Below are 56,951 nucleotides of genomic sequence, written 5' to 3'. Positions count from 1 at the left end.
CCGATCCCGCTTTCAATTTCGGCCTTCAGTTCTTTGGCCTCGCGGATTTCGTGGAGGCCGCCGTGTCGACCGGCAATGCGGACGAGGCGAGCCGCGTGCTTGATGAGATCGAGCGCGCCTCGGCTCCGACGCCGGTGCCGTGGGTCGGGACGATGCTGCAATATGGCAAGGCGTTCCTCGCTGCGCCGGAAGACGCCGAGCCGTTCTTCCTGCAAGGTCTTGGACTGCAAGGTCCTGGGCCGGCCGCGAAGAAATGGCCGTTCCTGCGAGCCCGTTTTCTCCTGGCCTATGGCGGATGGCTGCGCCGCCAGCGCAGATCCGCCAATGCGAGGGCTCCGTTGCGCGAGGCACGCGACATGTTCGATGCGCTCGGCGCTTCGCCCTGGAGCGATCGGGCCCGCGAGGAACTGCGCGCGTCGGGCGAAACCAGCCGCCGGCGAACCGAACAGGTGTGGGACACGCTGACCCCGCAGGAGCTTCACATCGCGCAACTCGCCGCCGAAGGTCTCTCGAACAAGGAGATCGGCGCCAGACTGTATCTGTCCCACAGAACCGTCGGGTACCACCTGCACCGGATCTTTTCGAAGGCCGGAATTACCTCGCGGTCCGGGCTACGCCCCGTTCTCGCAAGCATCAGCCGCCCCGCGGACTGATCGCCGTCCCGTCATCGGACTGGTCATTTGACAGAAGCGGCAGCCCCTCCGCGCGGGCTAGCTGTGCGAGTGCGTCTACCCCCAAGCAAAAGTTGACCATGAAACTGTTCTCTTCACTCGCAATCCTCAGCCTCGGAGCAATCCTCATGACCCAAGCCGCCGATGCGGCCCCGGACGCCGGGACCGACCCCCGGATCGATCCCCAGGTTCGCGCCTTCCTGCGCGAGATCAACAAGGATCCGAGCCCGTTCTGGGAGCTGCCCCAGCCCAAGCCGCAGGACATCCTGACGGAGCTTCAGAACAAGACGCCAGTCGACATGTCGGGGGTGAACACGACCGAGCAGACCATCACCCAGGATGGTCAGTCCGTGAAAATCTACATCATGAAGCCCGAGCACGTGACCGGAAAGCCCGGCGTACTGCTGTTCATTCACGGCGGTGTCTGGATCGTCGGCAATTTCCAGAACCATCAGCGTCTGTTGCGCGACCTGGTGGTCGGCTCCGGCCAGATCGGTGTTTTCGTTGAGTACACGTCCCTGCCGAAGGCGCGCTTCCCCACGCAGCTCGACCAGTCCTATGCGGTGCTGAAATGGGTGGCGAGCCACGCCGAAGAGTTCGGCGCGGACGGTAGCCGGATCGCAGTGGCCGGCAATTCGGTTGGCGGCAACATGACCGCGGCATTGTCGCTGATGGCCAAAGACCGCAGCGGACCCAAGATCAGCTATCAGGTCATGATGATCCCGGCGACCGACGCCAGCGTCGACACCGCATCCTACCACGAATATGGCACGGGACGATTTCTCGCCCGCGCCTTCATGAAATACGGCTGGGATCTGTACGCGCCGGACGCAGCGACGCGCAACAACCCCTACGTCTCGCCGCTGCGCGCCAGCCTGCAGCAATTGAAGGGGCTTCCCCCGGCTCTTGTCATCACCGCAGAGAACGATCCGCTGCGCGACGAAGGCGAGGCTTACGCGCGCAAGCTCAAGGAGGCCGGAGTGTCCGTGATCGCGACCCGCTACAACGGGATGATCCACGACTTCGTCCTGCTGAACGGCATCCAGAGCGACCCCGAGCCCCAGGCCGCGATTCGGCAGATGTCGGCGGAGATCAAGGCACATCTCGCACCTTGATCCAGCCTTGAAAGAGCAGGCGGCGACACCGTCGCCGCTTGCTACGTTTTGATTGATCCCGAACTTATGATTGCGACGTTCTCGCGCAATGCCCCGGTGACTGAATAAGTCCAGTCGGTTGGTGTCGGCAGCGACTTGCCAAGCCCAGTTTTGCGATTCTAGTCGGCTCACAGTCTCAAGGCCGACATCATGGCATCGGTTGGTACAGCCAGAATCGTCAATCTTGGTACTTTTTTATAGCCAGGCGCAACGCATCTACTCGCTACGACCGTGGATCGGAGCGAGCCCGATCCATCGGGCTTGGCGGGAGTTCCGATCGGTGCAGACAACTCAATCGCCGACACGGAGACAGGAGTTCCACACTGCCTGGCATTTTGTGGAAAGCCGGCGCGTGCGCGCTCCCTCACATTTCCACCGAAGAGACAATGACCAAGGAGAAAATCTCATGAAGGCGATCGTTGTAACGGAGCAAGCCGCGGGAACGGCCGGTATGAAGCTGGTGCGCCGGCCCGAGCCGCAGGCGGCGATAAACGATGTCGTCGTCCAGGTTCATGCGTCGAGATTCATCCCGACTGAGCTTGCGTGGCCCTCGAGCTGGGCCGATCGCCTTGATCGCGACCGAACGCCATCGATCCCTGGGCACGAGCTGGCCGGAGTGGTCTCTGCACTTGGATATGGAACGACGGGGCTGTCGGTGGGACAACGGGTGTTCGGCCTCGCGGACTGGTATCGCGACGGCACGCTGGCCGAGTACGTGGCAATCGAGGCGCGCAACCTTGCGCCGCTGCCGGGCGACGTCGACTTTACCGTGGGCGCGAGCCTGCCGATCTCGGGCCTCACCGCGTGGCAAGGGCTGTTCCAGCACGGTCGCCTCCAGGCGGGGCAGAGCGTGCTGGCACACGGGGCGGCAGGCGCAGTCGGGTCTATGGTGACGCAACTCGCACGAGCGGCCGGAGCTTATGTCATCGGCTCCGGACGTGCCGCCGATCGTCAGACAGTGCTCGACCTCGGCGCGAAGGAGTTCGTCGACCTCGACAACGACGCACTGGAGGACATCGGCGAAGTCGATCTGGTGTTCGATGTCATCGGTGGTGAGATCCAGAAGCGGTCCACAGGACTCATTCGAGCGGGGGGAACACTGGTGTCCATCGTCGGGCCGGCGGAGGCGCAGCCTTCCAACGGGCTGGCGATCGACTTCGTCGTCGAGGCTGATCGTGCCCAACTGAGTGAGATCGTCCAGCGGGTGCGGGACGGACGACTGCGGACTAACATCGGCAACGTCTCGACCCTCGACGATGCCGTCGCCGCCTTAAATTCGACCGAGCGACGTAAGGGAAATACGATTATCCGCGTTCGTCCCTGAGCGACGCACGTCCGTTGATGCGCGCAGCCGGCCGGCTCGTCCAGGTCGGCCGGCTGTTGAGAATGTCCCAGGGGGCAATGGCCGCCCTCTCGGAGCGGTCGTAAACGTCCGCTTTGGAATGCCCCTCGCGTAGGGGACATGAACCGTCGCGTCGAATGAGCGAATTCGTCGGAGCGAGGGACTCGCCTCCAAGGTGCAACCGACCTCCGCACATCCCTTGATTTTGCACGATTGCCGTGGTATTGGCGCCGCATGATCAAATCGTCGCGCCATTTCAACCGCAACCACATGACCCGCTTCGGCTGGGCCGTGGAAGGAGTCGCGCGCTAGGAATTCGACGACGACATCTTTTCCACCAGGCCCCGCCGGCATCGGACGGGGCCTTTTGTTTGGCCACGCTCCCTGCCGGCACAACAGCAGGAGCATCCGATGCCACCCCAACAGACGGACAGCTCATCCGAGATTGAGCGCGATGCCGCGAGGCTTCGGCTCGACCTCTCCATCGTCTTGAGACTGATCAAGCGATACTGGCGTGCGTTTCAGGAGCGGCGGCAGCGCCCGCAGGTCGCATTGCAGGACCTGAGTGACAGGGAGCTGATGGATATCGGCTTGACGCGTAGCGAGATCGACTACATCACGCCTGAACGCGCTATCGATACGCTGAGAGATCGCGCCACGGATCTTTGGAGGCGGGGCGTGATATAGGTGATCAACCGTCGGAAGCGGCGATACGCTTTGCGAACAAGCGGCAGTCAGCACGACTACTTCTTAGGAGTGCACCGCGGGAAGCGTTCGGCAACTATCGTGCCATCAACCGGACCGTTCCTCACAGGGAAATGACCGGGCTGCGGCGTTTTCGTCGCATCCCGCTCTGACAGGCGAGGCGCCGGGCGAGTCTTCGCGGCCTGTGCCCGCCTAAAGCCGTTTGCCTTGCCACTTTTTCCACGGCAATATGCCCGCAAAACAACCATGAGGACGGGATAAGAAAATGGCGGCTCCCATCAAGTTCGGCGTTGGCCAAAGCGTGCTGCGCAAGGAGGATGACGCGCTCATCCGCGGCAAGGGCCGATATACCGACGATTATGCGCCGCAGGCCGCGCTTCGCTGCCTGATGCTGCGCTCGCCGCACGCGCATGCCAAATACACCATCGATGCGAGCCGGGCTCGCACGCTGCCGGGCGTTGCGCTGATCCTGACCGCCGATGATGTCAAGGATCTCGGCAATCTGCCCTGCCTGTTCAATCTCGAGACCGATCCGTTCACCGGCCCGCCTTACCCGATCCTCGCCAAGGACGAGGTGCGCCATGTCGGCGATTCCATCGCCTTCGTGGTCGCCGAGACCATCGACCAGGCCCGCGACGCGATCGAGGCGATCGAGGTCAAATGGAGCCCGCTGCCGGCGGTGACCGGCGTCGTCAACGCCGTCAAGAAGGGCGCCCCGCAGGTCTGGCCGGACAAGGCCGGCAACGTGCTGTTCGACGTCTCGATCGGCGACAAGGCTGCGACCGAGGCTGCCTTTGCGAAGGCACATGCGGTCGCCGAAATCAACATCGTCAATCCGCGCGTCGTCGCGAGCTTCATGGAGGCGCGCGCGGCGGTCTGCGAATACGACGCCAAGCGCGATCATCTGACGCTGACTGTCGGCAGCCAGGGCAGCCATCGCCTGCGCGACATCCTGTGCCAGAACGTGCTCAACATCCCGACCGAGAAGATGCGGGTGATCTGCCCGGACGTCGGCGGCGGTTTCGGCACCAAGCTGTTTCCGTACCGCGAATACGCCTTGATGGCCGTCGCCGCGCGGCAGCTCAAGAAAGCAGTGAAATGGGCGGCCGACCGCACCGAGCACTTCATGGGCGACGCGCAGGGTCGCGACAACGTCACCACCGCCAAGATGGCGCTGGCCGAGGACGGCAAATTCCTCGCGATGGATTGCGACCTGATGGGCGACATGGGCGCGTATCTGTCGACCTTCGGCCCCTACATTCCGCATGGCGGCGCCGGCATGCTGCCGGGCCTCTATGACATCCAGGCCTTCCACTGCCGGGTGCGCACCATCTTCACCAACAGCGTGCCGGTCGATGCCTATCGCGGCGCGGGCCGTCCCGAGGCGGCCTATGTGATCGAGCGTCTGGTGGACGCCTGTGCGCGAAAACTCGACATGACGCCGGACGCCATCCGGCGCAAGAATTTCATTCCGCCGAAGGCGCTGCCGTACAAGACCGCAACGGGCAAGGTCTATGATTCCGGCGACTTCGCCGCGCATCTCAAGCGCGCGATGGAGATCGGCGAGTGGAAGGAATTTCCCAAGCGCGCCAAGGCGGCCAAGAAGAATGGCCTGATCCGCGGCATCGGCCTTGCGAGCTATGTCGAGATCTGCGGCGTGATGGGCGAGGAGACCGCCAATGTGCGGCTCGATCCCAACGGCGACGTCACCGTTCTGATCGGCACACAGTCGAGCGGGCAGGGCCACCAGACGGCTTATGCGCAGATCGTCGCCGAGCAGTTTGGCCTGCCCCCGGAGCGCGTGCACGTGCGCCAGGGCGACACCGACGAGATCGCCACGGGGCTCGGCACCGGCGGCTCGGCCTCGATCCCGTCAGGCGGCGTCAGCGTCGAGCGCGCCACGCGCGAGCTCGGGCAGAAGCTGAAGGAGATCGCGGCGCAGGCGCTGGAAGCCAGTGCCGGCGACCTCGAGCTCTCCGAAGGCGTCGTGCGGATCGCCGGCACCGACCGTTCGATGTCGTTCGCCGATCTCGCCAAGCGCGGGAGCGCCGATCCATCGAAGCTTAACGGCAGCGCGACCTTTGCCAGCGCCGACGGCACCTATCCGAACGGCACGCATCTGGCGGAAGTCGAGATCGATCCGGCCACCGGCATCATCAAGATCGTCAACTACGTGATCGTCGACGATTTCGGCAAGACGCTCAATCCGCTGCTTTTGGCGGGCCAGGTGCATGGCGGCGCCATGCAGGGTATCGGCCAGGCGCTGATGGAGCAGGTGGTCTACGGCGCCACTGACGGGCAACTGATCACCGCGACCTTCATGGACTACGCGCTGCCGCGCGCGGCTGATGGTCCGGACTTCGTATTCGAGACCAGCAACGTTCCCTGCACGACCAATCCGCTGGGCGTGAAGGGGGCGGGCGAGGCCGGCGCGATCGGCTCCTGTCCGGCCGTCGTCAACGCCATCGTCGACGGGCTCTGGCGCGAATACAAGATCGACCACATCGACATGCCGGCCACCCCGGAGCGGGTGTGGATCGCCGTCAACGAGCACCACCGCCGTCACAGCCTTTAATCTCGAGCTCGACCAAATAATCCATAGTGCGACGATCTATCGCCGCGCTTTGGATGGAATGAACTCTGCCAATCGGTGTTGGCCCAATGTGGGGTCAGCACGATCCTGTCTCAGGGAAAGGGATTTTGCGAATGAAGCGAGTGTTGGTTGTTGGGGGCGCGCTGCTGCTCGGCATGGGCGCGGTTTGGGCGCAGCAGGACTCCGTCAAGGAGGTCCAGACCCTCATGAAGGGCAACGGCAAGAACGCCGGCGCGGTTGCGGCGATCGTCAAGGGCGAGAAGCCTTACGACCAGGCCACGGTGGACAGCGCGCTGGCGCAGTTCGCGGATACGGCCAAGAAGCTGCCAAACCTGTTCCCGGCGAGCGCAAAGGGCCAGAAGCCCGAGGGCGACTACAGCGCCTCGCCGAAGATCTGGGAGGACAAGGCCGGCTTCGACGCCAAGATCGCAAGCTTCGCCAAGGTCGTCGGCGAGGCCAAGGGCAAGATCAAGGACCTCGATTCGCTCAAGGCGACTTTTCCCGCGGTCGGCAAGGAATGCGGCGGCTGCCACGAGACCTTTCGTGTGAAGAACAGCTGACGCGGAGTCGGCAAAAAGTGAGGGCGGATGCGCACGGCATCCGCCCTTTTTGCGTTGTGCGCGGGCGCCTCGGTTGACTCGTACGCCTTTTCGGTCGGACGCGCATCTGGGCGGATCGAAGGCGAGCGTATTGCTCAGCCGGCTCCCGATGCTTTTCGAGCGGCAGGCTTGCGAGTCTCTTTTTCGAGTAACCACCCCAAAGCCTCCGCTGGGTTCAACCAGCGCACCTCATCGATCTGTTCGGCGAGCGTCAGCGCATGAACGGTCAGTACCTCAATGTCCTGAGGATCGACGTCCGCCTTTTCCAGCACGTGTATGCACCGGTTGATCGCCGCCAGATCGAGCTGAAGTTGCTCGACACTTGAGTGGTGATGTTTGGCCCCCACGACTTTCCATGGTCTCATTGCGCGCACTTTTTTCTCCTCATACGCGGTCACGCCTTCGTGAGTGCAGTTTGTGGCGGCAACACGAAAATGGATGGACGGAATCGGGGATGTTTGCGGGCGGCCCGTCAAAGGTAGGGCAGCAGCGGGGGAGGCTTGGACCATTGCGTTGAGGTGCCTCGGTTACCGAGGCATCGATTCGTCGAACCACACCAAAGGCAAAATTTGTTTGCGAGGCCTGGCGGATCGCTGTCGGGGCGCCACGTATGAGCTTATCTTCAACCGCAGCCGCTGCGACGTTGACGAGAGTTGTTGGATGCAGGCGCATCCGAGTCGTGTGCTTCGATCGCAGAGTTCCAATTCGCGGCGAGAATCTGAATCAAAACAGCGAGGCAGGCCATGGTCAAACCGTTCCCGTCGAAGACGCACATCGGCAACCATATGCTGCATCCTGAAACGCTGATGCTGACCTATGGCTATGATCCGCAATTGTCGGAAGGCGCCATCAAGCCGCCGGTGTTCCTGACGTCCACCTTCGTGTTCAAGACGGCCGACGACGGGCAGGACTTCTTCGATTTCGTCGCCGGCCGGCGCGAGCCGCCGGAAGGGATGGGCGCGGGGCTGGTCTATTCGCGCTTCAATCACCCCAACAGCGAAATCGTCGAGGACAGGCTCGCGATCTACGAGCGCACCGAGAGCTGCGCGCTGTTCTCATCCGGCATGGCGGCGATTGCAACCACGATCCTGGCGTTCGTCCGCCCCGGCGATGTCATCCTGCACTCCCAGCCGCTCTATGGCGGGACGGAAACCCTGCTGACGAACACGCTTGCGCGCCTGTCGATCGGCGCCGTCGGCTTCGCCGATGGCGTTGATGAAGCGGCGGTCAGCCAGGCCTCGGAGGAGGCCATGCGCAAGGGCCGGGTCTCGATGATTCTGATCGAAACTCCGGCCAACCCGACCAACGGGCTGGTCGACGTCGCGATGATGCGCCGTGTCGCCGAAGCCATCGGCAAGACCCAGGGACACATTCCGATCATCGCCTGCGACAATACGCTGCTCGGTCCGGTGTTTCAGCGGCCGATCGAGCATGGTGCGGACATTTCCCTGTACTCGCTTACGAAATATGTCGGCGGTCATTCGGACCTGATCGCGGGTGCCGCGCTCGGCGCGAAGGCGATCGTGAAGGGCATCAAGGCGCTCCGGGGCGCGATCGGCACCCAGCTCGATCCGCATTCCTGCTGGATGATCAACCGCTCGCTCGAGACGCTGAGCCTGCGCATGGAAAAGGCCGACAGCAACGCGCGCCTCGTGGCGGACTATTTGCGCGATCACCCCAAGGTGGCCAAGGTCCACTATCTCGGCCATCTCGAGAAGGCTTCGCCGGCCGGAATGGTGTTCGCGCGGCAGTGCCTGGGGGCGGGCTCCACCTTCTCGTTCGACATCGTCGGCGGCAAGGACGCGGCGGTGAAATTCCTCAACGCGCTGCAAATCCTCAAGCTGGCGGTGAGTCTTGGCGGAACGGAGTCGCTTGCGAGCCTGCCTGCAACCATGACCCATTCCGGCGTTCCCGCCGACATCCGCCGCAAAATCGGTGTGCTTGATTCCACGATCCGGCTGTCGATCGGCATCGAAAACCCGTCGGACCTGATCGCGGACCTCACACAGGCGCTGAACGCGGCTTGAAGGCGTAGCCCCGACATTGCCGAAGCGTCCCCAAGCAACGCAATGAGGTCGGCCATGCCGCCGCTCGCGCGAGCCAAGGTGCCAAGCCGTTGGTCAGGCTGGTGTCCCCTGGCAGGCCGAATGGCTCCGGACTTACGCTCCGCGCGAATGGCTCACGATGTCTCGCGGGTCGATATCGCGGCTGGAGGCAACGTAGTCGATCTCGCCGCGCGTCGTGCCGATGTCCGTCAACTCCCGGTCACTCAAGCCGGACAACGTGCCGCGCACTCTCTGGCGATCGCGACGTGCCTGAAAGACATCCCAGTACTTCCAGATCAGGCCGCGGACATGCCGGGACGATATGGACGCCCGTTCCGGCCACATTGTACCTTGGATCAGGGTCATTGCAGTGCCTTCGGAGGGTGTTTTTCACCCCGAGAAGGTGCCCGAAGACCGACGCGCGTGCTTGACCGACAGCTTACATTTTTCCTACCGGCAGCTTATTCTTGCGACGTCCAGCGGGCCAAAAAGCCCACCCCGGTCGCCCCGGAGGGCTCACCCAAGGGATTCGCACCGTGCGCTATCTCTTTGAGGAGTATGCATTCGACGCCGGTCGGCGAGAGCTGCATCGCGGAGCGGATCGGATCTCAGTTACGCCACTGGTGTTCGATCTCCTCGATTACCTGATCCGCAACAGGGAGCGCGTCGTAGGCAAGGATGAACTCATCGATGCCATTTGGCAGGGGCGCTGCGTGTCCGATGCCGCGCTGACGACCCGCCTCAACAGTGCGCGATGCGCGATCGGGGATTCTGGCGAAGAGCAGCGGCTGATAAGAACACTGCCACGCAGGGGCTTCCGCTTCGTGGGTCAGGTCCGGGAAACGCTTGCCGCCGAGGGCGCAGCGGCCGCCGACGGCGGAGCCGAGACGCCGAAACCTGCGCTCTCGCTCCCCGACAAACCCTCGATCGCGGTCCTTCCATTCGCCAACCTGTGCCCGGATCCGGAGCAGGACTATTTTGCCGACGGTATGGTCGAGGACATCATTTCGGGACTGTCGCGTTCGAAGTCTCTTTTCGTCATCGCGCGACATTCGACTCTGGCCTACAAGGGCAGGGCGATCGACGTCAAACAGATCGGTCAGGAGTTGGGCGTTCGCTACGTGCTCGAAGGCAGTGTGCGCAAGGCCGGCAATCGAGTCCGAATTGCCGGTCAGTTGATCGACGCGACGACCGGCCTGAATCTCTGGACGGACCGGTTTGACAGTGAGATCGAAGATCTTTTCGACCTGCAGGATCGGCTGACGAGCAGCGTCATCGGCGCAATCTCCCCGCGACTGGAGCGCGCCGAAATCGAGCGCGCCCAACGCCAGCCGACCGACAACCTTCAGGCTTACGACTATTATCTTCGGGCATTTGCCTCCTTCTTCAAATTCACCGAGGAAGCAAGCATCGAGGCTATCGAGCTCGCAAAAACTGCCCGCGAGATCGATCCCGAATTCGCGCGTGCATACGCGCTCGGCGCCCGTTGCTATGTCCTGAGGAATGTTTTCGACTGGATCACTGATGAAGCCCATGAACACAGTGAAGCCGCGCGGCTGGCGAGGCGGGCGGTCGAGCTTGACCCGAACGATCCGTCGGTGCTTGCGATGGCCGGACACGCGCTCTCCCAGGTGGCAGGCGAGGTCGAGGAAGGCGATGCTCTTCTCGTGCGCGCGATAAAGCTGGACCCAAACCTCGTCATCGCACGACATTGGAACGGTTGGAGCCAACTCTGGCTTGGTCGTGGTGACGCCGCAATCGAGCAGTTCAACACCGCATTGCGTTTGAACCCGCTTCATCCGCATGGGGGCGCCAATGCCCAGACGGGCTTGGCTTACGCTCATTTTCTTGCTGACCGTCATGATGACGCCTTGGCTTGCGCGGCAGCCGCCATCAGGCTGATACCGATCTTTCCGCCTGCGCAATTCATTCTGGCGGCATGCCATGCGGCGTCAGACCGGGTTGGGGAAGCCCGGCGGATTTGCGACCGTGCGATGCAACTATGTCCCAATAAGCGTATCGATGCCTACACACGGCGATACCGCCGACGGGAAGATGTCGAAAAGCTGACGCAAGCGCTCCGGGTTGCCGGCATGCCGGAATGAGCGTGCGCGGCCGCCTCGCGGCGTGCGGAATCGAAAAGGCCGGACGCTCCCTCCGGCGCCCGGCCTTCGCGTACGAAGCAGCCTTGAGGTTACTTCGTCACCTGGCCGCGGATCTCGCCGCCCGGATTGGCCGCGGTGTGGATGTTGACGTAGAGCTTGCCGGCGAGCAGGTCAGCGGCCTGCGCATCGGTCAGCGTCGCCGAGCCCTCGACCGGGCTGGAGGTCGCATTCGGGATCGCGACCGCGACGCCGGCGTTCTTGCCGGCCTCGGCCGGCCCGTGGAAGTGGGCGGCTGTTGCCGGGCCGGACAGACCGGAATAGGTGACCTTCCAGGACAGCTTCTTGCTGGCGGCATCATAGTCCAGATCGGCGGTTCCGGTGCCGCTGGTGGTGGTTGCTGGCACCTCGGACTTGCCGTCGAGCGTTGCTTTCAGCTTTTCGGCGCCGGCGGGGGCTGCAAAAGCTGCGGCGCCCAGCGCGACCATGGCGATGACGGTCTTGTTCATGACATTCTCCCTGAGACCTCGTTGGCCTGCCAACCTTCCAACATTGGCCGTTTCAGTTTATTCCCGTATCCGGCCGGGGCGGGCTAAATTCTTCGTGGCTGGAGCCGCGTGGACATCGGTCATAAGTTCGCGGCAAGCAATGAATGGATCTGCATGTTGCAACGAACAATTGTCGTGGCGCTGCTTGCCGCGGTCGCTGCTGTGGGCGTCTATTGGTGGCTCAGCGCGCCGGTGGTGGCGGCCGGTGCCGCCGCAGCGCCTACCCATGTCCCCAATCTCGCCAATGGCGAGGTGATGTTCAACGCCGGCGGATGCACGTCCTGCCATGCCGTCCCCGACCAGCCCGATCGCACCAGGCTCGGCGGCGGCGTCGCGATCAAGTCGCCGTTCGGAACGTTCTACGCGCCGAACATCTCCTCCGATCCGACCTACGGCATCGGCAAATGGACCGACGCCGATTTCGTCAACGCGGTCATGCATGGGGTCTCGCCGGACGGACAGCATTATTTCCCGGCCTTTCCCTACACGTCCTATCAGCACGCCAGGCGCGAGGACGTGCTCGACCTCTTCGCCTATCTGAAAACGTTGCCGCCCGTTGCAGGCAAGGTGCGTGACCACGACGTGCGCTTTCCGTTCGACATCCGGCGTAACATCGGGATCTGGAAATTCTTGTTTATGGACGGAAAGCCCTTCGTCGCCGACGGCACGAAGTCGCCGCAATGGAATCGCGGCGCCTATCTCGTCAACAGTTTCGGCCATTGCGCCGAATGCCACAGCCCGCGCAATGCGCTTGGCGGCATTATCTCCGGAGAACGCTTTGCCGGCGGCCCCAATCCGGAAGGCGAGGGCTGGGTGCCCAACATCACACAGAAGCGTCTCGGCGAGTGGAGCGCGAAGGATATTGCCTATTTCCTCAAGACCGGCGAATTGCCCGACGGCGACAGTGTCGGCAGCGCGATGACGCGTGTGATCAAGAACACCTCGCAATTGCCGGACGAGGATCTCGCGGCGATGGCGGATTACATCAAATCGCTGCCGCCGGTGGACGGGCCGCCGCGGCCGAAACGCAAGGAAGGCAGCTAGTCTAGGGTATGTAGCGGAAGTATGCGGCTTTTTGGGGAGGCTCAGGGAAGCCCCGGATTTCAACTAGCCGCGGTGGAGGCTTGCCTTCCATAAGTAGTATCGCAAGATCGTTAAGCACATTTCGTGTTGTGGCGAACGTGTTATGATTTAGTCCGAACAGTTCATCTCCAATTAGACTGACATCAATCGTCCAAAGTCCAGGCAAAACAACTGGCCCGGCATCAGGTACATCTCCTGCGCGCGGGATACCTCCGGCAATACGCTTCGATAGCTGCAAGGCCTTGTCGTTCTTGGATGCGTAAAGTGTAAGCCCCTTAGTGACCTTTGCAACGCCGGAGATGTCTTGAACAAACATGTCTCGGTCCACATCGGGGGCGACCATAATCAACTGCGCGATAGCCGTGGGTGATCGTGTCGCGGCGCTATTTGATAGGGCCTCAACTGCGATCAAGTTCCCCATACTGTGAGCTATCACATCGATGTTGTCATATCCGGCTTTGTAAAGATCGTCGATCACGCGAAGAAAGGCCGTGCGCGAAGCCAACGCGCTTTCTTTGTCATAGAGATAGTCCGCGATATCCCCGCGAGACGGCCATGAGAATAAGATTGTGGTGCCTCTGAACTGAAGATCCCAAGTTATCTGCGCTGCCCGGAAGACGGCGTCGCGGAATTTGGTATTGAAGCCATGGACAAACACGAGAGCCTTTCTCTTCTTCGTTGACGCTAGCGTTTTTATCCATTTCGCTTCGTCTGTTTTCTCGATGCTGCGAATAGTAAAATGCTTCGTTGGGTCAAGTGTGTCTCTTCTCAACTTAAATCCGAAGAGCTTAAGGCTCGAGGGCAATTCTATGTTTCCGATGTGGTGTCCTTCAGGCACCCGGACGCGAACGATCCCGACACTCAGATCAGGGTTGCGCTCGCCTGTGTAGCCGCTGACAGCAGTCCAGCCGTTTAAGCTGTAGACAGGAGGTCCATCGCTTGTGAATGCGGGCTGGGGATGGCCTTCGACATCGGGGGGAGTGTCCGACTGTTTGCGGTTCGTTGCATAGAAAAACTCAACGATACGTGTGTCGATTTTGGAGTCTTGCGCTGCGTTTTCTAAGGATTTGTCCGTATCGTTAGCCCCACTCGCTGTACTTTGATTCCCTTTCTGAATTGCACCGCCTTGGATATCCGGGTCTATTTTAGTGCCGCCGGGTTTAATCGTCGGCTTGATCGGGGCTACTATCACATCAAAAGGCGCGCGCCATGGCTCATCATCTGCCAGCGTGATGGGCCTAAACCTCTCGATAGAAATCCGTTGAATTGAGTTGGGATCAGTGAGGAACTTCCAGTAACTCTCGTACTGTGTGTTCTGAATCAAAAAAGTCACGCTATTTGGTTCGCGCTCGCGCTCCGATGCCGATAGGCAGCCTCGTAGCCGGTCCGAAAAGCGAGCGTATCTCCCAACGAAATTTTTGGCAGCTTCCGGCTGAACAATTGCCGGCATTCGCTCTGGGGCCTTCCGCGAAAACGCTTCGCAGATCTGAAGGACGTCTCGCTCGGCGACGATCGGTTGCGCGTAGCTGCTCCCGAAGCTCGTTGCGAAGGCAATTGACCAAACAGCCAAGTATTTTAACCAATGCTGGGGCACGGCACTCCCCTCAAAATGAAAATGCAAGGGACCGAGCAGGCGTTCGTCGCGGAGTTTCTCTTCGTCCAGTGGGGCTCCCTGGCGGCCCCGCTCGGTAGTATGCAGTCGTCGTCGGACTTCGGCTGTTGAGAGTTGGGAAGGTCGGGCCTCATTGCCGCGCTCCAGCAAAGGTGTTGCAGCTCTTCACCAATCCAGTTGCGTAACCGACATCGAACCAATGATGGCGCTGCGCGGCGCTGCCATGAGTGAACGAGTCAGGCACTACGTACCCCAAGGCACTTTTCTGCAGGGTGTCATTGCCCAGTGCTTCTGTCGTTCGAATTGCCGCTGCTATGTCGCTCGCGTTGATCTTCGCTTTCTCTTTAATTTTACGCGCCCAAATGCCGGCGAGACAATCGGCCTGCAACTCGAGAAGAACTTGTAACCGGTTTCTCTCCGCCTCCGTTTCCAAGCTCCCTTGAAGCTCGCGCACTTTTGGCATAATTCCCAGCAAGTTCTGAACGTGGTGTCCGATTTCGTGGGCTATCACATAGGCCTGAGGAAGTTGACAGTCGGCACCGCTCGAATCGCAGGCGTGAAGTTCAGTCTGCATCTCTTGGAAGAACGAAAGGTCGAGGTAGACTTTCTGATCATCAGGACAATAGAATGGTCCCATGATTTTCTCGGCTAATCCGCAGGCTGCGTAGGTGGCGCTTGTGTACAGGACGAGACGGGGTGGCCGATAAGTTAGGCGATCGGATGCGAAGATTGCCTGCCAGACCTCCTCCGTGCTGCCCAGAACTCGCGAAACGAAGAGATACATTTTGTCGCGCGGTGCACCGGTCTGGTCGCCCGACTTCGCTGGAAGCTCAGCATAAAGCCGCTCGGCTTGCGCGTCACCGCTACTCGTTGTTGCCGTGAATCCTTCACCGAATAGGCGAGCCCGCATGAAGCTGCCAACCTCGATCTGTTCAGTTTGAGCCACGCCATGACGTTGGTGCGGCTGGACGGTTATTGGCTCGTGATAGCCGACCGTCATTTCCGTCGGAGGATTAAAGACAACTGAACCCGGTCCAATCTTGTCGACTTGGTTACGGAGGATGGCAGCGGGGTCTATCGCTGCTGGGCGAACCGCCCAGGCTAAGCCGCCTGTGCAAAGCACCCAGGCAGCCACTGCTATCGAAACAAGCGGTCCTTTGGGCATTGCCGGCCCCCGGCGCTCACGATCCGTGCGAAAAGAGCATTCCAGGGTTGTATGTTCAATGAAATATTTCACACTTTGCGCGCGGCATAAGTGCACGCGATCGGGCCGCCGAATTGTTCCTCCGCGGACCTAAGCGCGTGGGCTACGAAGCAAAGGCCCCAACCACTTGGAGACTATCCGTTTTTTGAACGGACATTGGCGCGATGTCGACGCGGCCGTCATCGATGAAGCGAGTTGGGCCTTGCCAGCGCGAGAGGGGGGCGAGCGCTGGATGATGCATGCGATGGTCAAAATCCGAAGAACTCACTTTGAGCACAATTGGTCCGCTGCGCTGTCTCGGAAGCGGACTTCCCATCCGGCCCTCTGTGAGTGCACACCCTAGCTCGCGCCAAACGCCTTGAAGGTGATGATGGTGAGGGTGTCCTGGATGCCCGGCAGCACCTGCACCTTCTCGTTGATGAAGTGGCCGATGTCGGTGTCCTTGTCGACGTAGAACTTCACCAGCAAATCGTAATGGCCGGCCGTGGAGTAGATCTCGGAGGCGATCTCGGCTTCGGCAAGCGCGTTGGCGACCGTGTAGGACTGGCCGAGCTTGCATTTGATCTGGACGAAAAAAGGAACCATTGCAGTCACTCCGAAGCATATCTGGCGGCTAATAGGCCAAAATCGGCCGGATTTAGCAAGCGAACTTGCGGGCCACCGGGGTGCGCGCTAGGACGGGTGATGGTCTCAAAAACGCGGAAAATCGCCCCATGACGACGCCCGTGGCGCTCACCATCGCCGGCTCCGATTCGAGCGGCGGCGCCGGCATCCAGGCCGACCTGAAGACCTTTGCCGCGCTCGGCGTCTATGGCGCCTCCGCGATCACGGCGCTGACGGCGCAGAATACGCGCGGCGTCACCGGCATCCACGCGGTGCCCGCCGAATTCGTCACCGCGCAGATCGATGCCGTGTTTTCCGATCTCGAGGTCGGCGCGGTGAAGATCGGCATGGTGGCGCAGGCCGCCAGCATCGATGCGATCGCAGCGGCGCTGTCGCGCTGGAAGCCGGGGCATATCGTGCTCGATCCCGTGATGGTCGCAACCTCGGGCGATCGCCTGCTCGCCGCGGAGGCCGTGGAAGCCCTGCGCAGGAAGCTGATGCCGCTGGCGTCGGTGATCACGCCCAACCTGCCCGAGGCCGCGGCTCTGCTCGACGAGCCCGTCGCGACACGCGAGGCCGAGATCGAGAGCCAGGGGCGCCGGCTGCTGGCGCTGGGCTGCCGCGCGGTCCTGATCAAGGGCGGGCACGGCGAGGGCGCCGAAAGCATCGACTATCTCGTCGAGGCCGAGAACACGATCGCGCTTGTGGCGCCGCGCGTCGCCACCCGCAACACCCACGGCACGGGGTGCTCGCTGTCCTCGGCCGTCGCGGCGGGGCTTGCCAGGGGCGAGGATCTCGCGCGGGCCGTGCGGAACGCCAAGGCCTGGATCAGCGCAGCGATCGCGGCCGCCGACCGCTTCAGCGTCGGCCACGGCCACGGGCCGATCCATCATTTCCACAAATTTTACTGATCCGGGCCGCGAGCGCACCGCCGGCGGCGCGCGGGACCGCTGCCGTTAACCTGTTCAGCCATCGGTTCCGGGCGTCTTGCGGAGGCCGTTGCGGCGTCATGTCGCCTGATTGTCGCATGCGACTGATATTCGCGGGGCGGGCGAGGCGAGGTTTGATTCGTATCCGAGGGTGCCTCAAAGGTTCATTGGTCATCCCCCTGTCACGGGATATTGTTACAGGCTGTCGCATGGGAAGTTACGATGTGAGTGACGAGGGCCCTGAAAGGCGCTTTCGCACGTTGTTCATCTCCGACGTTCATCTCGGAGCCCGCGGTTCTCAAGCCGACCTTCTGCTCGACTTCCTTCGCTACCACGATGCCGATACGATCTATCTCGTCGGCGATATCGTCGACGGCTGGGCGCTGAAATCGAGCTGGCACTGGCCGCAGTCGCATAACGACCTGGTCCAGAAGCTGCTGCGCAAGGCGCGGAAGGGCGCCAAGGTCATCTACATTCCCGGCAATCACGACGAATTCCTGCGCAACTATTACGGCACGCATTTCGGCGGCATCGACGTCGTCGAGAACACCGTCCACACCGGCGTGGACGGCAAGCGCTACCTCGTCATCCACGGCGACATCTTCGATCTCGTGGTGCAGAACGCGCGCTGGCTCGCCCATCTCGGCGACAAGGCCTACGACTTCGCGATCCAGATGAATCGCTTCGTCAACTTCTTCCGGCGCATGTTCAAGGTGCCCTATTGGTCGCTGTCGCAATGGGCCAAGCAGAAGGTCAAGAACGCCGTCAACTATATCGGCGCGTTCGAGCAGGCGCTCGCCGCCGAAGCGCGGCGTCACGACGCCGACGGCGTGATCTGCGGCCACATCCACTATGCCGTGATCCGCGACGAGGGCGGCATCCGCTACATGAATTGCGGCGACTGGGTCGAGAGCTGCACGGCGCTGGTCGAGCATGACGATGGTCATTTCGAGATCATCACCTGGGCGGATCAGGCGCGGAAGCCGGCACAAGTCCCGCAGGTCGCAGCAAGGGCCGCTTGATGCGCATCCTGGTCGCGACCGACGCCTGGCACCCGCAAGTCAACGGTGTGGTTCGGACGCTGACCAAGCTCGCAGACGCCGCCAAGGGGTTCGGCGTCGAGTTCACGTTCCTGACGCCGCAATCGTTCCGCACCTTCGCGATGCCGAGCTACCGCGACGTGCGGCTTGCCATGCCGCGCCCGGCGCGAATCGCGAAGCTGATCGAAGAGGCGCGCCCCGACAGCATCCACATTGCGACGGAGGGGCCGATCGGCCTGATGGTCCGCCGCTACTGCCGCCAGCGCAAGCTGCCGTTCACGTCCAGCTTCCACACCCGCTTTCCCGAATATGTCCGCGCCCGCGTGCCGGTTCCGGAATCCCTGATCTGGCGGGCGCTGCGCCGATTTCACGCGCCCAGCCGCGCCGTGATGGCGGCAACGCCGGCGCTCGCCTGCGAGCTTGGCGAACGGGGCTTCGACAACGTCGTGCTGTGGCCGCGCGGCGTCGACACCAGCCTGTTCCACCCCCGTGGGATCGACCTCTGCCTGCCGGCGCCGGTATTTCTCTCGGTCGGCCGGATCGCGGTGGAGAAGAACCTCGAGGCGTTTCTCGATCTCGATCTGCCCGGCACCAAGGTGATTGTCGGCGACGGCCCGGCGCGGGTTGCGCTGGAAGAGGCCTATCCGGATGCGATCTTCCTGGGCGAGAAACACGGCGAGGCGCTGGCGGCAATCTATGCGGCGGCCGACGTGTTCGTGTTCCCCAGCAAGACCGACACGTTCGGCCTGGTCCTGCTGGAAGCGCTCGCCAGCGGCCTGCCGGTTGCGGCCTTCCCGGTGAAGGGCCCCCGCGACGTGATCGGCGATGCACCGGTCGGCGCCCTCGATCACGATCTGCGCAACGCCTGCTTCGCGGCGCTCGACGTGTCCCGGCAGGACTGCGTCGAATTCGCCGCCAATTACACCTGGGAGGCCTCGGCGAGGGCGTTTGTGGACAGCATCAAGGCGGTTGGCGCGGTGCTTCCAGGCAGGAATGGGGCGGAGCCGGTTAGTTTCGTAGCCTGAAAACCAAGGTTCATCGCGCGCAGGTGTCTTGCCCCGCGCCTCGTCCGGCGCGATAACATTAGGCATGACCGAACAGCTCCTCCCGATCGGCCCTGCCGATATCGATGCAGCAGCACGCGTGATCGCGCCCTTCGCCATCCGCACCCCGCTGTTGTCCTTTCCCGTGCTCAACGAGCGCGTCGGCGCAAAGGTCTTCCTGAAGCCGGAGATGCTCCAGCGCACCGGCTCCTTCAAGTTCCGCGGCGCTTTCAACAAGGTCGCCTCGATCCCGCAGGACAAGCGCGCCGGCGGTGTCGTCGCGTTCTCGTCCGGCAACCACGCCCAGGGCGTGGCGGCCGCGGCAAAGATCCTCGACATGCACGCGACCATCGTGATGCCCGCGGATGCGCCGCTGTCGAAGCGCGAGCGCACCAAATCCTATGGCGCCGAGGTGGTGCTGTACGATCGCGACTGCGACGACCGCGAGGCGATCTCGCGCGGCATCGCCGAGAAGCGCGGCGCGACGCTGGTCAGGCCCTATGACGATCCGTTCGTGATCGCGGGGCAGGGCACCGCAGGTCGTGAGATCGCGGAGGACATGGCTGCGCTCGGCCTCAGCCCCGACATCGTGGTGGCGCCGGCCTCCGGCGGCGGCCTGATCGCGGGTGTCGCCACGGCAGTGAAGGCGCGCTATCCGCGAGCCGAGATCGTGGTGGCCGAGCCCGAGTCCTTCGACGATCACGGCATTTCGCTGACCGCCGGCCACCGCGAGCCGCATGGGCCTGCGGGCCGCACCATCTGCGATGCGCTGATGGCCCTGATCCCCGGCGAGATGACCTTTGCGATCAACAGCAAGCTCTTGGCGCGCGGCGTGACTGCGTCGGACAAGGAAGTCGGTGCGGCCGTGGCCTTTGCCTATCGCGAGCTGAAGCTGGTGGTCGAGCCGGGCGGTGCTGTCGGTCTCGCCGCGCTGCTTGCCGGCCGCCTCGACGTCGCCGGGAAGAACGTCGTCATCGTGCTCTCCGGCGGCAATGTCGATGCGGATCTGTTTGCCGAGCTGGTTGCTTAGGTTTCGGACCTTCTAACATGAGGAAGGGGCAGAGCGTTGTCGCTCTGCCCCTTTGTCGTTTCGCTTGTGGCGATCAGCGCATGATGCCGCGGTGATTGTTGCCGCCGCCCATCGAGGGCGCCTGGTTCATCGACTGCCGGAAGTTGTTGCCGCCGTTGTTGACCACACGGTTGGCCGCATTGAACTGCGGGCGGTTGTTCTGCTGGTTGTTCTGGACCTGCACCTTGTTCACCGGATTGTTGTTGAGCTTCACGCCGTTGTTGACGCGGATCGGGTTGTTCTGCGCCTGAACGACCGGCTTCGTATCGACGGTCGTGCCACCCTTGCCGACATTCACCGGCATGCAGACGATCTTGCCAGTAGTGCCGTTGGCAGTGCCGGTATTGTTGCTGCGGCCGTTCTGCGTTGTGTTGGTCGCGGGCAGGGTGACGATCTTGCCCGGGGTCTGCGACGGCGTGCCGTTCGGCTGGTTCGGCTGATTGTTGCCGGCCGGCAGGTTGACGATCTGGCCGCCATTGCCGAGCTTGCCGATGACGTTGCTGTCGATCGGCTTCTGCACGACCGGCAGATTGCCATTCATCTGCCCACCGCCATTGCCCTGCTGCATCAGCGGCATGTATTTGGGCTGGCCGAGATTGCCGACCTTGAACGTCGGAGCAATGTTCTGCGGCGCCAGGAACTTGGTCGCCTGCATCAGGGGGATCAGCTTTGGCTGCACCTGGAGCTTCAGCGCGGATTGCGCATAGGGGCTGTTGCCGTAGCTGTCATAGAAGCTCTTGTAGCCGAGCGGGGAGTTCGCGAGCACCGCCTTGTGCCAGGCCTGCGTGATCAGCAGGTTCGAGAGCAGCCAGCGGATGTGGTCGCACAGCGGGTCGTGCGGGTACATCTGGATGAACTCCTGATAGTACTCCTGCCGTCCCTCGGACACGACGTAGTCATAGGCCTGGCGCGTCGAACGGCCCGGCAGGTTGGAGGCCATCTGCACGACAGGCGCATTCACCGGCGCGCGGGTGGCGGCGACAGCGGTGTCGCCGAAGAAGGTGAAGTCCGAGGTCAGCGACGAGCTTTCCCACGGGATCTGCGCGCCGCTGGTGGTCTGGTTCACTTCCAGACGCACGCGCTTGAACAGCTGCTCGATCGGCACGTTGGGTTCGCGCGCGACGTTGAGGAAGGCCTGGGTGTAGGGGCTGTGGCCGTTGGTGCCGTCCTGTGCTTCCGCACCCGGCGCGGTCGAGTAGCCCACGATCGAGCCGTTCGGCGCATCGACGATGGCGAGGCCGCGGCCGGCGTCGTTGACATCAGGGAACGGATTGTTGCGGCAGGCATCGAGGATGACGATGCGCATGCGGCTCGGGATCGTCTCCAGCGTCGACATCACGTCGACGAGGCGCACCGAGTTGCTCACGAGCTCGGTGGGGTTCGAAACTTTCGCATCGACGGGGACGAGATAGTTCTCGCCGGCGAGCTGCACGCCGTGACCGGCGTAGTAGACCATGGCGACAGTGTTCGGACCCCGCGCGGAAACCTTGGCGGAAAAGTCCTGGACGACGCGGAGCATGTCGTTCTGGGTCAGGTCGGTCGCGGCAACCACCTCGAAGCCGGCGGAGTTCAGGAACTGCGCCATCGACTCTGCGTCATTGTCGGGGTTTTGGAGCTGCGGCGCGTTCTTGTAGTTGGAATTGCCGATCACCAGCGCCACGCGCTGTTCCGGGCCTTGCAGCGCGGTCGGGGCAGGCTGGACCGGGGCGACCTGCGCGGAAACAGGGCCGCAGGCAAAGCCGAACAGGCTTCCCACGAGGCTAGCCGTCATCAGGAAAGGCTTTAGGCGGAACATGGCGTGCTCCTTTGGCACTCATCTCGATGCGAGATTGGTTGCGAGGAAGCTTGGCCGCGTTCGAGCCCGTGGTCCGTGATCGCAATCACCATGATGAGCTGCGTGATCTGAATCACGCTTGGAACCTGCTATGGTGAACGGCCGATGACCGGCCGCGCCGGTTCGGCCCGCGAAAGACCCGCTCTACGATTTCGATCCCGATCCGGTGCGCGTGATGGCGCCGGTCGACGATCCCGATTGCGTCCCCGACGTGCAGCGCGCGATGCTGGCGGAGATCGAACGCGCGGCCGGCGGCGCCGTCAGCCCCGGCAAGCTCTCGCGCTCGGAATTCTATCGCGCGGCGTCGGCGGGGTTCGGTGTCGTGCAGGTCGGCGACAGCAGGGGCTATGGCTGCTTCCTGATCCGCAAGGGCGTGATCTATAGAGCCCCTTCCGATGGGATCGGAACGGGGCTCCAGATTCTTGTTTGACGCGTTTTCTTGACGCGAACCGGTATCCACTTCTTCGCTTGAAAACGCGCTAGCCGCGACCGATGAGATGGATCGCCGAACGCCAGGCGTGCTGCGACAACGCCTCGAGGTTGCGAACCGCCTCGACGCGAAGGAGGGCAGAGTCTGCGGTCAGTGTTCCATTGGCCACCGCACCAAGCGTCGCGCTGCGGTGGATGCGCAGCATTTCACGGAGTTGTGTCGTACAACGCTCGAACTCGGCGATGGCCTCGTCGGGCGGGTCGGCGCGGGGACCAGCCAAGATGTCGCCGGCATGCGAGGCGGGCGCGAAGTGCGTCGATCCGCGGGGCGGCGCCGCGACGCCGCGCGCAATCGCGGCGGCGCTCCGCATGACCTCGGCACATAGCTCTCCGGCGCGGATGTCCTCCGGCCCGCCTGCCACCGAGCCGAAATTGTTTCCTCCACTTGCGAGGTCCGTCAGTCGAGATGCGTGGTCGAGTGCGTGCAGCGTGCTCGTGAGACGCCGTTGCTCGTCGTCGGTGTCGGGTGGCCCGGCCACATCCGACAGGAATATTTGCGCCTGGCTCACGGCATCGGCCGCTTCCTGCACGGAGACGGTGTCCTTTCCCAGCCGTATCGGTGCAGCGCGGGCCGCCAGTTTCGCCTCGACCGAACCGCACACCGTCAGGAGCACGCGCGCGATCGTGCGCCGTACCGCCTCGACGGCCACGATCGGGGTCTCAAGCGCCGAAGGATCGAGACATCGCGTCAGCGGCGAGCCGCGCTCGGGCAGGATCCGTTCGACCAGCCGCGTAAACGGGTTGATCAGCGGGAGCAGGACCGCGACGCCGACGACGTTGAAGGCTGTGTGGTACCCGGCCAGCAGCGTGACGCCGTCGATCGTGTCCGAGGCGCGCAGCAGCAAGGGCGTTACGACGGGAAAAGCTACCAGCGCGATGAGCGCGGCGATCAGCTTGAAAAGAACGTAGGCGATGGCCAACCGCTTCGCGGTGGCGCTCGCGCCGATCGCGGCGAGCGCGGAACTCGTCGCCGTTCCGATGTTCTGGCCGATGATCAACGCGCAGGCCTGGTCCAACCCGATTGCGCCTGCGAAATAGCCGGACAAGGTCACTGCGATGGCGGCCGTCGACGATTGCATCAGCGCGGTCATGACCAATCCGATCACCACCAGCGCCAGCACGCCGAGCAGGCCCGACCACCATGACGTCCCGGGACTGCCGAGGACCGCGGGCAGGTCCGCCGGGTGCAAACGTTCCGCCAGCCCGCCCATGCCCTGCTGCAGGGTCGTCAGCCCGAACAGCACGAGTCCAAATCCCGCGAGCGCGGCACCGGCGCCGGAAACTCGCCCTCGGCCGAGAAGCTTGGTCAACGCGCCGACGAAGATCATCGGCAACGCCGCGGCCGTTAGCGAGACACGGACGCCGATCAGCGCGACCAGCCAGCCGGTCCCCGTGGTGCCGATATTCGCGCCGAAGACCAGGCTCAACCCTTGCTGGAACGTCAGCAGGCCGGCGCTGACAAGACCGATCGTCGTCATCGTCGTCGCGCTGGAGGACTGCACCAGCAGCGTGACGAGGGCTCCCCAAAATGAGCCAAGCAGCGGCGTCGATGCCGCCTTGCCGAGCACCCCGCGCAGCGCGGAGCCGGCCAGCGTCTTCAGGCCCTCCGTCATCACGGTCATGCCGAGCAGGAAGAGACCTACCCCGCCGAGCGTCGAGATCGCCGTGGACATGCATGCTCCTCGCGACAATGCACCACGAATAGCGAAGCAGACAGTACAGCAACAAAGCCCCGATGGGTCGGATCAATCGTTACGCGATCGTCTGCCATCATCCCACTCGGGAGGGGCATCGTCAGCCGCGGGAGGTCATCAGATCGGAAGGCCAGCCGATCCGGACGAGAAGGCCGTCAGGTCCGTTGATGCCGACCTCATACATCCCCCATTCGCGGTGGCGCAGCACGCCGCCCGGCCGGATGATCAGATCGTCCACGCGTGCGGCAATGGCCTCGACGTCGGGCGTGCGAATGAAGACGCCGAAGGGATTGTGCTCGGGCACGCGCCACGGGCCATCGCCGGCTTGCGTGAGATGCACCTCGCAGCCCCAACCCCTCATGATCACGTAGCCGGCGTCACCACCCGCGCGCGTGAAGCCAAGACGCTCCCAGAACGGTATAGCAGCGGCAAGATCGTTGCTCGGAATGATGGCGAAGGCGCCGACGGGCGGGGTTTGAGGCATTCGCTCGCTCCGGAATAAGCGGTTGTCCGCGCAGCTCTCATGCTGCTTTTTCAAGCTTATCGGGAGAGCACGGTGAATCGAAGCGGCGAAAAGTCTAGCACTCGAATTTGAGTGGCCTGTCAGCTCCCGACTGTCTATGGTCGGTTCATGTCTCGCCTTATGTGTCTATCCGTTGCTGTCATCCTGTCTCTGCTGCCGGCCGTCGCGCCCGCTGAGCCCGTTCAAAAGCGTCCTAAGCAGGCTTGGCATGGCTACGGCTTCCTGCCGGGCTATCGCCAGCCGCTGAGCAACAGCATTCCGCTCTACAAGCAGAAGGAGGCGATGCGCCGCATGTCGCGGAGCGATCGCCGCCATTGGTATATCGACCCGGTTCCCCAATATTACGGCTGGGACGGCGAATGGCGCTATTTCGGCCGGCCCGGCTTCGGCGGCGGCCGCTACAATGGCGGCAGCTTCGGGCCGTGCTGGACGCGGACCCCGATCGGCGCGGTCTGGAACTGCGGGTGAGCGGCCTCACATCGATTCGCGGAACGCTTCGCGCGACAGATTTCAATCGTAACCGAATCCGGTTCGGCTGAAACCAAGCCGTCTTTCCGGTGTCCTAGCTCTTGTCCGGACCTTGCGGGTTCGGATGGAGTTATTGGCATGAATGATCGGTTCAAGGACAAAGTCGTCATCGTTACGGGCGCCGGCAGCGGCAGCGGCAGCGGCATCGGCGCCGCAGCCGCAAGGCGCTTTCACGGCGAAGGCGCCATTGTCGTGCTCAACGGACGGCGCGAGTTCAAATTGGCCGAAGTCGGTGCAGAGCTAGGCACCGATCGCTGCATGATCCGATCCGGCGACGTCTCGATCGCCGAAGACGTCGAGAGTCTGGTCGCCAACGTGGTGCAGCGCTTCGGGAGGATCGACATCCTCGTCAACTGATCGGTTTCCTGGGCTCGCCGATCCAGCTGTGGCGAGACGTCTTCGCGGTCAATGTCGACGGTGTCCTCTACATGACGCGTGCGGCGCTTCCGCACCTGATCGAAAGCGGCGGCTCGATCGTCAACGTGTCGTCTCTCAGCGGGCTTGGCGGTGACCGGGGCGTGAGCTTCTACAACGCCACGAAGGGTGCCGTCAGCAATCTCACACGCAGCCTGGCGCTCGAATTTGGCCCGAGAGGCGTGCGCATCAATGCGGTGTGCCCATCATTGACCCTCACCGACCTGACGAGGCCGATCATGGAGCAATATCCGGAATTGTTCGTGAAGCTGGTGGAACGTATCCCCTGGGGCGCGCAGCCCAGTCCGAGGAAATTGCGAGCGTCATCGCATTTCTCGCAAGCGACGACGCCAGCTTCGTGAATGGGGTGAACCTTCCAGTCGACGGCGGCGTCGACGCATCGACCGGGCTGGCCCCCTTCGCGTAGCGCGGCTAGGTTTGCGAGAGCACCCGTGCAGCAGCCTGGGTCCCGGCTCTGCGCCGCAACGCCTACGCGTTGCAGCTTGTCCGGGACACGAGAGAGGGCGCGGTGATCCACCTTGCTCCGTCATTGCGAGTTAGCGAAGCAATCCAGAATACCTCCGCGGAAAGACTCTGGATTGCCTCGCTGCGCTCGCAATGACGATGTGGAGCGAGCGTGTCCCTTACGAGAAGAACGCGATCTTCTCGGCTTGGGTCATGCGGCGGATTGGCGCCATGGGGTCGTTGGCCGCCGCGCGGGGCTTTTGCAGGATGCCACTGGCGAGGATGGTGGCGCCGAGCGAGGGCTCGGGCAGGGACGCGGACAAGGGCGAGGGCATCGGAAGCGTCGCGGTTGGCGCCGCACCGAATGTCGCGGCGGCTGCCATGGCCGGGGCCGGCTGCTCCATCACTTCGGCGGCGGCCTCCGCAATGGCGTCGGTGAGGCGCGCAAGCGAGTCCATCGCGATCGGCGCGTCTTCGGCGGGCTCCTCCGCGGCTGCGGTGGCGGCCGGCTCGGCTGCGACCGGCTCCGGAAGCTCTGCGGCAATGGGCGCTGCGACCTCCGCAGCCATCGGCTCCGGAATGGCCGCTTCCAGCTCGACCGGTTCGGTGATCTCGTCGAACTCCGGATCGGGTGCGGCCATTTCCAGCGCGATGGCATCGAGTATGGCTTCGTCCTCGGCTTCCGCGGCGGCGTCGAGCGAGACCCCGTCAGTCACCTCAGTGAAAGCGGCGGCCTCTGCGACCTCCTCTTCGGGTCCGACGTGATTGCCGGCGATGAACTCCGGCTCGATGGCGACGTCCATTGCCTCCTCGCCAACGGCGAGTGCTTCGACGGCGCCGGCCGCTTCGACCGCTGCTTCGGGCGCGGGAGTCGCTGCGATGTCCTGCGGCGCCTCCGTAAGAGCCACGGGTGCTTCGGTGGCCATCACGGCAGGCGCAGCCTCTGCGACGGGCGCTTCCTGCACCGGCGCAAGTGCGGAATGCGCCGCCGCTTGCGGCGCTGTGTCGCCGTCACCATCGAGCTGCTCGACCCGATCCCTGAGCAGATCGAATGCGGCCTTGAGCTCGACGCGGGGGTCGACGGTCGATAGCTGCCCGCAAGCGGCCTCGATGGAGGCGAGCTGCGAATCAATGAGGTCGCAGATTCGCCCGTCGGCGCCGATCTCGCGCCAGCGCCAGGAGATCTCCTTGATGATGCGCACGCCGCGCGGAATCGGCGCGAGGCTGGCTTCGATCGCCGCGGGATCGAAGGCGGCGATCGCGATCGTCTCGGCTTCGCGGATGGCGCGGCGGATCTCGACCAGCGCCTCGGGCAGGCGATCCTCGACGACCGGTTGTCGCTGTGCCGCAAGGGTTTCTTCGATTTTCGCGACCGCATCGAGCACCATGCGGGTATCCGCATTGCGGTTGCGCTTGGCATATTCGCCGAGGAACCAGCGGCCGCGCGCGGTCTCCATGAAGGCTTCGCGGATCGCGTCGTAATCCTGCTCGTTCGGCTCGGCCGCACGGGCAGACATAGGCGAGAGGGCGAATGCTTCGTTGGCCATGACAATCTCGTCGCGCAAATCACTACGCGTTACTGTAACGATCACCACGATATCGACCGAATCGCAATTGGTTTGATGGCAGGCGAATCACAAATCCCCACGCAAGCTGCCGTGAAGCGGCGATTCGCCGTGAGCCTGGCGCTGTTCTATTCGGCGGTCTTCGCGGTGTCGGGCACGCATCTGCCGTTCTTTCCGCTCTGGCTGAAGGCGATCGGCATCGACGCAAGCTGGATCGGCCTCATCAACGCGTTGCCGGCGATCACGCGCTTCACCACGCTGCCGCAGATCACCGCCCTTGCCGAAAGGCGACATGCCATTCGCGCCGGCATGATGGTGTCGGTGCTGGCAACCGCGATCGGGTTCACGGCGGTCGGCCTGCAGCAGCAGCCGCTGGCGCTGTTCCTGATCTATGCGCTGACCTGCATGATGTGGACGCCGACGACCCCGCTGACCGATGCCTATGCGCTGCGCGGCGTCGCCCGCTACGGGCTCGATTACGGACCGTTGCGACTGTGGGGTTCGGCGGCCTTCGCCGCGGGCTCGCTCGCCTGCGGCTTTCTCGTCGACCACATCGCTGCGCGCGATCTGATCTGGATCATCGTCGCGTGGGCCGTCGTTGCGGTCGCCGCCAGCCTGCTGCTGCAGCCGCTCGACGATGTCAGGCGGAGGACGACGGAGACGCATGCCGGCAAGGCCTTGCTGCGCGATGGCGGCTTCTGGGCCGTCATCGCGTCGGCCGCGCTGATCCAGGGCAGCCACGTCGCCTACTACACGTTCTCGGCCATCAACTGGCAGCTCCACGGCTTCGGCGGGCTGACGATCGCGGGCCTCTGGACGCTGGGTGTGATCGCCGAGATCGTCGTCTTCGCGCTGTCGCCGCGGTTCTCGCTGTATCCGTCCACGCTGATCGCGATCGGCGGCGTGAGCGCCGTGGTGCGCTGGATCGTCACCGCGCAGGAGCCGCCGCTGGCGCTGCTCGTGATCGTGCAGCTCGGCCACGGCCTCACCTTCGGCATGACCATCGTCGGCACCATGAATCTGCTGGTGCAGCGCGTGCCATCGCATCAGATCGCGCGGGGGCAGGGCTATTACGCCGCGTGCAACGGCCTGCTGGGTGCGACGACTTCGATCGCATCAGGTGCGATCTACGCCCGCATCGGCGACAGCCTGTATTACGTGATGGCCGCGATGGCCGCAGCCGGCGCGCTGGTGATCTTGTCGGCGCGGCATCGACTCAAGGCTCATCCCCAGAGCGAGGAGGCGGGCGGATAGACCAGACTGTCGTCGTAGCGCAGCCCGTGGTCGCGGTCGCGCGCGAGCAGCAGCGGGCCGTCGAGATCGACGAAGCGCGCCTGCGGCGTCACCAGCATTGCGGGGGCCATCGACAGCGAGGTCGCGACCATGCAGCCGATCATGATCTCGAAGCCGAGCGCCTGCGCCGCGTCGGCCATCGCCAGCGCCTCGGTGAGCCCGCCGGTCTTGTCGAGCTTGATGTTCACGGCGTCGTAGCGCTCACGGAGCGGCGCGAGCGAGGGGCGGTCATGCACGCTCTCGTCGGCGCAGACCGCGAGCGGCCGCTTGATCCGCGACAGCGCGCCATCCCTCCCGGCCGGCAGCGGCTGCTCGACCAGGGTGACGCCGACGGCGTCGCAGGCGGCGAGATTCTGCTCCAGATTGGCCTCGGTCCAGGCCTCGTTGGCATCCACGATCAGCTCGGATTCGGGGGCGGCCTTGCGAACCGCCGCGATCCGCTCAGGATCGCCGTCGCCGTCGCCGCCGAGCTTGATCTTGAGCAGGGGCCGGTGCGCCGCCTTGGCGGTCGCCGCCGCCATCGCCTCGGGGGTGCCCAACGAAATCGTGAAGGCGGTGGTGCGCTCGCCCGGCACCGGGCGGTCCAGCAGGTTCCAGGCCCGCAGGCCGGTCGCCTTGGCCTCGAGGTCGATCAGGGCGCAATCCAGCGCGTTGCGGGCCGCTCCGGGCGGCATGGCGGCTTGCAGGGCCTCCCGCGAGAGGCCGCCCGCGACGGCCGCCTGCATGGCCTGGATGGCGGCAAGGGTTGCCTCGGGGGTCTCGCCATAGCGGGGATAGGGGACGCATTCGCCGCGGCCGGTCAGGCCGTTCCGGCTCAGTTCGGCCACAACGGTCACGGCCTCGGTCTTGGCGCCCCGGCTGATGGTGAAACTGCCGGCGATGGGAAATCGCTCGATTCGCGCCGCGAGGGCCGGAACTTTGCTGGAAGTCATTTTGAACTCTGGCGAAATCTGAACCTGCTAGTTACCTCTAGCAACTAACATTAACCAGTTGGGGATACCTTCTCCGGGTAAGGGCGTGTGCGCAACCATCTGATTCTACCCGTTTCTCGCGTTCCGGCACGGGAGCGGAGACCTTGAGCGGCGATCCGAAGCTGGAACGGATTGCCAAGGGCAACGCGTTGGCACTCTGCGCCACCGGAACCTGGACCGCGAGCTTCGCGCCGGTCCTGGAGCGGATGGTGGCTGACGCCGAAAAGCTCGCCGGCGGCTCGCAAAGCATCTTCATCGACGTCTCCGAGGTCGCCAAGCTCGACACCTTCGGCGCCTGGCTGATCGAACGGCTGCGCCGCAGCCTGACCCAGGGCGCCGTCGAGGCGCAGATCGCGGGGCTTTCCGCCAATTATTCGAGCCTCGTGGACGAGGTGCGGCGGGTCAGGGCGACGCCGGTCGTCGACAGCAGCGCGGTCACCATCACCGGCATGCTGGAGCAGATCGGCCGGGCCGTGGCCGGGGTCGCCGGCACGGTTGCGGGCCTCGTCGACATGCTCGGCGCGGTGCTCGCGGCGGGGTTTCGCGTCTTGATCCACCCGCGCTCGTTCCGCCTCACCTCGACCGTGCACCACATGGAGCAGGTCTGCTGGCGTGCGGTGCCGATCATCGTGCTGATCACGTTCCTGATCGGCTGCATCATCGCCCAGCAGGGTATTTTTCATTTCCGCAGGTTCGGCGCCGACATCTTCGTCGTCGACATGCTCGGCGTGCTGGTGCTGCGCGAGATCGGCGTCCTCCTGGTCGCGATCATGGTCGCGGGTCGCTCGGGCAGCGCCTACACGGCCGAGCTCGGCTCGATGAAGATGCGCGAGGAGATCGACGCGCTGCGCACGATGGGTTTCGACCCGATCGAGGTCCTGGTGCTGCCGCGCATGCTGGCACTGGTGCTGGCGCTGCCGATCCTCGCCTTCCTCGGCGCCATGGCCGCGCTTTATGGCGGCGGCCTCGTCGCCTGGCTCTATGGCGGCGTCGATCCCGAAGCCTTCCTGCTGCGCCTGCGCGACGCCATCTCGATCGACCATTTCATCGTCGGCATCGTCAAAGCACCGGTGATGGCGGCCGTGATCGGCATCGTCGCCTGTGTCGAGGGGCTCGCCGTGCAGGGCAGCGCGGAATCGCTCGGACAGCACACCACGGCCTCCGTGGTGAAGGGCATCTTCTTCGTCATCGTCATGGACGGCGTGTTCGCCATCTTCTTCGCCTCGATCGGGATGTGACGATGGCGCAAGAAACTCAAAACGCGATTCAAGATCCGATCATCCGCGTTCGCGACATCACCGTGCAGTTCGGCGCGACGCGCGTGCTCGACGGACTCAACCTCGACGTCAAGCGCGGCGAAATCCTCGGCTTCGTCGGCCCATCCGGTGCCGGCAAGTCGGTGCTGACGCGCACCATCATCGGCCTCGTGCCGAAGGTCGCGGGCTCCATCGAGGTGTTCGGCGTCGACCTCGATTCCTCCAGCACCTCGCAGCGCCGCAGCGTCGAGCGCCGCTGGGGCGTGCTGTTTCAGCAGGGCGCGCTGTTCTCCTCGTTGACCGTGCGGCAGAACATCCAGTTTCCGATGCGCGAATATCTCCGGGTCTCGCAGCGGCTGATGGACGAGATCACCCTGGCCAAGCTCACCATGGTCGGGCTCAAGCCGGAAGTCGCGGATCGCTTTCCCTCGGAACTGTCGGGCGGCATGATCAAGCGCGTGGCGCTGGCGCGCGCGCTGTCGCTCGATCCCGATCTCGTGTTCCTCGACGAGCCGACCTCGGGCCTCGATCCGATCGGCGCCGGCGATTTCGACGAGCTGGTCAGGACGCTGCAGCGTACTTTGGGCCTGACCGTTTTCATGGTAACGCACGACCTCGACAGCCTTTACACAGCCTGCGACCGCATCGCCGTTTTAGGGAACGGTAAGATCATTGCGGCAGGGTCGATCGCCGACATGCAGGCCTCGCAGCATCCCTGGCTGAGACAATATTTCCACGGCAAGCGCGCCCGTGCGGTGATGGGCTGAGGTGCCGGAGTAGCTGATGGAAACGCGGGCCAATTACGTACTGATCGGATCATTCACGCTGGCGGTGATCGCCGCGGCGATCGGCTTCGTGCTGTGGTTCCAGTCGCTGCACACCACCAAGCAGCGCAGCCCCCTGCGCGTCGTGTTCGAGGGCCCGGCGGCGGGCCTGCGCAACGGCGGCAGTGTCAACTTCAACGGTATCCGGGTAGGTGAGGTGGTCTCCGTGAAGCTCGACAACCCGCGGCGGGTTGTCGCACTCGCCATGGTCGAGAACAACACCCCGCTCCGCAAGGACACCCTGGTCGGCCTCGAATTCCAGGGCCTGACCGGCGTCGCCGCGATCTCGCTCAAGGGCGGCGAGGAGGCCGCGCCTCCGCCGCCGCTCGACGAGGACGGCATCCCGTCGCTGACGGCCGATCCCAACAAGCTCCAGGACGTCACCGAGGCGATCCGCGGCACGCTCCAGAACATCAACAAGATCGTCGCGGACAATCAGGAGTCGGTGAAGAACTCGCTGAAGAACCTCGAGACCTTCACCAACTCGCTCGCGCGCAACTCGGAGAAGATCGACGGCGTGATGGCCAAGGTCGACGGCGTCATGCACAAGGCCGACAGCCTCATGCTTGGCCTCAACACGCTCGCCGGCGGCAAGGACGGCGGCGAGCTGTTCCAGGCGGTGAAGTCGATCCGCGAGCTGGCCGAGGATTTCGACAAGCGCTCCGGTGCATTGATGACCGACGGCCGGCGCACGCTCGGCGACATCAGCCGCGCCGTGAACAATTTCGACCGCAACCCGACCCGCGTGCTGTTCGGCGCCAGCAACAGCGCGCCAGCGGCCGCAGCGCCGCCCGCAGAGCCGCCGAGGCCGGCGCCAGCGAACGAGCGCAAGCGGCAGTAGCGCCTCTCTCCTACGTCATTGCGAGCGACTTGTCCGCCGTAGCTCGAAGAGCGAAGGCGGAAGCGAAGCAATCCAGATTGTCTCCGCGGAAGCAGTCTGGATTGCTTCGTCGCAAGGACTCCTCGCAATGACGGGCTCAAACGAAAACGGAGGCCGTGAGGCCTCCGTTCTCATTCGCTATTCGTTGTCGCTATGGGCTGATCACCCGAGCCGGCCCGCTGCATGCGCGAGCAGCGTGTAGACCAGGCCCGTCTCCGAGGTCAGGTGGCTGCGCAACTCCTGTGGACCACGGCCGTCGCGGGCGACTTCGTCGAGCAGACGCTCGAACTCGGCGACGTAGCGGTCGACCGTGCCCTTGAAGTTGCGGTCGGCGCGGTACTTGCGGGCGACCTCGTCAAAGGCCTTCTGGCCGGCGGGCGTGTAGAGACGCTTGGTGAAGGCCTTGTTCTCGCCGCGCTGGTAGCGGTCCCACATCTCGGAGGCGAGGTTGCGGTCCATCAGGCGACCGATGTCGAGCGACAGCGACTCCAGCGGATTGCTGCCACCCTGCGGAGCCTGCGGCTGCGGCGCGGGTGCCGCGCGGCCACGCGGGGCCTCACGTCCGGTCGGAGCACCCTGGTTGGCGTCCGTGCGGTTCAGGAGGTCCGACAGCCAGCCGTCGCGGCCCTGGTCGTTGCCCGCGGGTGCGACCGGCGGCGCTTCGGTGCGGCGCGAGGGGGCGGGCATGCCGAGGTCCGGCGGCGGCAGCGTCGAGGCGCTGCCGGTGTCGCGGCCGCGCGTCTCGGTGTTGCGCGTGCCGACGGCTGCCAGCAACGGCTCTTCCTGGCGCTGCGCGCCGGCGCGGCCCGTCGTGGAGACGTCGAGGCCACGGCCATGCTGGGCCACGATGCGGTTGAGCTCGGCGAGGGCCTCGATCTGGTCGACGATCACCTTGCGCATCTGCGCAGTGCTCTCGGCGGCCTCCTGCGGCATCTCGAGCACGCCGCGGCGCAGCTCGTTGCGGGTGGCTTCGAGCTCGTTGTGCATCTCGAACGCCATCTGCTTCATGCTGGAGACGAGGTTGGTGAACTTCTCGGTCGACTGCTTGAACATCGTATCCGCCTCGTCCGTGGTCTGGCGGTAGATGTCGTGCATGGCCTCGATGGTCTGGCGGTGCTCCTCCTCGGACGCCACGCGCACCGCCTCGAACTGCCGGGTGATCGCGGCGGAACCTGCGCCGGCGGTCTCCGCGACGACGCGGGCGATGTCGCGGGCACGCTCTTCGGCGGCGGCCAGCGATTCATCGAGCAGGCCGGTGAAGCGCGACAGACGCTGGTCGAGATCGGCCGTGCGCAGGTCGATGGTCGTGACGAGCGATTCCAGCGCCTGCTTGCGTTCAGCGAGGGAAGCGGTGGTGTTCTTGTTGCTCACCTCGACGACCTGCGCGGCCTCGACCAGTGCCTTGCCGTGCGCGTCGAACTGGGTCGATAGCTCGCCGAGGTCCTGCAGCGCCCGCGTGGTCTTCGTGTTGAAGACGTTGAGCTGGTCTTCCAGGTTCTGCGTCGCAGCGCCGTTGCGCGAGGTGACGTCGTTCATCGCCGAGACGAAGTCGGCGACGCGCGTCACCAGCGCCCGCTCGAGCGAGTTGAGGTTGTCGTGCGCACCGGTCAGCACCTCCTGGAGCAGGATGTTGCCTTCGCGCAGACGCTCGAACAGGGCCACCGTATCGGTACGCAGGATCTTGCTGGTCTCCTGCATCTCGGTGACGGCCGCGATCGAGACCTGGCGCGACTGGTCGATCGCCGAGCGGGAGGCCTGCTCGAGGTCCTTGAGCGACTTGCCGACCGCGCCGGTGGCCATCTCGCTCGCCGCGTTGATGGTGCGGGCGACTTCGGAGCCGTTGCCCATCATCGTCTGCGAGAACGCATGGCCGCGCGTCTCGATCGACTTCAGCGCATCCGAGGTGACGCGGTCGATGTCGAGCGTGAGCTGGCTGGTCTTCGAGCCGATCGCGTCGACCAGCGCGCCGCGCTTGGCGTCGATCATGTTCGACAGACGGTCGGCCTGCTGCTGCACGTAGGTGACGATCTCGTCGGTCTTGCCGGTCATGGCCTGGCCGAAGCTGCTGCTGGCGGCGAGCACCGAACGCTCGACGTCGGACGAACTCGACTTGACACGCGAGCTTGCCTCGTTGGAGGCGTTGATCAGCGCGTTCTGGGCGTTGAGCGCGCTGGTCTGGATGTCGTTGGTGGCGTTGGTCGTGGCCGTGCTCAATACGCGCTCGATCTCGGTCGAGATCGTGCGGATCTGGCTTGCGGCATCCGCCGACGTCGAAGTCAGCGAGGTCTGCGCCTCACGCGCGCTGTTGAGGATGGTCGAGGCGGTGTCGGCGCCGATCGAGGTCAGCGTGCGCTCGATGTCCGTGGTCAGCGACTTGATCTGGCTTGCCGCATCCGTCGAGGCGGTGATCAGCGTGCCCTGGGCCTCGCGCACGCCGCTGGTGAGCGCCTCGATGGTGGCGCCGCCGGCGGTCGCCAGCGCGCGCTGCATCTCGGCCGCCAGCGAGCGGACCTGGCTGGTCTGTTCGGCCGAGACGGAGAGCAGGGTGCTCTGGGCGTCGCGGGCGCTGGTCGTGATCGTCTCGGCGGTCGACTGGCCGACCTGCGAGAGCGACCGATGCACTTCGACCGCGAGCGACTTGACCTGGGTCGCCGCATCCGAGGACGCGTTGACGAGCGTGGTCTGGGCTTCGCGGGCGCCGGTCATGATGGTCTCGGCCGTCGAGGTGCCGGCCATCGAGAGCGAGCGCTGCACGTCCGAGGACAGCGCCTTGATCTGGTTGGCGGTCTCGGTCGAGGCCGCAATCAGCGCGCTCTGCGCATCGCGGGCGCCGGCGGTGATCGATTCCGCCGTGGTGGCGCCGGCCAGCGACAGCGAACGCTGCACGTCGGCGGTGAGGGTCTTGACGTGGTTGGCCGCGTCCGAAGACGCCGTGACGAGCGTGGTCTGTACCTCGCGGGCGCCGGCCAGGATCGAGGCTGCGGTGGCAGAACCGGCCGCCGACAGCGTGCGTTCGACGTCGACCGCGAGCCCCTTGATCTGGTTGGAGGCATCGCCGGAGGCAGCGACCAGGGTCGACTGAGCCTCGCGGGCGCTGCTCAGGATCGAGTTCGCAGCACCGGTGCCGACCGCGGTCAGCGCGCGCTCGACCTCAGTGGAGGTCATCTTGAGCTGGGCGTTGACATCGGAGGAGGTCATTTTGAGCTGGGCGTTGACGTCGGAGGAGACCGTCATCAGCGACTGCTGGGCGGTACGCGCACCGGTCTGGATCGTTTCGCTGGTGTTGACGACGAGGTTGGTGAGCGAGCGCTCGGCATCCTCGACATGCGAGCGGATCGCGGTCGAGATCATCTCGGCGCGGGACATCATGTCCTCGCTGGCCTGACGGCCGCTGCTTTCGATGCGGCCGGCGACGGCTTCGACACGCGAGCCGAGCAGGTCCTCGAACTGCGCCACGCGCACGTCGATGTCGTTGGCGACCGAGCCGACCTTGGTCTCGATGGCCTGGTGGATGTCCTGGAAGCGCGCCGTGACCGTGTCGGTCAGGTGCGTGCTGCGGCCGTCGATCATCTCGGCGACGCCGGTGATGCGGCGGTCGACCGCCTCGATCGCCTGCGCGGTGCCGTCGGTGAGCGTCGAGGTCAGGAGGGTGAGGCGCGTGTCGATCGACTGCACGGCCTGCGAGGCGCCGTTCGTCACCGCAGTCGTCAGGTAGGTGAGGCGCGTGTCGATGGATTCGAGCGCCTGCGAGGCGCCGCCCGAGAGCGTCGTCGTGAGGTGCGTCAGCCGCGTATCGATCGACTGGATGGTCTGCGATGCGCCATCGGTGAGCGAGGTCGCGAGATAGTTGAGGCGCGTATCGATCGTCTCGATGGCCTGCGATGCGCCGTCAGTGAGCGACGTCGTGAGGTGGGTGAGGCGGGAGTCGATCGACTGGATCGCCTGCGCGGCACCGTCGGTCAGCGACGAGGCGAGGGTGTTGAGGCGTCCGTCGATGGTTTCGGTCACCGACTTGGCGCGGGTGTCGAACGACTGCTCGAGCGCGGCGACGCGGCCGACGAGCTGGTCGTCGAAAGTCTTGATGTGGCCTTCGATCGTGCCGTCGAGGCTGACGATCTTGTCGTTCAGCGAGGCGTCGAGGTTGGTGACACGTTCGCCGACCGTGGTCTCGAACTGCACCAGGCGCTGGTCGAGCACGGCCGTGATCGCCCCGCCGTTCGAGGTGAAGCGGGTATCGAAATTGTCGACATAGGTCTTCAGGCTCTCGGCGATGTCCTGGGTGCGCTGGCCCATGCGATCGACGATATCACCGCCGAACGTCTTCACGGTGCGGTCGAACTCGGAGATGTGGCGGGTGATCAGCGCGCCGAGCGTGCCGGAGTCGCGGGCGAACCTCTCGACCAGCTCGGTGCCCTGGTTCTTCACCAGCTCGTCGAACGCGCTCATCTGCAGCGACAGCGAGTCGTGCGCGGTCTCGGTCTGGCTGACGACCTTGGCGACGAGGGTGTTGACGGTGGCGTCGAGCGCCTCGCTCGCCTTGTCGCCGGAGGTCATGATGTGGCCGGCGAGCCGGTTGCCGGCATCGTCGATCTTGGCGGAGAGGTCGTTGGAGCGCAGCTCGAGCTCGAGCAGCAGCGAGTCCGACGAATTCTTCAGGCTGTCGTGCACCTGCTCGGTGCGCTCGGAGATGCCGTCGACGATGGCGGCGGAGCGCTGCTCGAACTCGCCGGTGATGCGGTCGATACGCTCGTTCAGCATCTCGTGGACGCGGTCGGCGAGGTCGACGAACTCGTCGTGGACGTGGCCGGTCTTGAAGTTGAGGCTGGTGGTCAGCCGCTCGCTGGCGTCGAGCACGGCGCGCGTGGTCTCGTTGCTGGCCTCCTCGAGGCGGTCGAGCAGGTCGCCGCCGCGCTCGCCGAGCGCGAGGATCATGTTGTCGCCGGCGTTGCTCAGGGCGCCGGTGATGTGGGCGCCGCGCTCTTCCAGCGCGCCGGTGATGCTCTTGGCGACCTCGTCGACGCGCGAGGCGATCGCGTCCGAGATCAGCGCGATGTCGTGGCGCAGATCGATCTGCACGCCGGAGATGGCGCTGCGGACCTGCTCGGCCTGGCCGACCAGATTGTCGCGCTGGTGCGCGATGTCCTGGAGCAGGGAGCGGATGCGCACTTCGTTGTCGGAATAGGCGCGTTCGAGCGCCGCAACCTCGTTGGCGACCAGCGTCTCGAGCTCGCCGGCGCGCGCGATGGCGCGTTCGATGCCGTCGCCCATCGCCGCGACCTCGCGGCGGATGGCCTGGCCGACGGTCACCATGGAATCGGACGCCGAGCCCTCGGGCTCGGAGAAGCGGATCGCGACCTGCGCCATCGCCTGCGCGATCATGCGCATTTCCTGGCCGCGCCAGACCAGGCTCGCCAGGAAGTAGAACAGCATGATCGGCGCGAAGAACATCGCGATCAGGCCGGCGATGACGAGCACGCCGCCGCTCTGGCCCATGGCAGCCTGGATCGAGGGCAGGAAGCCGACGGTGAGCGCGGCGCAGGCTGCGAGCCAGACGCCGGCGAAGATGGTGGCGAAGGTGTAGACGCTGCGGGCAGGGCGGCCCTTCTGAAGCGCCTGGAGCAACTGGCCGATGGTCTCGCGGTCGTCGTTGGCGGCGCGGCGCGAGGTGCGCGGCTCCTCGATCGTATCGAACACGGTGGCGCGCTCGTTGGCGGCAGGACGCGGCTCGAAGGTCGGCTCGTCGAAGATCGGAGGAGCCGGCGGCCCCACCGGAGCCGACGTTTCGTTGCGCATCGAGGCGTTGCGGCTGGTGTCCGCGGCCGTGTCGCTGATGTTCAGGGCTTCCTGGATCGCAGAAAGCGCAACTTCTGTCGGGTCTTTGACCTTTTTCGGAGTGTTCGCCATGTTCAGTCCGAGCCCTCGTTACTTGTACGCGTCCTCCCGCGAGCCCAGCGCGCTACGCAAGCCCACAGACCGGATCATGCCGCTTACGCGGATTCCCAGCCGTCCCCACCCGGACGGCTTGTCCGCTAATTTCTCCCAACATCCTATTGGCAGAGCGTCGCGAATGAAATGCCCGGGATTAAGACAATCTTAATCATCGTTAACAGGATAGCGCCGTAACGCCTTAGCAATAAATGGAATTCTCCACCGGACTCGCCGGATTGCGGCAACTTTTCGTCAATAAACGGGCGGATTTGCGTAAAACGGCCCAAACACTTCGTTAACCATTTCCATGCTTCGGTGGGGGAACTTGACCGCCGGATCGGCGGACATCGCGCGATGCCGGGGTCTGCGCCATGACGCCTGAACTGCAACGGATGGACTGGATGCCTTCGCCCCCGCTTGCACCCATCGACAGCCCGCTCGACCTCGATCACCTCTCGCGCATGACGCTCGGGGACACTGAGCTGGAACAGGAAGTGCTCGCGATGTTCGCCGAGCAGGCGGTTCGCCTGGTTGCGGCGATGGCAGCACTGCCGGCCGAGGCCGGCACACTCGCCCACAAGCTCGAGGGCTCCGCGCGCGGAATCGGCGCCTTTGCGGTGGCCGATGCCGCGGCCAGCCTGGAGACCGCGGTCCGGACCGGCCATGGCCAGCCCCACGCCTTCGCCGCGTTGAAAGAGGCGGTGACCGAGGCTCGCGCCGCCATCGAGGCGATCCTGAAGCCCTAGGGCGACAGGGCGAGAAACCGCGCTCTAGTCTTTTGTTTTGACGCGTTTTCTTCCCGCGAAGCGGGATTCACGTCGCTTCAAAACCCTATGGCGCCGGGCGGATCGACCCGTTATAGGACAGCCCGGACCCTCCTTCATTCGCAACATCGCGGCAGCACGAGCACACATGGCCAAGATTAACTTTGTCGACCACAAGGGCGAAACCCGTACGGTGGAAGTCGAGAACGGCGCGACCGTGATGGAAGCCGCCATCCGCAACAGCATTCCCGGCATCGAGGCCGAATGCGGCGGCGCCTGTGCCTGCGCAACCTGCCATGTCTATGTCGACGAAGCCTGGCGCGAGAAGGTCGGCAGCCCGACGCCCATGGAAGAAGATATGCTCGATTTCGGTTTCGACGTGCGCCCGAACTCGCGGCTGTCCTGCCAGATCAAGGTCTCCGACGAGCTCGACGGGCTTGTCGTGGCGACGCCGGAACGGCAGGCCTGATCGTCTCTCGATCTACTAGATGCTCGGCGGCGCGACCACGATACCGCGCTTGTGCCAGGGTCTGAGCTTCTCGATGATCTCAGCGGTGAGCGGTGCGGGCCGCCGCGTCGCCTCGTCGAGCATGACGCCGACCGACATCGCCGAAGCGATGCAATTTCCTTCCGAAAACACGACCTGTTCGAAGGTCACCGACGTCCGTCCCAGTTTGACCACGCCGAGGCCGAGCTCGATCGTGTTCGGCCAGTGCAGCTCGGCGCGGAAATGGATGTCGAGGCGCACCATGATCCAGGCGAGGCCCGGCGGCGTCAGCCCGTATTCCGGGCTCTTCATCAGCGTGACCCGGCCGGTCTCGAAATAAGTGGCGTAGACCGCGTTGTTGACGTGCTGGTTCGGATCGAGATCGCCGAAGCGGACATTGTCGCCGAGACGATAGGGATAGTCCTCCAGGCGCGGCGTCGTATCGAGGCGGCTTGGTGCGTTCACCGATTGATCTCCGTCATATCGCTTCCCGTTACAGCCCAGTTATCCTGACCCGGCAAGTGGGCGCGGCTGCGGGGTGCTCCCGCTTTTATGCCTTCCCTGATCCATCCCCGTTGGCTAGACAGGCAGGGTCACTTCTGCCCCCCGGGCGGCGTCCAACCGATAACGATCGATAAAGAGACGACATGAGCGACGTGATCAAAACCGATGTGCTGATTATTGGCGCCGGCCCCTGTGGTCTGTTCGCCGCCTTCGAGCTTGGCCTTCTCGACATGAAGGCGCATTTCATCGACATCCTCGACAAGGTCGGCGGCCAGTGCGCCGAGCTCTATCCGGAAAAGCCGATCTACGACATTCCCGGCATTCCGCACGTTTCGGGGCAGGGCCTCACCGACGCGCTGATGGAGCAGATCAAGCCGTTCCATCCGACCTTCCATCTCGGCGAGATGGTGGAGACGGTGGAGAAGATCGGCGATCCCTTGTTTCGCTGCACCACCGACGCGGGCAAGGTGTTCGAATGCAAGGTGGTGGTGATCGCGGCCGGCGGCGGCTCGTTCCAGCCCAAGCGCCCGCCGGTGCCGGGCATCGAGGCCTATGAGGGCACCTCGGTGCACTACGCCGTGCGCAAGATGGAGACGTTCCGCGACAAGAGCGTTCTGATCGTCGGCGGCGGCGATTCCGCGCTCGACTGGACGCTCAATCTGCATCCGCTCGCCAAGCGCGTCACGCTGCTGCACCGGCGCGACGATTTTCGCGCCGCGCCCCACAGCGTCGAGCAGATGCGCGCGCTGGTGGCCGACGGAAAGATGGATCTGCGGCTCGGGCAGGTCACCGCGCTGTCCGGCACCGAGGGCAAGCTGACCGGCGCCACCGTCAAGGGCAACGACAACAGCGTGAGCGAAATTTCCTGCGACACCATGCTGCCGTTCTTCGGGCTGACCATGAAGCTCGGTCCGGTCGCGAACTGGGGCATCGCGCTGGAGAACAATCTGGTGCCGGTCGAGACGTCCGCGTTCGAGACCAACGTATCCGGCATCTTCGCCATCGGCGACATTAACACCTATCCGGGCAAGCTCAAGCTGATCCTGTGCGGCTTCCACGAGGGCGCACTGATGGCGCAAAAAGCCCATCGCTACGTCTATCCGGAGAAGCGGCTCGTGTTCCAGTACACGACCTCGTCCTCCAGTCTGCAAAAGAAGCTCGGTGTCAACTGACGGCACCGGGTTCGGCAGGCAATGCCCCATGTTTCTGGTGCTGGAACCGTTCGCGAAATCGCCGTAGTCTGCGGCCATTGCAGTGGCGGCTTAGCAAGGTGATCATAATGCGGACTCTCTTTTCCAGCTTTCGACTGCTCTCGCCCCTCGCGCTCGCTGTTGCGCTGACGCTTGGCGCGGTTGGGCCGGTAGCCGCACAGGCGCAGCAGCCAACCGCCGCGGGTCTTTGGCAGAAGACCGAGGACGGCAAGACGGTGGGATGGTTTCTCTTCGTCGACCACAACGGCATCTTCGAAGGCGTGATCGCAAAAACCTTTCCGCGCCCCGGCGACGACCCGAATGAGGTCTGTGCGAAATGCACGGATGATCGCAAAAACGCCCCGGTGCTCGGGCTCTCCTTCATCCGCGACATGAAGCGCGACGGCTTGAAGTATGACGGCGGCAACGTGGTCAATCCGCGCGACGGCAACATCTGGAAGGCCAAGATGTCGGTCAGCCCGGACGGGCAGACGCTGACCATGCGCGGCTTCCTCGGCATTTCCCTGTTCGGCAAGGACGAGACCTGGACGCGTCTTCCCGACGCCTACATCGCCCAGGTCGATCCTGCCATCGTCGCCAAATATCTTCCGGCACAGGCGACCGCCGCGACGACGAAGCCGGCGCCCGCGCCCGCGGCGAAGAAGGGCGGCGCGATGATGGCGCCGGCGCCGAAGCAGTAGGGCCCTCCGTATCCTCGCACTGTCTCTGGAATACTGGATCGCCCGATCAAGTCGGGCGATGACAGTTGAGTGTGTGGCTCGGGCCTGCCTCAGCAGCGACGGTCTTGACGACCGTCAATACGTCCGGGCCTTCTTGCAAGGCGCGTAGAACGTGCCGTTGCCGGCGACGACCCGCTCGAGGCATTGCCGGGGATCGGTGATCTCGCCGTCGACCTGGAAATAATAGGCCTGCGGTCCCAGGCTCAGGACGTAATGTCCCGGCGCAAGCTCGAGCCCTGAATCGCCGGTGTGAAGCTCGTACATCTCGGGCTTCCCCGGGATCGGCGACACCCGGAACGGATAGGAGAAGTTTCGGATCACCCCGACATCTTCTCCGCCGCCTAGATTTTTGCCTGCAGCGTCGGTAGAAAACTCCCTGGCGATCTTCGCGACGACCCGAACCTCGACGCGCTCGGGGATCACGTTCGCGGCGTCCCGCCGAAACACGATGAATTTGACGCGGCCGTTCGGCAGATGCGGGCGATCGGGCTTCTTGAACTCCGGTGAAATCGCGATGCGCATGTCCGGCGCCATCACGCCGGTCGCATTCAATTCCGCCAGCGATTTGTCGTCGATCAATGCGTAGATGCCGTAGTCGGTTGGCAATACGCGCGTCGAGGGAGGCGGGGCGGGGGCGACCATCTCCGGTTTGGCGACCGTGATCGTCGCCTCCGGCTTGGGCGATACCTGCGCGATCTCCTGGGCCTGGGACGAAATCTGGCGGCGCAGCGCGGCGATGTTGTCTCGCTGCGAGACGATCAGGATGACGGCGCCAACGGCAAGCAGGATGGCCGCCGTACGCTTGATCACCGGTAGAAGCGGGCCCGAGATCGCAGGCAGCTTGCTGCGGGATATCTCGATCCTCGATCGCAAAACGGTCGCGTCGCCGGACACCAGGAGACCGCCTGTCTCGGTCGCCTTTGACGACGTGAGCTGTTGTGACGGCAAGCGCTCCAGCGGCGCCTGGTCGCGCGAGAATTTTTCGACCTCCTCGATTGCGACCTCGAGCGCCCGCTTCATCTGGTCGATGTTCCTGGCGTCGGCGTAGGTGAACTGCTCCTGGAGCTTGTAGCGGGCAAGGTCGTAGACCATCTGCCGCCTGGCTTCCGCGTCGTCCTTCACCGTCTCGAGCATCCGCGAAATCACGAGCGCAAACTGCACTTCGCTTGCGGGCAAGTCGGTCGAATCCTGCTGGCCAGGAAGCAACTCTCTCGAACTCATAGCGCTGACGGTCCAATGCCAGTCACGCCAACACCTGATTTCTCTAATTGAAACAGTTGATTAAAAGATGCGGCCCGCGTCCGCGGCCGTTTCGTACACGTCCTCGCGGAACAAGGAAAGCCTCCAAAACAGCTGCGGCAAATTGCCGACGCGTTGGACATGCAGGACGTGCGCGCCGGCCGGGGCAACGCCGTGCGGCCGTAGTTCCCCGGAATGCGCGCTGGCGCCGGATTTGCATAGCTGTCGCAAAGCCGCTGGGGAGCGAGTCGCCGTCTCCACGCCTGCCGCGACCGTGCGGAAGGCGGACGGCGGTGTCTGTCCCTCGCGGCGCTGATTGCGATCCGCGGAGACGATATGCGACTTGCCAGACTATGTGCGGCGGCGCTGCTGGGGCCGATGGCGCTGCTTGCGACCTCGGCGCTGGCGCGCGACGACGGCCGCTATGCCAACTCGCCGCTAAAACCCTGGTTCGAGAGCCTGCACAGCCAATACGGGCAATGCTGCTCGGATGCCGACGGCTACGTCATAGCCGACGTCGACTGGGAATCCGATCGCGGCCACTACCGCGTGCGCATCGACGACGAATGGGTCGTCGTGCCCGACGGTGCCGTGATCACCGAGCCGAACAAGATCGGTCGAACCATGGTGTGGAAGCACTATGTCGACGGCCATCCGCGCGTGCGCTGCTTCATGCCCGGCAGCATGACGTAGCGGTCGTGGCTAGAATTTGTACGTCACGCTGCCGAGCACCGTGCGGCCGATACCGAGAAAGCAGTCGCCGCGCGCCAGGCACGTGGTGAGGTGACGCTTGTCGAAGAGATTGCTGGCATTGACCTGAAGCCGCCAGGAACCGGTCTCGTAACGAACCATGGCGTCGAACAGCGTATAGTCGGGTGTGCGGAGGGTGTCGGTGCCGTCCCAGGAGGTGCCGATGTAGCGCACGCCGCCGCCGAGCGTGACGCCGGGCAGGCCGAGCAGGGACAGACGGTACTTCGCCCAGAGCGAGGCCTGGTGATCCGGCACGGTCTCGACATGCTTGCCGGCATTGTCGCCGCTTTCCACGCGGGCATCGAGATAGGTATAGGCGCCGATCAGGTCGAGCTCCGGCGTGACGCGCGCCAGCACCTCGAGCTCGGCGCCGCGGATGCGCACCTTCCCGGTCTGGATCGAGAAGCGGTCATCATCGGGGTCGCTGGCCAGCCGATTCCGTTCGGTGGTGTCGAAGATCGCGCCGTTGATCGCATTGCCCGGTGTCGGATTGTACTTGAAGCCGAGCTCCACCATCTCGCCGCGCTGCGGCGCGCACACCGTGGCGCAGACGCCGCTGCCGAACACCGGGTTGAACGACTGCGCATAGGTCACGTAAGGCGTGACGCCGAATGGCAGCTCGTACATCAGCGCGGCGCGGCCGGTGGTCGCCTGGTAGTTTTCGACCGGCGAGGCCTGCGTGTTACTGGTGACGTAGTCGTGGCGCAGCCCAAGCACGGCGAGCCACGGTCCGAGGCGCAACTGGTCCTGAGCGTAAATACCGAGCTGGGTCTGGCGCAGATCCGGTTCGGGAGACATCGTCGGCGCGGGTACGCCGCGGTAGACCGGCGCGTAGAGATCGAACGGCGTCGGGTCTGTGGTGAAGCCTGATTGCGCGTGCTCCCTGAACTCGCGGTAGTCGGTGCCGAACAACACTTTGTGTGCGACCGGTCCGGTGTGCAATTTCAGCTCGGCATTGCTGTCCGAGGTCAGGTCGTCCTTGACCGTCTCGCGGCTCCATACGCTGCGCGCCACGGAGCGTCGGCTGGCGTCGAGAAATGGATAGTTCGGATCGCTTGGATCGACGAAGTTCAGGTCCGGCCACGTCGACCGGTAAATGCCCTCGACATGGGCGTAACGCAGGTTTTGCCGGATCTTCAGACTGTCGCTGAAGCTGTGCTCGAACAGGCTGCTGATCGCGCCGGTCTCGGTCTGGTACTGGTCGAAGCCGGGCTCGCCGGCGAAGCGCCGCACCGGAATGTAGCCGTTGGGGCCGGCAAACAATGTGCCCTCATGCGGCAGGAAGGCCGTGGAGGACCCCGTGGTGTCCTTCTGATAGGTGCCGAGCACCGTCCAGCTGGTGTTGTTGGTCGGCCGCCAGGTCAGTGATGGCGCGAGCACGATGCGGCCGTCCTTGACGTAATCGGTCTGCGTGTTGCTGTCGCGGTATACGCCGATGAAGCGATAGAGCCACTCGCCGTCCTTGGTCAGCTTTCCCGTGGAGTCGAGCTGCACCTGCTTACGGTTGAAGCTGCCATATTGCACGCCGATCTCGTTGGCGGATTCGGCCTGCGGGCGCTTCGAGATCAGGTTCAACAGGCCGGCGGTCGAGGTGTCGCCGTAGAGCACGGAAGAGGGGCCGCGCAAGACCTCGATGCGCTCCAGGGTGTACGGCTCCGGCCGCCATTCGTTGAAGTTGTTGGTGTTCACCATGCGGGTGCCGTCGAGATAGATATTTGGGTCCTGGCCGCGGATGCGCGGATAGTCGCCGCGCGAGTCCGCGCCGTAGGCGTCGGCGAACACGCCGGGGACATAGCGCAGCGCCTCCTGAACGGTGGTCGCGCCCTGGTCGATGATGCGGTCGGCGGTGACCACGGTGATCGACTGCGGTGTCTCACGCAGCGGCGTATCGGTCTTCGTGCCGGTGCCGCTGCGGGTCGCGACGTAGCCGCGGACGGGGCCTGTCGCGGTCTCCGCGCCCGTGCTCGCGCCGGCCGCCTGTGTATCGGCGTTCGATGGTGCGCGCTCGGCCTGGCGACGGCGGCTTGCCGCCTGTGCGGCCTGACGGGAGGGAGACGGACGTGTGCGCGCTGCCGGCCGCGACGATTGCTCGACCACGACGGCGGGCAATTCCTGCGACGATGATTGCGCCTCGGCCGGCGCCGCATCCATCAGGCCTGCCAACAGCGGCAGCGCGCCGCCGATCAATCCTGCCGTCGTTCTGAGATATGTAGTCATTCGCCACCCCATCATTTGCGGGGCGGACGACTAACAAGCGCAGTCGATGGCTTGAAGTGCGGGAGGGGCGCAATGGTCCCTCAATCATCAGATTTGGAATTAGTATTTATATAAGTAGAGCGCGCGCCGCTTGATGGCGGCGCGCGGATGGCCTCATGTGAGGATGGAGAATCGTGTCTCGTCGCGGCGTAGGCCCACGCCGTCTTGATCGACGTGTGCGATTTACTTGCAGTCGCCGCAAGGCATCGTGGATACGCAGGGGCCCGCCTACGCGCGACCTGCCGGCAGGCTCCGTCTGACCCGCGGCGAGAGCGAAACGGCGCCGTTGACCGCACCGGCACGAGCCGCTTCCGTCGCGAGATACTGATTGCCCCATGTCCAGAGCATGCGAACGACCGGTTCGAGCGAGCGCCCAAGCGCTGTCAGGGAATACTCGACCCGCGGCGGGACCTCCGCATAGATCTCGCGATGAATGAGGCCGTCCGCCTCGAGCTCGCGGAGCTGGCGCGTCAGCATGCGCTGCGTGATCCGGGACAGGCGCCGCTTGAGCTCGTTGAAGCGAATCGTATCGTCGAGCAGGTGGTAGAGAATCACGCCCTTCCACTTGCCGTCGATCAGATCGAGGGTGGCCTCCACGGGGCATCCCACGGCACAATCATACGTCTTGCTGCCGAGCTTCTGCATGGTTCACTCCGTGATACTAGAGGACTGGCCTGTGCGTAATTGTCAGTCCGCAAATTAGCGCGCATCGTGGCTCTCGCAAAGATCGATATCGGCGAGGCGGTGAACGAGCGGCCGCTTCGGCTCGCATTGGGTCTCTGCATTCAAATCCTGCGGCGGTTGCCGGCGCGGACCGGGCGCACGCGCGCCGGAATAACCGTGGAAAACAAAGGGAGGGAGCGGTGCGAAGCGTGAGGAGAGGAATTCGACTTGTCATTTTTCTGTCGGCGGCAATCGTCACGGGCGCGGCCTGTGCGGAGAACGGAGGCGGCAACGCGGAAGTCTTTGCGAAGCTCCCTCAGTCGGTCGGCAACATTGCGTTTACGCCGGACAATCAGCTGATCTTCAGTCACCATCCATTCTTCAGTCCCGACGTTCGTGTGGCGCGGCTGACATCGCCGACGACGTTCGAGCCGTTTCCAAATGCGGAATGGAATACGCCACGAAAAGGCACCGATCAGTACCTCGATAACGTCCTGGGTCTTCGTTCCGACGAAAGCGGTGTCGTGTGGATCATCGACATGGGATTCCGGACGCAGATCACGCCGAAGCTGGTCGGCTGGAACACGCGCACGAACAGGCTGGAGCGCATCCACTACATGCCCGAGCCCGTGACCGTGAAAGGCTCGCAGCCGCAGGACATCGTGATCGACCAGAAGAACCGGAAATTCTACATCGCCGACGAAAACATCGGGCCCGGCGGCGATGGCTCTCACGCTGCGATCATCGTCATCGACATGGATACGGGTGCCGCCCGGCGCGTGCTGGACGGCGATCGATCCACCGTCCCTGAAAATGTGCCGATCACCGTGGATGGCAATGATCTGACCGTGCCTGGCAAGGACGGCAAGCCTTCGCTCATTAAGGTCGGCTGCGACGGCATCACGATGGATGCCAGGTCCGAATGGGTCTATTTCGCGCCACTCAGCGGCCGGTCGCTGTACCGCATAAGGCCACCGACCTCGGCAACGAGAAGCTGCCCGCCGAAGAGCTGAGCGCGCGGGTGGAACGCTACTCGGACAAACCGAACAATGGCGGCCTGTCGATCGACTATGCGGGCAACATCTACCTGACTGCGGTCGAGACCAAATCGATTGGAGTCATAGGAGCCGACCGGAAGTTTCGCACTTATTTGAGCGATCCGGACATGGTGTGGCCGGACGGGATTACTGCCTCTCCCGACGGGTACATGTACGTGTCCGCGTCTCAGGTCTCCGCAGCCGCCATGTTCCATGGCGGCAAGGCCGAAAACAAGACGCCGTATCTGATCTATCGGTTCAAGCCGATCGCGGCAGGCTATATCTCACGCTGACGGCGGGAGCGACGACCCCGGCAAGGGCAGCCGGGGTCGAAAACTGTCTCAGCGCTCTTCGCTCGTGGCGTTGGCGCTCGCCAGCCGCTTGACGCGCGGCGACAGCACCGACATTTGCGCGGGCGAGGCCGGCATGCCGGCGACGATCATCGCGGGCGCAGACGACTGCTCCTCGACCCCGGCGCCGCCGAGCACCTGCACTTGCGTCGTCGAAATCGGAAACGACTTCACGTCGTAAGAGGGAAGCTCGCCGGCAAATGCACCGGCCGAGCTCGCAATCATGGCGCCGGCAACGGCAAATATTGAAAGAACGCGCATTGGAAAATCTCCGTGGAAGATGGCAATCGGAGGTTTGGTCGCGGCGATGCCACGCCAGGTTCGCTTGTGTGCGAACATTCGACCGCCGCCGGCGGATCTATTTGATTGCGTGATGCGACAGACGTGAAACGCGGAAGAAGTTTTCCACGCCAATGTTTCCGGACGGTTTCGCCGAAGGGCTAGAAGCGGCTCGTCAGCCCGTTTGCAGATCGAGGTGCGGCGATCTGGTCGTCGCGGTGGCCTCGGGAAAGCGCAAGCTCATCGTCGTGCCGCGGCCCGGCGCGGAGGAAATGACCAGCTCTCCGCCGTGCGCGGCCATGATCTCGCGGACGATCGACAGGCCGAGGCCGGCGCCGTCGCCCGCGCTGTTGCCGGTCTGAAATGGCTCGAGCAGCCTGTGCTCCGCGCCGTCGGGCAGGCCCGCGCCGTCATCGTCGATCGAGATGTCGCCGCGGCTGAGCGTGGCGACGATGCGCCGCGCACCATGGGCGTGGATGAGCGCGTTGCCGACGAGATTCGCAAGCGCACTGCGTACCGCGGCGTCGACGCCTTGCACCAGGAACGGACCTTCTTCGGCGTGCTCCAGCGCAAGCTCTATGCCGGCGTCCAGCGCCGAGGGGCTGAAATCGGCGAGCACGTCCAGCGTGATCTCGGCAAGATCGATCGGTCGCTTCTCGATCGCATGATTTTGCAATCGCGCCAGGTCGAGCATGGCGGAGACCAGCGACGTCAGGCGGCGGACGTCGCGCACCAACTCCACCCTCAGCGCCGGCTCGGGCACGTCCTCGATTTTCGCGCGCAGCAGCGTGAGCGGCGTGCGGAGCTGATGGGCGGCATTGCCGAGAAAGCGGCGTTGCATCCTGATGTAGGCGTCGATCTCGCCGAAGGCGCGGTTCAGCGCCGCGACCAGCGGCTTCAGCTCGGTGGGGACTTCGGACAGGGATATCAGGCCCTGCGGGGCCGATGGGTCGATCGCGAGCGCGCGACGCGCCACCCGTTCGATGCCGCGCGAGACGAAACGTGCGGCCAGCATTGAGCCGATGGCGACCGTCGCCGCAAAGGCCAGCGCCAGCGTGATGATCGCGAAAATGCTGCGGACAAGGAAGTTCCTTGCAATCCGGCCGAAGCGAACCTTGGGTTCGCCGACCATCATCGTAAGCTGCAACGGGCCCCGTTGCACGACGGCGAGACAAAAGGTGTTCTTCTGGTCGAGTGTGCTGAAGACGGACGAGCCGATCGGCCCGTGATAGGGAAACGCGAAGGGGAGGGTGGGCCGGCGTTCGCTCCCGTATTCGCTGACCAGATCGCCCGCGGACAAGACGTACCAGAGGTTCGGGCTGTCCGCTTTAAGCTCCCCGAGGGCGGGAGTCGGGCGTACCGTCAGGTTTTGCCCCTCGATCACCGTGGCGCGATCGAGAACGGCGATCACAATGCGGCAAGCCCTGAACTCGCGTTCCTCCATCGGGTAACGCCAGATGAAGACACCGAGCATGATCAGGAAGATCGTCGTCGCGGCGATGCCAAGCGACAGCGCAAACGTTCGGGCAATCGACGTCATCGCGGTGTTGCCAGCCGCAGGATGTAGCCGATGCCCCGCATGCTGCGGATCTCGACATCGCCGCCGAGCTCGGTCAGTTTCTTCCGCAAGCGCGAGACCTGCGCTTCGAGCGTGTTGGATTCGATCTCGTCGTCGAAGCCGTAGATCTCCTCGATCAGGGCGGCGCGGGTGATGACGCGGTCGCGGCGCATCAGGAGCGCTCCGAGGATCAGCGCCTCGCGCCGGCGCAGCAGGATTTTCGTGTCGGCGACCACCGCCTCGTTGCTGCCGAGATGCAGCTCGACATTGCCGAGCGACAGCACCGAGGGCGCGAGCTGCCGGGGGCGCCGCAACACAGCGCGCACCCGCGCAATGAGCTCCTGCGGCTCGAACGGCTTGCCGAGATAGTCGTCGGCGCCGCCATTGAGACCGTCGACGACATCCTCCTTGGCGTCCTTGGAGGTCAGCATGATGATCGCGGGACGGTCCGCCGATCGGCTCAGCGCCGTCACCACCTGGAGCGCATCTCCATCGGGCAGCATCCGGTCGATGATCGCGAGATCATATTTGAAATTGTCCAGCGCCTGGCGGGCATCGGCAATCGAGCCGACGACGTCGACAATGCCGTGCAATTGTCCGAGCAGGCGGCTGACATAGGCGCCGATCTGCGGTTCGTCTTCGATTACGAGGGAGCGCACGGGACGTCCTTGACTCTGCTGGGGCAACAAAACCTGAGCGTGACGCTCCCTGGCCGAAGTCTGGCGTTCCGGCTCGTGCGCAGGGTTCCCATTAAGGCAGCGAGCTTGGCGAATAAAAGGCAGGAGCGAGGGCGCCGACCGGCCCTAGCGCTCAAAGTTTGCGAGCGTGAGCGCGGCCCGGCAATGTTCGGGCAACATTGATCCGGCGGCGCGCCCGGCATGCGCCGCGAATGGATCGGGGCGCTGTCTGCCCCTTGCAATCTTGGGGCAATTTTGCCGGACCACATGCTGTGGCTCCTAACCACACGAGTCGACCAGGCCAGCAAGGCCGGTCCGGGGCCCTGTAAATGAAGCATTTTGACGAAGCTGCTCTCGATCCTGCGGCGAGAGCGCAGCAGACCTTGCTGACCGCATTCCTCGCCGCGTTCGGCGCAATCCTGGCAATCCCGCAGTCGGCATCGGCGCAGACGGCGTTCACGTTGCCAGCCCCGCCGTTCGACGTGCCGATGCTGCCGTCACCTTCCGGCAACTGGACCGTCATGGTCGGCATCGGCGGAGAGTACACGCCGGATTTCGTCGGATCGAAGAACGGGAAGCTCATGCCGATCCCGATCTTCTCCATTCGCCGTGCCGGATCGGTCGACCAGTTTCGCGGGCCCCGCGACAGCGCCAGTATCGCGCTGTTCGACGTCGGAAATTTTCGCGCCGGCCCCGCGTTCAAATACGTCGCGTCGCGCAGGAGCGATAAATATGCCGAGCTGACCGGCCTTGGCGACGTCAAGGCCGCATACGAGCTCGGCGGCTTCGTCGAATATTTCCCGGTCGACTGGCTGCGCCTGCGCAGTGAATTGCGCCAGGGCATGGGCGGAAATACCGGCACGGTCGCCGATGTCTCCGCCGACGTCATCGTGCCGCTGATCCAAAGGCTCACGATCTCGGCCGGCCCGCGCTTCACCTGGAAAAGCACCAAGGCGACTGCGCCCTATTTCGGCGTCGACGCCGTGCAGTCCGTGGCGTCCGGGCTGCCGATGTACGATGCCAAAGGCGGTGCGCATTCGGTCGGCTTCGGCGGCCAGATCTCCTATCGCATCAATCCGCATTGGGAAGTCCATGCCTATGTCGAGTACGAGAAGCTGCTGGGCGACGCCGCAGACAGCCCGCTCGTGAAGCTGCGGGGATCGTCGAACCAGACGACGATCGGCCTCGGTGCGTCCTATTCGTTCGATTTCAGGATTCGATAGGTCACCATGCGCCGCATTGCTTTTCTATGGGTTGGCCTGGCGGTCGCTTGCATCGCCCTCGGCGCGGCCGCCGCGTTCGAGACGCGCGCGACCCGGCTCCAGGCGATCAAGACCGTCGGCATCGTCTCGGCCATCGGCGAGGAGATGAGCCTGACGCAAGCCGGCCTGATCGCGCTCGGCAACGCCGGGCAAAGCCTCTCGATCAGCGCATGGGGGCTGGACGAGCTGATCGTCCAGCAGGCGACGAAGCTGCTCGGTGGACGCTTTCGCGTGCAGGCGGTGAGCTACCGACGTGCCGCGTTTGCCGCGATCAGGGATTCGGCGGTTGCGCCAGTCAATCTCCTGCGCAGCGATCCGTTCAAGGAGCTGGTTCGCAGCGATGTCGCGCCGCAGGGGTTGGATGCCTACATCGTCATCACCCGGGCCAGATCGAAGCTCGGCAACGGCCGCAACGTCGAGGGCATCGGGCTTGCCCAATATCGCACGCTGCTTGCGGATTACGGCCTGATCCACGCGCTCTACGAGGTGCGCGTGATCGACGGCAAGTCGTTCAACGTGATCGAGAAGCGGGCAGCCGCGCCGCTCGACAACACCGGCACCATGCGGCTCGCCGGACCCAGCGGGCCGATCGACGCGACGTTCGAGGGGCCGGCTGCGAACGAACGGCTACGCGCGGCGGTCGCGGATCTCATTACGCGCAGTCTGCCGGTCACGCTCGGCGACATGCACCTGATCGACGGTCAGTGAGGCCGGTTGGCCCGGCCTCAGGTCACCGGCGCCGGATTGAACAGCGTGAGGTCGTTGTGGATGCCCCAACGGTCCGACCACGGCTTCGTGCGGCCGCTGGCGACATCGAGGATCAGGCGGAACAGGTCCCAGCCGGTTTCCTCGATGGTCTTCTCGCCGGTGGCGATGCCGCCGGCGTCGAAGTCGATCAAATCCTTCCAGCGGCGCGCGAGCTCGGTGCGGGTCGCAACCTTGATCACGGGCGCAGCCGCAAGACCGTAGGGCGTGCCGCGGCCGGTGGTGAACACCTGCAGCGTCATGCCGGAGGCGAGCTGGAGTGTGCCGCAGATGAAGTCGGACGCGGGCGTTGCCGCGAACAGCATGCCCTTCTGGGTCGCCTTCTCGCCGGGCGAGAGCACGCCGGTGATGGCGGACGAGCCGGACTTGACGATCGAGCCGAGTGACTTTTCGACGATGTTGGCGAGGCCGCCCTTCTTGTTGCCGGGCGTGGTGTTGGCGCTGCGATCGGCGCCGCCGCGGGCGAGATAAGAATCGTACCAGGCCATCTCGCGCACCAGCGCGCGGCCGACGTCCTCGTTGATGGCGCGTCGCGTGAGGAGCTGGATCGCGTCGCGCACTTCGGTCACTTCCGAGAACATCACGGTCGCGCCGGCACGCACCAGCAGGTCCGCGGCGAAGCCGACGGCGGGGTTCGCGGTGACGCCGGAGAAGGCGTCGCTGCCGCCGCATTGCAGGCCGATGACGAGGTCGGCGGCCGGGCAGGTCTCACGGGTGCGGGTGTTGAGGATCTTCAGGCGGGCTTCGGCCTGGGTCATGATCGCATCGACGATGGCGCCAAAGCCGTCGAAGGCTTCGTCCTGCATGCGCACGATGGCATCGCTGACGCCCTCCGGCACCAGTCGCTCGGGCGCGAGCTTTTCGCAGCCGAGGCTGATGACCAGGATCTCGCCGCCGAAATTCGGGTTCTGCGCGATGTTCTGCAGCGTGCGGATCGGAACGACCGCATCGGGGGCATTGATGGCGACGCCGCAGCCATAGGCGTGCGTCAGCGGCACGACGTCGTCGACGTTCTGGTATTTCGGCAGCAGTTCGGCGCGGATGCGCTTCACGGCGTATTCCATCGTGCCCTTGACGCATTGCACGGAGGAGGAGATGCCGAGGATGTTCTTGGTGCCGACCGAGCCATCGGAGTTGCGAAAGCCTTCGAAGGTAAAGCCTTCGAGCGGCGGCAGCGGTGCCGGGACGGCGGTCGAGATTTCCAGCTTGTCGAGGGCAGGGGCCTCGGGCATGCGGATGCGCGCTTCGTCGACCCATTCGCCGGCCAGGATCGGCGACAACGCGTGGCCGATCACCTCGCCGTAGCGGATAATCGGCTGATCTTGCGCGATATCGACCAGTGCCGTCTTGTGCCCCTGCGGCACGAAGGCGCGCAGCGTCAGCCCGCTGGCGAAGCGGGAGCCGGCGGGAAGCCCGAAATCATTGACCACGATCGCGACATTGTCGCGCTCGTTGAGCTTGATGTAGCGGGGCTGCTCTTTCGCTGCGACGTCCTGGTCCATGGGAGGACTCCGAAAGTGTAGGGTGGGTTAGCGTAGCGTAACCCACCAATGTCTTCATCCGCGGAGGCAGAAGAGGTGGGTTACGCCAGCGGACCGCGCGTTGCGCAGCCGCGGGCTAACCCACCCTACGATCGTGGCCTATCAACCCGGATAGGTATAGGCGGTCTTCACCGTGGTATAGAACTCGCGCGCATAGGAGCCCTGCTCGCGGGCGCCGTAGCTCGAACCCTTCCGGCCGCCGAACGGCACGTGATAGTCGACGCCGGCGGTCGGCAGATTGACCATCACCATGCCGGACTCGCTGTTGCGCTTGTAGTGCGAGGCGTATTTCAGGCTGCTCGTGCAGATGCCCGAGGCGAGGCCGAACTCGGTGTCGTTGGAGATCGCCAGCGCTTCCTCGTAGTTCTTGGCGCGGATGACGGCGGCGACGGGGCCAAAAATCTCCTCACGCGCGATGCGCATATTGTTGTTGGCCTCGGTGAACAGCGCCGGCTGGAGGTAATGGCCGGGCGTCTCGCGCTTGAGCAGCTCGCCGCCGAAGGCGAGCTTTGCGCCTTCGTCCTGGCCGATCTTGATGTAGCGCAGATCCTGGTCGAGCTGGCTCTGGTCGACCACCGGGCCGATATGCACGCCGGCCTTGAGCGCGTCGTCCACCGACAGGCCCTTCAGGCGCTCGGCCACCGCCGCGACGAAGCGATCGTGGATGCCTTCGGTGACGATCAGGCGGGAGGAGGCGGTGCAGCGCTGGCCGGTCGAGAAATAGGCGCCGTTGACGGCGACCTCGACGGCGGTCTTCAGGTCGGCATCGTCGAGCACGACCAGCGGATTCTTGCCGCCCATCTCGAGCTGGAACTTCTTCATCGGGTTCGACAGCACGCAGGCCTGCGCGATCTTGCGGCCGGTCTGCACCGAACCGGTGAAGGAGATCGCGGCCACATCCGGATGGTCGAGCAGGGTCTGGCCGACGACGGAGCCGGAGCCGACCACGAGGTTGAACACGCCGGCCGGAATGCCGGAGCGGGTGATGATCTCGGACAGCGCATGTCCCGAGCCCGGCACCAGCTCGGCCGGCTTGAACACCACCGTGTTGCCGTAGCAGAGCGCGGGCGCGATCTTCCAGGCGGGGATCGCGATCGGGAAATTCCAGGGCGTGATCATGCCGACGACGCCGACGGGCTCACGGGTGAGCTCGACGTCGAGGCCGGGACGGACGGAGGCGCCCTTCTCGCCGATCAGGCGCAGCGCTTCGCCGGCGAAGAACGCAAAGATCTGGCCGGCGCGCGCGACCTCGCCGATGCCCTCGGGGAGCGTCTTGCCTTCCTCGCGGGCGAGCAGGCGGCCGAGCTCTTCCTTGCGGGCGAGGATTTCGAGAGAAATCTTGTTCAGCGCGTCATGGCGCACCTGCGGCGTCGACTGCGCCCAGGCGGGGAAGGCGGCCTTGGCTGCCGCGATCGCCTTCTCGGTCTGCGCCTTGTCGGCCTTTGCGTACTCGCCGACGAGATCGTTGGTGTTGGAGGGGTTGATGTTCTTGGTGACGCCGGAGCCGTCGACCCATTCGCCGCCGATGAAGTTCTTCAGGATCGCAGTCATGTAGTCCTCCGAGATTTTCTTAACGCACGAGGCAGGGACGCTTGTCGTCAAAGGTCCAGCCGGGGATCAGGTCCTGCATGGCAGTAGCGTCATCGCGGGCGCCGAGTCCATGCTTCTTGTAAAGCTCATGCGCGGTTTCGATGGCCGGGCGGTCGATTTCGATGCCGAGGCCCGGCCGCTCGGGCACGGCGATCTTGCCGCCCTTGATCTGGAGCGGCTCCTTGGTCAGCGCCTGGCCGTCCTGCCAGATCCAGTGGGTATCGATCGCGGTGACCTTGCCGGGCGCGGCGGCGCCGACATGGGTGAACATCGCGAGCGAAATGTCAAAGTGA

At 64.4% G+C, this 56,951-nt stretch carries 51 protein-coding genes and 1 pseudogene (2 of these 52 running past the window's edge); 30 read left to right on the top strand and 22 right to left on the bottom strand.

Annotated features, from left to right (window positions below; genetic code table 11):
• The 6 genes from AB7535_RS22405 to AB7535_RS22380 all read left to right on the top strand — a co-directional run.
• On the top strand, positions 1-653 hold the end of the coding sequence (locus AB7535_RS22405) for a helix-turn-helix transcriptional regulator (RefSeq protein ID WP_439036851.1). 2,155 nt of this gene lie to the left of the window's left edge; 653 of the gene's 2,808 nt are visible here — the last part of the coding sequence; its start codon lies beyond the left edge, outside the window; it ends in the stop codon at positions 651-653.
• Positions 654-799: 146 nt separating this feature from the next.
• On the top strand, positions 800-1,786 hold the full coding sequence (locus AB7535_RS22400) for an alpha/beta hydrolase (RefSeq protein WP_225048932.1): 987 nt from the start codon (positions 800-802) through the stop codon (positions 1,784-1,786).
• A 445-nt stretch (positions 1,787-2,231) separates the two neighbouring features.
• Positions 2,232-3,149: an NADP-dependent oxidoreductase gene (locus AB7535_RS22395; RefSeq protein WP_166099452.1), complete on the top strand. Its 918-nt coding sequence runs from the start codon at positions 2,232-2,234 to the stop codon at positions 3,147-3,149.
• A 429-nt stretch (positions 3,150-3,578) separates the two neighbouring features.
• Positions 3,579-3,854: a DUF1127 domain-containing protein gene (locus AB7535_RS22390; RefSeq protein WP_439036850.1), complete on the top strand. Its 276-nt coding sequence runs from the start codon at positions 3,579-3,581 to the stop codon at positions 3,852-3,854.
• 283 nt (positions 3,855-4,137) lie between these two features.
• Positions 4,138-6,447: a xanthine dehydrogenase family protein molybdopterin-binding subunit gene (locus AB7535_RS22385; protein ID WP_439036849.1), complete on the top strand. Its 2,310-nt coding sequence runs from the start codon at positions 4,138-4,140 to the stop codon at positions 6,445-6,447.
• A 131-nt stretch (positions 6,448-6,578) separates the two neighbouring features.
• On the top strand, positions 6,579-7,025 hold the full coding sequence (locus tag AB7535_RS22380) for a c-type cytochrome (RefSeq protein ID WP_028153044.1): 447 nt from the start codon (positions 6,579-6,581) through the stop codon (positions 7,023-7,025).
• A 134-nt stretch (positions 7,026-7,159) separates the two neighbouring features.
• On the opposite strand, the gene AB7535_RS22375 is transcribed toward AB7535_RS22380, so the two are convergent.
• Positions 7,160-7,573: a hypothetical protein gene (locus tag AB7535_RS22375; protein WP_439036848.1), complete on the bottom strand. Its 414-nt coding sequence runs from the start codon at positions 7,571-7,573 to the stop codon at positions 7,160-7,162.
• A 234-nt stretch (positions 7,574-7,807) separates the two neighbouring features.
• Here AB7535_RS22375 and AB7535_RS22370 point away from each other — a divergent pair, with 234 nt between their 5' ends.
• A complete protein-coding gene (locus tag AB7535_RS22370) occupies positions 7,808-9,091 on the top strand; it encodes a cystathionine gamma-synthase family protein (protein WP_063982215.1) in 1,284 nt (427 codons plus the stop codon).
• A gap of 132 nt (positions 9,092-9,223) precedes the next feature.
• Here AB7535_RS22370 and AB7535_RS22365 read toward each other — a convergent pair whose 3' ends face one another.
• Complete coding sequence (locus AB7535_RS22365) at positions 9,224-9,475, bottom strand: DUF1127 domain-containing protein (protein ID WP_439036847.1); 252 nt, start codon at positions 9,473-9,475, stop codon at positions 9,224-9,226.
• Positions 9,476-9,645: 170 nt separating this feature from the next.
• On the opposite strand from AB7535_RS22365, the gene AB7535_RS22360 reads away from it, so the two are divergent.
• Positions 9,646-11,214 (top strand): winged helix-turn-helix domain-containing tetratricopeptide repeat protein, encoded by a 1,569-nt coding sequence (locus AB7535_RS22360; RefSeq protein ID WP_354130482.1) that lies wholly within the window; start codon positions 9,646-9,648, stop codon positions 11,212-11,214.
• 89 nt (positions 11,215-11,303) lie between these two features.
• Here AB7535_RS22360 and AB7535_RS22355 read toward each other — a convergent pair whose 3' ends face one another.
• Positions 11,304-11,720 carry a CHRD domain-containing protein gene (locus AB7535_RS22355; protein ID WP_014493929.1) on the bottom strand — a complete coding sequence of 139 codons (417 nt, stop codon included), beginning with the start codon at positions 11,718-11,720 and terminating at the stop codon, positions 11,304-11,306.
• A gap of 153 nt (positions 11,721-11,873) precedes the next feature.
• Between AB7535_RS22355 and AB7535_RS22350 the strand changes: the two genes are divergently transcribed.
• A complete protein-coding gene (locus AB7535_RS22350; RefSeq protein WP_063986235.1) occupies positions 11,874-12,803 on the top strand; it encodes a c-type cytochrome in 930 nt (309 codons plus the stop codon).
• Between the two features lies 1 nt (position 12,804).
• Here AB7535_RS22350 and AB7535_RS22345 read toward each other — a convergent pair whose 3' ends face one another.
• The 3 genes from AB7535_RS22345 to AB7535_RS22335 form a co-directional block, all read right to left on the bottom strand.
• Positions 12,805-14,436 carry an alpha/beta hydrolase gene (locus AB7535_RS22345; protein WP_439036846.1) on the bottom strand — a complete coding sequence of 544 codons (1,632 nt, stop codon included), beginning with the start codon at positions 14,434-14,436 and terminating at the stop codon, positions 12,805-12,807.
• Between the two features lie 148 nt (positions 14,437-14,584).
• Positions 14,585-15,619, bottom strand: a complete 1,035-nt coding sequence (gene ypfJ / locus AB7535_RS22340) for a KPN_02809 family neutral zinc metallopeptidase (protein ID WP_439036845.1) — start codon at positions 15,617-15,619, stop codon at positions 14,585-14,587.
• Positions 15,620-15,997: 378 nt separating this feature from the next.
• The gene (locus tag AB7535_RS22335; protein WP_014493934.1) at positions 15,998-16,243 is read right to left on the bottom strand and encodes an Lrp/AsnC ligand binding domain-containing protein; all 246 of its coding nucleotides are present in this window, start codon (positions 16,241-16,243) and stop codon (positions 15,998-16,000) included.
• Between the two features lie 128 nt (positions 16,244-16,371).
• On the opposite strand from AB7535_RS22335, the gene thiD reads away from it, so the two are divergent.
• The 4 genes from thiD to AB7535_RS22315 all read left to right on the top strand — a co-directional run bounded on the left by thiD (position 16,372) and on the right by AB7535_RS22315 (position 20,303).
• Entirely contained in the window at positions 16,372-17,172 is an 801-nt protein-coding gene (gene thiD, locus AB7535_RS22330) for a bifunctional hydroxymethylpyrimidine kinase/phosphomethylpyrimidine kinase (protein ID WP_354095709.1), read from the top strand.
• 227 nt (positions 17,173-17,399) lie between these two features.
• Positions 17,400-18,212 (top strand): UDP-2,3-diacylglucosamine diphosphatase, encoded by an 813-nt coding sequence (locus AB7535_RS22325; RefSeq protein WP_354130479.1) that lies wholly within the window; start codon positions 17,400-17,402, stop codon positions 18,210-18,212.
• Positions 18,212-19,255 carry a glycosyltransferase family 4 protein gene (locus tag AB7535_RS22320; RefSeq protein ID WP_231142346.1) on the top strand — a complete coding sequence of 348 codons (1,044 nt, stop codon included), beginning with the start codon at positions 18,212-18,214 and terminating at the stop codon, positions 19,253-19,255. Before AB7535_RS22325 ends, AB7535_RS22320 begins: the two co-directional genes overlap by 1 nt.
• A gap of 64 nt (positions 19,256-19,319) precedes the next feature.
• Entirely contained in the window at positions 19,320-20,303 is a 984-nt protein-coding gene (locus AB7535_RS22315) for a threonine/serine dehydratase (RefSeq protein ID WP_439036844.1), read from the top strand.
• Between the two features lie 73 nt (positions 20,304-20,376).
• Here the strand turns inward: AB7535_RS22315 and AB7535_RS22310 are convergent, their stop codons facing one another.
• Entirely contained in the window at positions 20,377-22,137 is a 1,761-nt protein-coding gene (locus tag AB7535_RS22310) for a caspase family protein (protein WP_439036843.1), read from the bottom strand.
• Positions 22,138-22,342: 205 nt separating this feature from the next.
• Here AB7535_RS22310 and AB7535_RS22305 point away from each other — a divergent pair, with 205 nt between their 5' ends.
• Positions 22,343-22,606, top strand: a complete 264-nt coding sequence (locus AB7535_RS22305; protein ID WP_439036842.1) for an RbsD/FucU domain-containing protein — start codon at positions 22,343-22,345, stop codon at positions 22,604-22,606.
• Between the two features lie 49 nt (positions 22,607-22,655).
• Here the strand turns inward: AB7535_RS22305 and AB7535_RS22300 are convergent, their stop codons facing one another.
• Together AB7535_RS22300 and AB7535_RS22295 are read right to left on the bottom strand one after the other, a co-directional pair.
• On the bottom strand, positions 22,656-24,338 hold the full coding sequence (locus tag AB7535_RS22300) for a Na/Pi cotransporter family protein (protein ID WP_439036841.1): 1,683 nt from the start codon (positions 24,336-24,338) through the stop codon (positions 22,656-22,658).
• A 121-nt stretch (positions 24,339-24,459) separates the two neighbouring features.
• On the bottom strand, positions 24,460-24,843 hold the full coding sequence (locus AB7535_RS22295) for a VOC family protein (protein WP_063986236.1): 384 nt from the start codon (positions 24,841-24,843) through the stop codon (positions 24,460-24,462).
• Positions 24,844-24,990: 147 nt separating this feature from the next.
• Here AB7535_RS22295 and AB7535_RS22290 point away from each other — a divergent pair, with 147 nt between their 5' ends.
• The 3 genes and pseudogenes from AB7535_RS22290 to AB7535_RS22280 all read left to right on the top strand — a co-directional run bounded on the left by AB7535_RS22290 (position 24,991) and on the right by AB7535_RS22280 (position 26,251).
• The gene (locus tag AB7535_RS22290) at positions 24,991-25,350 is read left to right on the top strand and encodes a hypothetical protein (RefSeq protein ID WP_063982225.1); all 360 of its coding nucleotides are present in this window, start codon (positions 24,991-24,993) and stop codon (positions 25,348-25,350) included.
• Positions 25,351-25,488: 138 nt separating this feature from the next.
• Positions 25,489-25,767 (top strand): SDR family NAD(P)-dependent oxidoreductase, encoded by a 279-nt coding sequence (locus AB7535_RS22285; protein WP_439036840.1) that lies wholly within the window; start codon positions 25,489-25,491, stop codon positions 25,765-25,767.
• Between the two features lie 71 nt (positions 25,768-25,838).
• Positions 25,839-26,251 (top strand): annotated as a pseudogene (locus tag AB7535_RS22280) (SDR family NAD(P)-dependent oxidoreductase).
• Between the two features lie 217 nt (positions 26,252-26,468).
• On the opposite strand, the gene AB7535_RS22275 reads toward AB7535_RS22280, so the two are convergent.
• Entirely contained in the window at positions 26,469-27,836 is a 1,368-nt protein-coding gene (locus AB7535_RS22275) for a hypothetical protein (RefSeq protein WP_439036839.1), read from the bottom strand.
• A 75-nt stretch (positions 27,837-27,911) separates the two neighbouring features.
• Here AB7535_RS22275 and AB7535_RS22270 point away from each other — a divergent pair, with 75 nt between their 5' ends.
• Positions 27,912-29,108 carry an MFS transporter gene (locus AB7535_RS22270; RefSeq protein ID WP_439036838.1) on the top strand — a complete coding sequence of 399 codons (1,197 nt, stop codon included), beginning with the start codon at positions 27,912-27,914 and terminating at the stop codon, positions 29,106-29,108.
• Here AB7535_RS22270 and dgcA read toward each other — a convergent pair.
• Positions 29,078-30,079: an N-acetyl-D-Glu racemase DgcA gene (gene dgcA / locus AB7535_RS22265; RefSeq protein ID WP_439036837.1), complete on the bottom strand. Its 1,002-nt coding sequence runs from the start codon at positions 30,077-30,079 to the stop codon at positions 29,078-29,080. The genes AB7535_RS22270 and dgcA overlap by 31 nt on opposite strands.
• A 143-nt stretch (positions 30,080-30,222) precedes the next feature.
• Here dgcA and AB7535_RS22260 point away from each other — a divergent pair, with 143 nt between their 5' ends.
• From AB7535_RS22260 to AB7535_RS22250, 3 genes are read left to right on the top strand one after another with little or no spacing between them, the layout of a single operon-like run.
• Positions 30,223-31,356, top strand: coding sequence for an MlaE family ABC transporter permease (locus AB7535_RS22260; protein ID WP_038944308.1), 1,134 nt, complete (start codon positions 30,223-30,225; stop codon positions 31,354-31,356).
• A gap of 2 nt (positions 31,357-31,358) precedes the next feature.
• Positions 31,359-32,141, top strand: a complete 783-nt coding sequence (locus tag AB7535_RS22255) for an ABC transporter ATP-binding protein (protein WP_063982229.1) — start codon at positions 31,359-31,361, stop codon at positions 32,139-32,141.
• A 16-nt stretch (positions 32,142-32,157) separates the two neighbouring features.
• Positions 32,158-33,039 (top strand): MlaD family protein, encoded by an 882-nt coding sequence (locus AB7535_RS22250; protein ID WP_439036836.1) that lies wholly within the window; start codon positions 32,158-32,160, stop codon positions 33,037-33,039.
• Between the two features lie 201 nt (positions 33,040-33,240).
• On the opposite strand, the gene AB7535_RS22245 is transcribed toward AB7535_RS22250, so the two are convergent.
• Entirely contained in the window at positions 33,241-38,982 is a 5,742-nt protein-coding gene (locus AB7535_RS22245; RefSeq protein ID WP_439036835.1) for a negative regulator of septation ring formation, read from the bottom strand.
• Between the two features lie 395 nt (positions 38,983-39,377).
• Between AB7535_RS22245 and AB7535_RS22240 the strand changes: the two genes are divergently transcribed.
• Positions 39,378-39,752: an Hpt domain-containing protein gene (locus tag AB7535_RS22240; protein WP_187388006.1), complete on the top strand. Its 375-nt coding sequence runs from the start codon at positions 39,378-39,380 to the stop codon at positions 39,750-39,752.
• 166 nt (positions 39,753-39,918) lie between these two features.
• Positions 39,919-40,239: a 2Fe-2S iron-sulfur cluster-binding protein gene (locus AB7535_RS22235; RefSeq protein ID WP_014493954.1), complete on the top strand. Its 321-nt coding sequence runs from the start codon at positions 39,919-39,921 to the stop codon at positions 40,237-40,239.
• A 15-nt stretch (positions 40,240-40,254) separates the two neighbouring features.
• On the opposite strand, the gene AB7535_RS22230 is transcribed toward AB7535_RS22235, so the two are convergent.
• On the bottom strand, positions 40,255-40,722 hold the full coding sequence (locus AB7535_RS22230; RefSeq protein ID WP_231142336.1) for an acyl-CoA thioesterase: 468 nt from the start codon (positions 40,720-40,722) through the stop codon (positions 40,255-40,257).
• A gap of 182 nt (positions 40,723-40,904) precedes the next feature.
• Between AB7535_RS22230 and AB7535_RS22225 the strand changes: the two genes are divergently transcribed.
• Together AB7535_RS22225 and AB7535_RS22220 are read left to right on the top strand one after the other, a co-directional pair.
• Positions 40,905-41,933 (top strand): NAD(P)/FAD-dependent oxidoreductase, encoded by a 1,029-nt coding sequence (locus AB7535_RS22225; protein ID WP_085405872.1) that lies wholly within the window; start codon positions 40,905-40,907, stop codon positions 41,931-41,933.
• A gap of 107 nt (positions 41,934-42,040) precedes the next feature.
• Positions 42,041-42,652 carry a DUF2147 domain-containing protein gene (locus AB7535_RS22220; RefSeq protein ID WP_063982234.1) on the top strand — a complete coding sequence of 204 codons (612 nt, stop codon included), beginning with the start codon at positions 42,041-42,043 and terminating at the stop codon, positions 42,650-42,652.
• Positions 42,653-42,766: 114 nt separating this feature from the next.
• Here the strand turns inward: AB7535_RS22220 and AB7535_RS22215 are convergent, their stop codons facing one another.
• A complete protein-coding gene (locus tag AB7535_RS22215) occupies positions 42,767-43,867 on the bottom strand; it encodes a hypothetical protein (protein ID WP_439036834.1) in 1,101 nt (366 codons plus the stop codon).
• 399 nt (positions 43,868-44,266) lie between these two features.
• Here AB7535_RS22215 and AB7535_RS22210 point away from each other — a divergent pair, with 399 nt between their 5' ends.
• Positions 44,267-44,623, top strand: coding sequence for a hypothetical protein (locus AB7535_RS22210; protein WP_028158285.1), 357 nt, complete (start codon positions 44,267-44,269; stop codon positions 44,621-44,623).
• A 9-nt stretch (positions 44,624-44,632) separates the two neighbouring features.
• Here the strand turns inward: AB7535_RS22210 and AB7535_RS22205 are convergent, their stop codons facing one another.
• Entirely contained in the window at positions 44,633-46,897 is a 2,265-nt protein-coding gene (locus AB7535_RS22205; protein ID WP_439036833.1) for a TonB-dependent siderophore receptor, read from the bottom strand.
• 267 nt (positions 46,898-47,164) lie between these two features.
• Positions 47,165-47,581, bottom strand: coding sequence for a winged helix-turn-helix transcriptional regulator (locus AB7535_RS22200; protein WP_080583959.1), 417 nt, complete (start codon positions 47,579-47,581; stop codon positions 47,165-47,167).
• Between the two features lie 227 nt (positions 47,582-47,808).
• On the opposite strand from AB7535_RS22200, the gene AB7535_RS22195 reads away from it, so the two are divergent.
• Together AB7535_RS22195 and AB7535_RS22190 are read left to right on the top strand one after the other, a co-directional pair.
• On the top strand, positions 47,809-48,612 hold the full coding sequence (locus AB7535_RS22195; protein WP_439036832.1) for an L-dopachrome tautomerase-related protein: 804 nt from the start codon (positions 47,809-47,811) through the stop codon (positions 48,610-48,612).
• Complete coding sequence (locus AB7535_RS22190) at positions 48,522-48,929, top strand: hypothetical protein (RefSeq protein ID WP_439037379.1); 408 nt, start codon at positions 48,522-48,524, stop codon at positions 48,927-48,929. The genes AB7535_RS22195 and AB7535_RS22190 overlap by 91 nt, the downstream gene beginning before the upstream one ends.
• 48 nt (positions 48,930-48,977) lie before the next feature.
• Here the strand turns inward: AB7535_RS22190 and AB7535_RS22185 are convergent, their stop codons facing one another.
• The 3 genes from AB7535_RS22185 to AB7535_RS22175 form a co-directional block, all read right to left on the bottom strand.
• Complete coding sequence (locus AB7535_RS22185; protein WP_283017063.1) at positions 48,978-49,247, bottom strand: hypothetical protein; 270 nt, start codon at positions 49,245-49,247, stop codon at positions 48,978-48,980.
• A gap of 193 nt (positions 49,248-49,440) precedes the next feature.
• On the bottom strand, positions 49,441-50,805 hold the full coding sequence (locus AB7535_RS22180) for a sensor histidine kinase (RefSeq protein ID WP_283017062.1): 1,365 nt from the start codon (positions 50,803-50,805) through the stop codon (positions 49,441-49,443).
• Positions 50,802-51,482, bottom strand: a complete 681-nt coding sequence (locus AB7535_RS22175) for a response regulator transcription factor (RefSeq protein WP_071912145.1) — start codon at positions 51,480-51,482, stop codon at positions 50,802-50,804. The genes AB7535_RS22180 and AB7535_RS22175 overlap by 4 nt, the downstream gene beginning before the upstream one ends.
• 347 nt (positions 51,483-51,829) lie before the next feature.
• Here AB7535_RS22175 and AB7535_RS22170 point away from each other — a divergent pair, with 347 nt between their 5' ends.
• On the top strand, positions 51,830-52,723 hold the full coding sequence (locus AB7535_RS22170; protein WP_439036831.1) for a MipA/OmpV family protein: 894 nt from the start codon (positions 51,830-51,832) through the stop codon (positions 52,721-52,723).
• 6 nt (positions 52,724-52,729) lie between these two features.
• Entirely contained in the window at positions 52,730-53,470 is a 741-nt protein-coding gene (locus AB7535_RS22165; RefSeq protein ID WP_354124045.1) for a hypothetical protein, read from the top strand.
• Between the two features lie 17 nt (positions 53,471-53,487).
• On the opposite strand, the gene garD is transcribed toward AB7535_RS22165, so the two are convergent.
• The 3 genes from garD to gudD all read right to left on the bottom strand — a co-directional run.
• Complete coding sequence (gene garD / locus AB7535_RS22160; protein ID WP_439036830.1) at positions 53,488-55,029, bottom strand: galactarate dehydratase; 1,542 nt, start codon at positions 55,027-55,029, stop codon at positions 53,488-53,490.
• A 141-nt stretch (positions 55,030-55,170) separates the two neighbouring features.
• On the bottom strand, positions 55,171-56,619 hold the full coding sequence (locus tag AB7535_RS22155) for an aldehyde dehydrogenase family protein (RefSeq protein WP_085405879.1): 1,449 nt from the start codon (positions 56,617-56,619) through the stop codon (positions 55,171-55,173).
• 19 nt (positions 56,620-56,638) lie between these two features.
• On the bottom strand, positions 56,639-56,951 hold the 3' portion of the coding sequence (gene gudD, locus AB7535_RS22150) for a glucarate dehydratase (RefSeq protein ID WP_439036829.1). Its footprint extends 1,031 nt past the window's final position; the window shows 313 of its 1,344 coding nt (coding positions 1,032-1,344); the start codon falls outside the window, past its right edge; the stop codon is at positions 56,639-56,641.

Origin of the sequence: Bradyrhizobium sp. 956_D2_N1_4, from assembly GCF_052076025.1 — a bacterium.
Lineage (GTDB): Bacteria > Pseudomonadota > Alphaproteobacteria > Rhizobiales > Xanthobacteraceae > Bradyrhizobium > Bradyrhizobium barranii.
Note: the sequence above shows the minus strand (reverse complement) of the source record. Positions and strands in the feature narration are given on the sequence as shown.

Coding starts and splice junctions, on each gene's coding strand:
- AB7535_RS22400 (WP_225048932.1), top strand. CDS start 800: ATGACCCAAGCCGCCGATGCGGCCCCGGACGCCGGGACCGACCCCCGG.
- AB7535_RS22395 (WP_166099452.1), top strand. CDS start 2,232: ATGAAGGCGATCGTTGTAACGGAGCAAGCCGCGGGAACGGCCGGTATG.
- AB7535_RS22390 (WP_439036850.1), top strand. CDS start 3,579: ATGCCACCCCAACAGACGGACAGCTCATCCGAGATTGAGCGCGATGCC.
- AB7535_RS22385 (WP_439036849.1), top strand. CDS start 4,138: ATGGCGGCTCCCATCAAGTTCGGCGTTGGCCAAAGCGTGCTGCGCAAG.
- AB7535_RS22380 (WP_028153044.1), top strand. CDS start 6,579: ATGAAGCGAGTGTTGGTTGTTGGGGGCGCGCTGCTGCTCGGCATGGGC.
- AB7535_RS22375 (WP_439036848.1), bottom strand. CDS start 7,573: ATGGTCCAAGCCTCCCCCGCTGCTGCCCTACCTTTGACGGGCCGCCCG.
- AB7535_RS22370 (WP_063982215.1), top strand. CDS start 7,808: ATGGTCAAACCGTTCCCGTCGAAGACGCACATCGGCAACCATATGCTG.
- AB7535_RS22365 (WP_439036847.1), bottom strand. CDS start 9,475: ATGACCCTGATCCAAGGTACAATGTGGCCGGAACGGGCGTCCATATCG.
- AB7535_RS22355 (WP_014493929.1), bottom strand. CDS start 11,720: ATGAACAAGACCGTCATCGCCATGGTCGCGCTGGGCGCCGCAGCTTTT.
- AB7535_RS22350 (WP_063986235.1), top strand. CDS start 11,874: ATGTTGCAACGAACAATTGTCGTGGCGCTGCTTGCCGCGGTCGCTGCT.
- ypfJ (WP_439036845.1), bottom strand. CDS start 15,619: ATGCCCAAAGGACCGCTTGTTTCGATAGCAGTGGCTGCCTGGGTGCTT.
- AB7535_RS22335 (WP_014493934.1), bottom strand. CDS start 16,243: ATGGTTCCTTTTTTCGTCCAGATCAAATGCAAGCTCGGCCAGTCCTAC.
- thiD (WP_354095709.1), top strand. CDS start 16,372: ATGACGACGCCCGTGGCGCTCACCATCGCCGGCTCCGATTCGAGCGGC.
- AB7535_RS22325 (WP_354130479.1), top strand. CDS start 17,400: ATGGGAAGTTACGATGTGAGTGACGAGGGCCCTGAAAGGCGCTTTCGC.
- AB7535_RS22320 (WP_231142346.1), top strand. CDS start 18,212: ATGCGCATCCTGGTCGCGACCGACGCCTGGCACCCGCAAGTCAACGGT.
- AB7535_RS22315 (WP_439036844.1), top strand. CDS start 19,320: ATGACCGAACAGCTCCTCCCGATCGGCCCTGCCGATATCGATGCAGCA.
- AB7535_RS22310 (WP_439036843.1), bottom strand. CDS start 22,137: ATGTTCCGCCTAAAGCCTTTCCTGATGACGGCTAGCCTCGTGGGAAGC.
- AB7535_RS22300 (WP_439036841.1), bottom strand. CDS start 24,338: ATGTCCACGGCGATCTCGACGCTCGGCGGGGTAGGTCTCTTCCTGCTC.
- AB7535_RS22295 (WP_063986236.1), bottom strand. CDS start 24,843: ATGCCTCAAACCCCGCCCGTCGGCGCCTTCGCCATCATTCCGAGCAAC.
- AB7535_RS22290 (WP_063982225.1), top strand. CDS start 24,991: ATGTCTCGCCTTATGTGTCTATCCGTTGCTGTCATCCTGTCTCTGCTG.
- AB7535_RS22285 (WP_439036840.1), top strand. CDS start 25,489: ATGAATGATCGGTTCAAGGACAAAGTCGTCATCGTTACGGGCGCCGGC.
- AB7535_RS22275 (WP_439036839.1), bottom strand. CDS start 27,836: ATGGCCAACGAAGCATTCGCCCTCTCGCCTATGTCTGCCCGTGCGGCC.
- AB7535_RS22270 (WP_439036838.1), top strand. CDS start 27,912: ATGGCAGGCGAATCACAAATCCCCACGCAAGCTGCCGTGAAGCGGCGA.
- dgcA (WP_439036837.1), bottom strand. CDS start 30,079: ATGACTTCCAGCAAAGTTCCGGCCCTCGCGGCGCGAATCGAGCGATTT.
- AB7535_RS22255 (WP_063982229.1), top strand. CDS start 31,359: ATGGCGCAAGAAACTCAAAACGCGATTCAAGATCCGATCATCCGCGTT.
- AB7535_RS22250 (WP_439036836.1), top strand. CDS start 32,158: ATGGAAACGCGGGCCAATTACGTACTGATCGGATCATTCACGCTGGCG.
- AB7535_RS22245 (WP_439036835.1), bottom strand. CDS start 38,982: ATGGCGAACACTCCGAAAAAGGTCAAAGACCCGACAGAAGTTGCGCTT.
- AB7535_RS22240 (WP_187388006.1), top strand. CDS start 39,378: ATGACGCCTGAACTGCAACGGATGGACTGGATGCCTTCGCCCCCGCTT.
- AB7535_RS22235 (WP_014493954.1), top strand. CDS start 39,919: ATGGCCAAGATTAACTTTGTCGACCACAAGGGCGAAACCCGTACGGTG.
- AB7535_RS22225 (WP_085405872.1), top strand. CDS start 40,905: ATGAGCGACGTGATCAAAACCGATGTGCTGATTATTGGCGCCGGCCCC.
- AB7535_RS22220 (WP_063982234.1), top strand. CDS start 42,041: ATGCGGACTCTCTTTTCCAGCTTTCGACTGCTCTCGCCCCTCGCGCTC.
- AB7535_RS22210 (WP_028158285.1), top strand. CDS start 44,267: ATGCGACTTGCCAGACTATGTGCGGCGGCGCTGCTGGGGCCGATGGCG.
- AB7535_RS22205 (WP_439036833.1), bottom strand. CDS start 46,897: ATGACTACATATCTCAGAACGACGGCAGGATTGATCGGCGGCGCGCTG.
- AB7535_RS22200 (WP_080583959.1), bottom strand. CDS start 47,581: ATGCAGAAGCTCGGCAGCAAGACGTATGATTGTGCCGTGGGATGCCCC.
- AB7535_RS22190 (WP_439037379.1), top strand. CDS start 48,522: ATGGGTCTATTTCGCGCCACTCAGCGGCCGGTCGCTGTACCGCATAAG.
- AB7535_RS22185 (WP_283017063.1), bottom strand. CDS start 49,247: ATGCGCGTTCTTTCAATATTTGCCGTTGCCGGCGCCATGATTGCGAGC.
- AB7535_RS22180 (WP_283017062.1), bottom strand. CDS start 50,805: ATGACGTCGATTGCCCGAACGTTTGCGCTGTCGCTTGGCATCGCCGCG.
- AB7535_RS22170 (WP_439036831.1), top strand. CDS start 51,830: ATGAAGCATTTTGACGAAGCTGCTCTCGATCCTGCGGCGAGAGCGCAG.
- AB7535_RS22165 (WP_354124045.1), top strand. CDS start 52,730: ATGCGCCGCATTGCTTTTCTATGGGTTGGCCTGGCGGTCGCTTGCATC.
- garD (WP_439036830.1), bottom strand. CDS start 55,029: ATGGACCAGGACGTCGCAGCGAAAGAGCAGCCCCGCTACATCAAGCTC.
- AB7535_RS22155 (WP_085405879.1), bottom strand. CDS start 56,619: ATGACTGCGATCCTGAAGAACTTCATCGGCGGCGAATGGGTCGACGGC.